Origin of the sequence: Streptomyces zaehneri (assembly GCF_032248645.1) — a bacterium.
GTDB lineage: Bacteria > Actinomycetota > Actinomycetes > Streptomycetales > Streptomycetaceae > Streptomyces > Streptomyces coriariae.
This window is the reverse complement of the sequence record NZ_JASTTJ010000034.1, coordinates 1-55,590: the sequence shown is the minus strand read 5'-3', so window position 1 is coordinate 55,590 and position 55,590 is coordinate 1. Positions and strand designations below refer to the sequence as shown.

The window sequence follows — 55,590 nt, the reverse complement described above, 5'->3', positions numbered from 1 at the left end:
CGGCTCGCACAACCATTTCAGACTCCAGGATCGGGTTCGATCGGGCCGGCCCGCAGGGCCCGCGCTGCCTCCAGCTGCGCGGCGAACGCCAACCCGAGGAAAAGGGCGATGGAGGTCAGATAGGCCCACAGCAGCAGTGACATGAAGGCGCTGAGCGGCCCGTAGACCGTGTCGAAGGAGCCGCTGATCCCCAGATACAGGCTCAGCAGCCAGGTCAGCGTCGTCCACAGCACCAGGTACACGGCGGCGCCGAAGGCCAGCCAGGTGTACCCGGGTTGTCGGCGGCGGGGCGCTCGGCGGAAGATCACGCTGGCCGAGATGAGCGCGAGCAGCAGACCGAAGGGCCAGCGCAGTATCTCCCAGGCGCTCTGGGCGCCGCCGTCGAGCCGGTAGACGGTCACCGCCGCGGACGCCAGGTCGCCGCCGGCCACCATGACGATGAACCCCAGTCCGAGCGGCAGCCCGGCACTGACGGACATCACCAGACCGCGCAGGTACTTCTGCCCGAAGGGGCGGTCGCGCTCGTTCCCGTAGATCCGGTTGGCGCCGCGCTCCACCTGGCACATCGCGGTGGTGGTGTTGACCAGTGAGAAGAGCAGACCGAACCAGAGCGCGACCTGCGCGCCGTCGCCCGCCGTGCGCCGGCTGCGATTCAGCGCGTCGTCGACCACGTCGGCGCTGGGACCCTCGGCGATCCGGTGGATCGTCAGCTCGGCGAGCCGACCGATGTTCTCGGTGTGCAGCGTGGTGGAGAGCCCGACGAACGCGATGGTCAGCGGGATCACCGACAGGACCGTCTGCAGGGCGAGCGCGCGGGAATGGGTGAAGCCGTCGGCGTACCGGAAACGGACGAAGGAGTCGCGCAGCAGGGCCCAGCGGCCGTAGCGGCGCAGTGACGCCAGCGCTTCGTCGGCGGACAGTTCGTCGCCGGTCATGTCACGGGTCTCGGGGACTTTGGTCGCGGTACCCATGTCACGCACCTCCAGCGGGCAGCAGCACCGTCAGCGCGCCCGGCCTGACCTCGGCGGTGAGCCGGCGGCCCGGTGCCACGGGATCGCCGTCGAGCTCCCGGGACTGCGTGGAGTCGAAGGTCAGTCGGGCCCGGCGGAATGTGAAGAACTCCACCGGTACGCCGCTGCCGTCGTCGTCCCGCGTGGTGACGGTGTCCACGGCTGACGGCCGGGGCGCGTGTGCACCACCGCGAAGCAGCGTCGCCAGCGCACGTAGCCAGCCGCCGACGCCGCGCGGGTCGAGGACCAGCAGATCGAGCCTGCCGTCGTCGGGGCGGGCGGCCGGCAGGAGCGTCGTCCCGCCCTGCACGGTCCCGACGTTGCCGATGAGGACCATGCGGGCCGTGCGGCGCAGGGCGGGCGCGTCGTCGAGGCGGACGGTCAGACCCATCCGCGGTGTGCGCAGTGTGCCGATTGCGGCCAGTACATAGGCGGGCCAGCCCAGGACGGACTTGGCGCGGTCGTCGGTGTGCTCCATGATCTCGGCGTCGAGACCGACCCCGGACATGGCGGCGAAGTGGGTGGCGGTGAGGCCGTCACCCTCGATTCGGCCGAGGTCGAGTCGGTGCGGCGCGCCCGACAGGGCGGCGTCGAGCGCGTCGATGGGGGACAGCGGCAGGCCGAGGTTGCGGGCCAGCAGATTGCCCGTGCCGCAGGGCACGATGGCCATCGGTACGCCGCTGTCGGCCAGGGCGTCCGCGGCCGCCCGCAGGGTTCCGTCACCACCGCAGACCACGACCAGCCGGGCGCCGTCGCGGACCGCGCCGGCCGTCTGACCCGTGCCCGGATCCTCCGCAGTGGTCTCGATGAACACCGGTGCGCGGTGACCGTGTCCTTCCAGCACCCCCCGCAGTGCCTCGCGGTCGGCTTCGCCGGTCACCGTGGGGTTGAAGATCACGGCAGTCCGGCCCGGGCCCGGTGCGCCCGGGCTCGTCCCCGCGCTCGCCGAGGACGGGGTGGGGCTCGCCCCGGCCGGAGCGGTCACGGTCCCGTCGGTGAACAGGGCACGGCCGACGATCAGCAGGGACAGGCTGCCGTTGACCAGCCCGCCCACCACGTCCGTGGGGTGGTGCATGCCCCGGTAGAGGCGGGCGACGGCCACCAGCACCGGTATGAGAAGCAGCAGGGCGCCCACGATCCGCCGCCACGGCCCGCGGAGCCGGGACAGCGCGAGCACCGCCAGTCCGCCGTAGAGCGCGGTGGCCGCCCCGGTGTGGCCGGACGTGTAGCTGGAGGTCGGCGGGGAGGCGTCGAGGCGGTGCACATCGGGGCGGTGGCGGTCCACCGACTCGGTGATGACCAGGAACACCAGCGACTGGAGTGACACCGCGACGGCGAGGAAGGCCGCCTGACGCCACATCGGCAGACGGGGGATCAGGATCAGGCCCGCGCACGCGAGGACGGTGACGGCGATCACCGTGAGGGTGTTGCCTGCCTCCGAACCGAGCAACGACAGGGTGGTCAAGGTGCCGGTCCGGGCGTTTTCGAAGCCCTCGTTGACGTCGTCCTCGACCGTCATCGGCCACAGCCCACGGGCGGGCCCGGTGATGAGCAGCCCGATTCCCACCATCAGCGCGCCCTGGCAGACCGTCAGCGCCGCGATACGCGCGGCGGTCCGGCCGATGCCTCGGGGCAGCGGGAAAGAGCGGCCGGTCCGGGAGGCTCCTGGTCTCCCACCGGGCAGCTCGGCCGGTCTGTGCGGTGCGGCGGTCGGCATCTCAGGTCTCCCACGGGTCGGCGCGATACGGCGGTGCATCGGCCACGAAATCGCGGCCGATGCACCGCCGTCTGCCCCCGATGTCACCGCGCAGACCAGCCGATGGGTTACTCGACTTCGATTCGGTCCCTGCCGCTGTGGCTGTTGATCCCGGTTCGCCCTCCCTTGTGATCATGCTGGAGGGGGCCGGTGCGGACCTTGCGGTGTCCGCACCCCCTGCGGAAGCCGTTGCCGCTGCCGCCCGCTCCCGCCATGGGCCGAACGGTCCCAGCGCCGCGGCTCGCCGGCTGTTTCACGTACGCGGGCGGCCCTGGTCGTCCCGCGTTGTCCTGGCGCTGCGTGTCCCGTCGACCGACACTGCGCGAAGCAGTCGTCGATGTGGGCCCGAGGCTGCTGGACGGCGGATGTCCTCCCGGCTTCGGTTGGTTCCGCATGGTGATTCACCGGACACCGCGCCGCCGAGGACGCTGCGTGGTGGGGTCGACCGGGGCGTGTCGGCGGACTCGGAAGCGGTGCGGGCACACCGCCGCACCGCCGCGCGAGGAGGCGCAGACCGCACCCTGTCCCGCCATGGACGCCCGGGCGCCGCGCCGCGTCTCGCATCGACCGTGTGGGGCAGTGGATCACACCGGCAGACTTTTCGGTAACGTGAGGTCATGAGCCATCCGCACCCAGAACTCAAGACCGCCCCGCCGCTGCCCGAAGGTGGGCTGAGGGTCACCGCCCTGGGCGGCCTGGGCGAAATCGGTCGCAACATGACGGTCTTCGAACATGCCGGCAAGCTGCTGATCGTGGACTGCGGTGTGCTGTTCCCAGAGGAGAACCAGCCCGGGGTGGACGTGATTCTGCCCGACTTCACCTCGATCCGGGACCGCCTGGACGACATCGTGGCCGTCGTGCTCACCCACGGCCATGAGGACCACATCGGGGGCGTGCCCTATCTGCTGCGGGAGCGGAGGGACATCCCCGTCGTGGGCTCGAAGCTCACCCTCGCGTTCCTCGAGGCCAAGCTCAAGGAGCACGGGATCCGGCCCCGCACGGTGCGCGTGCGCGAGGGCGATCGGCGCCGTTTCGGCCCGTTCGACTGCGAGTTCGTGGCCGTCAACCACTCCATCCCGGACGGGCTCGCGGTGGCCTTGCGGACCGCGGCCGGCCTGGTGCTGCACACCGGCGACTTCAAGATGGACCAGTTCCCCCTGGACGACCGGATCACCGACCTGCGCGCCTTCGCCCGCCTCGGCGAGGAGGGCGTGGACCTGTTCCTCACCGACTCGACCAACGCCGAGGTCCCCGGCTTCACCACCTCCGAACGCGAACTGAACCCCGCGATCGAACAGGTGATCCGTACCGCGCCACGCCGGGTCATCGTCTCCAGCTTCGCCAGCCACGTGCACCGCATCCAGCAGGTCCTGGACGCCGCCCACCAGCACGGCCGCAAGGTGGCCTTCGTGGGGCGCTCGATGGTCCGCAACATGGGCATCGCCCGAGACCTGGGCTACCTCAAGGTCCCGTCCGGCCTGGTCGTGAACGCCAAGGAACTGGAGAAGCTGCCGGACCACCGGATCACCCTGGTGTGTACGGGATCTCAGGGTGAGCCGATGGCCGCCCTGTCGCGGATGGCCAACCGCGACCACGCGATCCGCATCGGCAAGGGCGACACCGTCCTGCTCGCCAGCTCCCTCATCCCCGGCAACGAGAACGCCATCTACCGGGTGATCAACGGCCTGACCCGGTGGGGCGCCAACGTCGTCCACAAGGGCAACGCCAAGGTGCACGTCTCCGGTCACGCCAGCGCCGGTGAACTCGTCTACTGCTACAACATCGTCCGGCCCCGCAACGTCATGCCCGTCCACGGCGAGTTCCGCCACCTGCGGGCCAACGCCGACCTCGCCATCCGCACCGGCGTCGACCCCGACCGGGTCGTCATCGCGGAGGACGGTGTCGTCGTGGACCTCGTCGACGGCCGCGCCTCCATCACCGGCAAGGTGCCCGCCGGAAACGTCTACGTGGACGGCATGGAAGTCGGCGGCGCGACCGAGGCATCTCTCAAGGACCGGGTCACCCTCGCCCAGGAGGGCGTCATCACCGTCGTGGCCATCGTCGACGCCGACACCGGCGCCCTCGCCGAGGCCCCCGACTTCCTGGCCCGCGGCTTCGTCCACGACGACACGACCTTCGAGCCGGTCATCCCCGTCATCGAGAAAACGCTGGCCAACGCCGCACAGGAGGGCGTCGGTGACGCGCACCAGCTCGAACAGCTCGTCGCCCGAGCCGTGGCCAACTGGGCCTTCCGCACGCACCGTCGCAGGCCGCTGATCATCCCCGTCATCATCGACGCCTGACCGGTCGGCCGCCCCGGCTCCCCGCTGCCACGCCTGGGTGGATCCGTCGCCACTCCGGCGACGGCGCCCTGCATTTACGCACGTCAGAAAGGTCAACGGATGGGCCTGCGCTTCGAGGAGATCGACTGGCAGCCGACCCCGATCGGCGAGATCAGTCTGCGGCGCCGGCGCCACCCGGTCTCGGGGGAGGACGTGTACGAGGTGAAGCTCGGCGACGAGTTCCTGATGTCCAGCCTCTTCACCGCCGGCGAGATCGCGCTCACGGAACTCGGACTGGCCGAGCTTGCGAACACCGGACGGCAGGAACTGGACGTAGCCGTCGGCGGACTCGGGCTCGGCTACACCGCCCGGACCGCCCTGGACGACCCTCGGGTGCGCTCGCTGACCGTGATCGAAGCGCTCGCCGAAGTCATCGACTGGCACCAACGGCACCTGGTACCCCTCGGAGCCGAGCTGACCTCGGACGCCCGCTGCCGTCTGGCGCACGGCGACTTCTTCGCGCTGGCCGCCGACCCCCGCGGCCTGGACCCCGAGGCCCCGGGCCGCCGCTTCCACGCCGTCCTGCTGGACGTCGACCACTCACCACGCCATGTGCTCCACCCGCGCCACGCGGCCCTGTACCAGCCCGCCGGGCTCCGTGCCCTTGCCGGACACCTCCACCCCGGCGGGGTGTTCGCCCTGTGGTCGAACGACCCGCCCGACGAGCGGTTCACCGCCACGCTCACGGAGGTCTTCGCGCAAGCGGCGGCCCACGTCGTCGACTTCGACAACCCCCTGCAGGGCGGTACCTCGACCAACACCGTCTACGTGGCCCGCACCGTACCGGGCACATCGTAGGGCGAAGGCCGCGCGGCCTCCGCCGACCAGGGCGCCCACTGCGCGCACGTCACCTGCCGGCCGCAGACCCGCAACGCGACCGACCTGGTCGCGAGGGTGTGCGACCAGCTGCTTCCCACACGAGGACGGGCGGGACGACCTGCCGCTCCTCGCCCGCCGGACGCCCAGGGCGACGCGGCCCTCGCCTTGGACGACGCCGCTGCCTCTGGTCGCGCGCAGGGGTGACGGCCCGTCGAAGAGTGTCCCGATCCACGCCTTAGACGTCGCGGGGTGCGCGGATGCCGCGATGCTGCCGGCGGTCGTGGCGGAGAGGGGCCTGCGGACCGTGGAGAAGCATCGACTACGAGCCCTCGGTCACCCCCATTGCCGACCGCAACACACCTCGCTATGTTAATCGAGAATCACATTCGTGCGACAAGGTGTGTCATACATGGGCCACGCAACTGACCTGTATGTCAAGGAATCTGGCACCACCTGACCCTCTCAGGGAAGCAGGTAAGTCAATGACGAATCTCAGCCGACGAAAAGCTCTGTCGCTCGGCGTGGCGCTCGGCCTCGCGGGCGTGGCGAACCCCGGGCAGGCGTGGGCGTCGACGGGCTCGGTGGCTGGAGCCGCCGCGGGGACCGGTCCGGCATGGATCTGGGACGACGCGGCCGACCCTCTGATGGCTTCGATGCTCGACCACGGCCACGTGCCGACGATCAACACCGCATGGGCGTCGTGGGTGAACAACAACGACCCATTGCCCACGGGCGTGCCGGCCGAATTCGCCGCATACCTGCGGCAGGTCAACCGGCTGCCCTCCTGGGCCGACCCCGCCAAGCTGGCCCGCGCCGCCGACTTCAACCGGCGCAGGGACACGTACCTGTTCATGCTGTACGGCCTCGGCAGCGGGATCATGAGCACCGTGATTCCGCGAGAGGCCAAGAGCGTCTACTGGTCCGCGGGCGGCGCCGACATGCAGGACCGCGCGGCCAAGACGTTCACGTTCGGCTACGACCTGTCCCAGCTGGGAGCCTTCGAGCCGACGGGACAGTTCGTCGTCACCGCCAACAAGACCCGCGTGGTGCACGCCGCGGTCCGTCACCTGCTGCCGCAGTCGCCGCACTGGCGGGCGGTCGCCGACGAGACCATCCCGATCAGCGCCGCCGACATCCTGGTCACCTTCCACAGCCTGGGCACCTACGTATACCGGAAGCTGCTCGACTGGAGGATCCCGTTCCCGGCGGCGGACCAGGAGGCGTTCCTGCACTCGTGGCAGGTGGCCGTCCACCTGCTCGGTGTGCCCGACGAACACATTCCCCAGACATGGGCGGCCGCCGAGAAGCAGTCGGCGCAGGTGCTCACCCCCATACTCACCCCGTCGACCGAGGGCATCGCACTGGCCGAGGATCTGCTCGGCCTGACAGCACAGATCGACCTCGGCGTCACGCGCGGGTTCCTGAACGAGTTCGTGCGCTACGTCCTCAGCGACGAGGTCGGAGACTGGTTGGGACTGAAACGCGACTACGTGTCGGCGGCCCTGGTCCGCACCGCGTGGCCGGCCTTCATCCTGTTCCGCGAGGGGTTGTCACCCGTGATGCCCGGCACCTTCTACATGTTCGACCAGTTCGTGCGCGCCCTGGGCATGCTGTTCCTCAACAAGGGCTCCTCGGGAACCACCACCCCCGTCACGATCCCCACCGGAAACAGGGCGGGCTGAGCCGTCGACCCGATCTCACCGCCCCGCGGCAGACGGGCCGGGGGCGGCGGTGACTCTCGTACGAGGCGGCCCCTCGATCAAGTGCCGGGAGCACACTTCTCCGCACGACGCCTCGCCGCCGCTGGGTTCCGGCCGCCCGCTCAGAGACCCAGAGCACCCAAGACCAGAGCGGTCACCGCCTCACGATGGTCAGGGCTGTCCTGCCACCGCAGTCTGCGTCCCGCCTCGACCACCACGCCGAACCCCGCATGCACCAGCACCCGGGCCTGGCGTGGGTCCAGCTCCGGACGGGCCAGCCGCAACTGCTGCTCCCAGACGGCGATGTGCTCCCGCTGCGCGAGGACCACGGGGCGCCGCAGTCCGGCCGGGAGGCCGGCGAGCTCGGCCTCGGCAACGCTGTTGAGCTCGGTGTACTCAAAGCTGTAGGCCACATGCGTCGCTGCCAGCGCGACGACGGCGTCGTGCGGGCCGACCACCTCCCGCAGACTCTGCTCCACCCCCTGCGCCAGCAGTCCCGCCGCCTGAAGGCACGCTGCCGCCAGGATGTCGATCTTGCCGGGGTAATGGCGGTAGAGCGCGGACGGGGTCAGTCCCACCGCCTCCGCGATCTGACCGTTCGTGACGCTGGAGAATCCGTCCCGAGCGAACAGCGGCACGGAGGCCGCGAGGATCTCCGCGCGTCGCGTGCGCGGCACCGGCCGAGCGGGCAGCTCGACGGGGCGCGCGCCCGGACGGCGCGCCCCGGGATCGCTCGCGGCCACGCCCAGCGCGGACGCCAGCAGCAGCTCCTCGGCCCGGCGCCCGGCGATGGAGGTGCGATGCATCGTGATGGACCCGATCGCACCGAGGGCCGCCATGGCCCGCAGGCGCTCGTCAGGCAGTGGGTGCTCGCGCTGTACCGCCTCGTCGACCCGCTCGACGAGGCGACCGAACTTCGCCGCGAGACGCCGACGGTCGTCGCGGTTGAGGTACCGGGCCTCCCATCGGTACACGCCGCCCGACGCGCGATGAGCGACGGTGATCCGGGTGATGGCGGTGAGCACGTCCAGCAGGGTCGCCCCGGACGGCACCTCGTCGAGCGCGGCGACCAGTCCGTCCACCATGACATCGGCGCACTCGGAGAACAGGGCGTACTTGTTCGGGAAGTGCCGGTACAGAGCGGCCGCGGAGATCCCCACGCAGGCGGCGACTTCCTCCATCGACGCCGTGTGGTAGCCGCGCTCGCTGAAGACCTGCCCGGCCGCCTCGACGATGAGCTGCTTGCGGTTACGCGGCCGAGCGGCCGCGGCCGAACGGGTGGATGGGGAGGCGGAGGCCATGCGGACGAGTCAACCACACGCCGTCAGGAGGCCGGGCTCCCGCGGCGCGAACCGCACAGGGCCAGGCTCCAGGATCACGTCCCAGGTGGTTCCGGTCTTGTGACGTGAACGGCTCGTGCCGGCGGTGGGCGCGGCAGGCGACTGCCGGCATCGCGCCGAAGACGCCTCGTCCGCCACCGCTGTTCCGGGTGTCCAAGCGGCCGGTCAGGCGAAGGTGAGCACCGGCTTGACGACATTGCCGTCCCCCATGGCGGCCACGGCCGCGCCGATGTCCTCGAACGGGAACGTGGTGACCAACCTGCCGAGCGGAAAGAGGCCACGCCTGTGCGGGCCGATCAGCTCGGGGATGAGAAACCCATGACCAGTTCACGCCATCGACCTTCCCGGCCGCGACGCCAGGTGAGGTCGCGCGAACACATCGGCGGACGGACCGGAGGATCCGGTCCGTCCGCCGACAGGGACGAACGACGGCGTCAGACCGTCAGTTGAGCGTCCACTTCTGATTGGTGCCGCTGTTGCACGTCCACAGGTCGATCTTGGTCCCGTTGGCCGTTCCGTTGCTGACTGCGTCGAGGCAGAGACCGGACTGGTTGTTGGTGATGGTGCCGTTGGAGTTGACGGTCCACTTCTGGTTGGCACCGCCGGTGCAGTCCCAGATGATGACCTTCGTGCCGTTGGCGGTGCCGCTGTTGTCGGCGTCGAGACACTTGTTGCCGTAGGCCACGAGCTCGCCGCGCGACGTGGACGTGAAGGTCTGGTTGTGGCCGCCGACGCAGTCCCAGAAGGTGAGCTGGGTGCCGTTGGTGATCGAATTCCTGGCGATGTCGAGGCAGCGGCTGGAGCCCGCCCCGATGATCGCGTTGCCGTTGGTGCCCGCGATGCCCTGAAGGAGGACGGCGTCGAGATTGGGCGACCAGGCGCCGCTGTTGGAGAACTTCATGGTGTTGGAGCCCTTGGCCATGCCGACCAGCACGGAGACGGTGCCGGGAGTGGTCCATGAGCCGGTCGGCGGGAACGAGACCACTGTGGGCTGCTGGCCGTTGACCTGGAGCGTCGCCTTACGAGCGGTGCTGTCGCCGTTCACGTAGGCGATGGTGGCGACCTTCACGCCGGAGGCCGAGGCGTTGATGTTGTTGAAGGTCAGGGAGTTGGCGGAGCCGTTGCCGATCCAGTCGACCAGCGAGCCGCCCGAGCAGTTGGCGCAGGAGTCGGTCGCGGCGGCACCGGCAAGGGTGTTGGACGAGGACTCCGCTTCGTAGGTGGTGCCCGAGGCCTCGGTGCCGGAGACGGTGAGCAGCACCGCTTCGCCGGCCGGGACGCCTGCGGTGTAGCTCGTCGCGGAGCTGCCCGCGTTCGTCGCTGTCCATACGTCACGCACGGTAGCGGAGGCCGTGGTCAGGCCCAGGTCGGACCAGCGGGCCGTGATGGAAGCGGCGGAGGTGGTGCGGTTGAGCAGCAGCACCGCACGCTTGCCGGTGCCCGAAAGAACCTTGCTGTAGACCTCCAGGCCCTTGGTGTCCTCGGCGACCTTGACACCCTGGAGGCCGCGGGTGTCCTGGTCGATGGCGATGACCTCGGGGTTCTTGAGGATCGACGCGGTGGTGGAGCTCATGGTGCCGAGATTGTTGCCCGCCAGCAGCGGGGCGCCGGAGATCGCCCACAGGCCCATGTGCGTGCGGTTCTGGGCGGCTGTGAAGCCGCTTATGCCGACCATCAGCATGTCCGGGTCGTTGTAGTACCCGGTGTGCTGGGACGAGGGGTGCAGCGTCTTGTCGAAGTTGGCCAGCATGTTGGCCGTGGACGGGCTGTTGCCCCAGAAGAGGATGTCCGTGCTGGTACGCCACATCGGGGCCGTGCCCGCGCCCCAGTTCCAGGGATTGCCGGTGCCCCACTCGCAGAACGACAGGACCAGCTCGTGGCCGGTGATCGCGGTCGCGGCGTCGTTGGCCGCGCTGATCGCCTTGTAGGTGGCCTCTTGGTCCAGGCCCTCGGCATTGCCACCGCACCAGTCGATTTTGACGAAGTCGTAGCCCCACTCCTGGAAGGTCTGCATGTCCTGCTGGTAGTGCCCCTCACTGCCGGTGTGGGGCGCCGCAGGTCTGGTGGTGGGGTAGTAGTAGCCGCAGCCCTGCTTGCCCGCGTCGGTGTAGATGCCCGCCTTCAGGCCCTTGCTGTGGATGTAGTCGGCCATGGCTCGCATGCCGCCGGGGAACAGGCTCTCGTCGGTGACGATCTTGCCGTTGCTGTCGCGGGCTCCCTGCCACCAGCCGTCGTCGATGTTGACGTACTTGTAGCCTGCGGCGGCCATTCCGGACGAGACGAGCGCGTCGGCCTGGGCCTTGATGGTGTTGTGGTCGATGCTGCTGGCGAAGCTGTTCCAGGAGGCCCAGCCCATCGGTGCCGGCGGAACCGCGACCTGGTTGCTGGTCACCGCGACCGCCTCGGTCCGGCCGAGCTCCGCCGACGGTGTCAGGCCGCCGCCCATGGCCACGAAACCGACGAGAGACAGGCTGAGGACCAACGCCTGGACGGCGATACGTCTTGTCCAGTGGATCATGGCGGTTCTCCCTGAAGACACGGAATCAACCCTTCCTGATGCGAATCGACGACACCGGATGCGGACGACTGGGCATGCGCCTGTTTCAGGTGCATGCCAAGTGGTCGAACGGATGGGAAGCTGACGATCGCCTGATGGCGGGTGCCGCCGCCCTCGGGCCCGGTCGGGGCGCACGTGCTCCGCGCACACATGGAGCCGACTCCTCCCTCGTGAGCCGGAAAATGTTACCGTTCACATCCTTCTGCTTCGCAGGCCTCGGCGACAGGAGGCGGAGTGGCGGAGAGGGGGCGGCAGGGTTTACACCAGAAGTGGCAACGAGAAAGTGTCTGACAGTAGGACCCTTGCGCGCCCCGACATCGGGCGTTGACGCGTCAGTGACGCAGGAGGAAGTGTGAACGGTAACATTCGACCTTCGCAATACTCCGCGTGGAACTTGTCGCTTGGCTTCCCGTGCGGCGAGGGCGGTCGGCAAGCGTCCAGGGCGGGCCGACGGTGGTCGCGGGCCGGCGGAAAGGCGCCGGCACGGCTGCGGGTACGGTATGGCCGTCGAGCCCGACTCTGAACGGTGACTCCGTGACCTGGTGGGAGAAGCGGGGAGTGGACTTCCGTGTCTCCTCCAAGCGCGCTGAAGACACCGAGGCCGGCCGGCCGCCCGCTACCCGTTCTCTCGTCCACGCACAGGCTGAAGGTGTTCGACCGAAGGAGCTCGACCCCTTCAGCGGGGTCTGGTTCTGCCGGCAGACCTTGCTTGAAGGAGGCGGCGTACGACGGGAACACCTGGTCCAACGCCGCCGTCATCCCATGGCCAGCACCGACGAGGAGCCATCCCCACCATGCAGGAAGCGACGCCCGCCCCCCGCTCCGGCGGGGAACCCCAGGCCCCGAAGACCGTCAGCATCCGGGACGTCGCCATGGAGGCGGGCGTGTCCCATCAGACCGTCTCCCGGGTCGTCAACGGCCACCCCCGGGTCAAGGACTCGACCCGGGCCCGGGTCCTGGACGTCATCGCCGAGTTGGGCTACACGCCCAACCGGATGGCCAGGGCGCTGGCCGGCGGTGCGGTGCGCTCGGTGACCGTACTGACCTCCGACACCTCCTTGTACGGTGCCTCGGCGACTCTGAAGGGCATCGAGGAGGCGGCGAGAGCGGCCGACTTCGCGGTGGGGATCAGCGTGCTCGACAGCGGCTCGGCCCAGCAGCCCGCGGATGTCGCGGCCCGGGCCAGCCGGCCGGGAGAGGCGGTACTGGTGATCGCCTTCGACGCGGCGGGCGTACGGGCATGGCAGGCACTGCCGCCCGCGTTTCCGGCAGCGGCGGTGGTGGAGCGGCCCGAGGACGGCAGCCCAGGCGACCGGCCCCAGCTCTGGCTGGACGACCGGGCGGCCGCGGCTCAGGCCACCCGCCATCTCATCGGCCTCGGCCACGAGACCGTGCACTACCTGGCGATCCCGTCCTCCACCACCCGCATCGGCCAGCGCACCGAGGGCTGGCGCGATGCCTTGCGGGCGGCCGGCAAGCCCCGGCCGGAACACCTCGACGCGGGCTGGACCCCTCGCTCCGGCTACCTCATCGCCCGCTCGCTGCTGGTCGACCCGTCGGTCACGGCTGTCCTCTGCGGCAACGACGACCTGGCACTCGGCGTACTCCGCGCGGCCAGGGAGGCGGGCCGTGACGTGCCGGGCGACCTGAGCGTGGTGGGCTTCGACGACGCCCCCCATTCCGCCTACGCACACCCCGCCCTGACCACCGTCCGCCTCGACTTCGAAGGCCTGGGCCGGGGCTGCTTCGGTCTGCTCCACCGGCTTCTCGAGCCCGATACCGCCCCGCCCCTGCCCCTGTGGGCCGAGCCGGAGCTGATCGTGCGGGAGAGCAGCGGCCCGGCCCCGATACGGCGTGACCGGTCATACGGCTGAACTCGCCGTCCGGCCGAGTGCCGAAGCGGACCCGGCCGCGGACGCACCCGCCGCCCCAACTCGATCACGACGCGTCGACGAACAGGTCCAGCCTCGAAGTGACCCCCCAGCCGCGCGAGTCATACGGTCGTGTCAGCGATTCCGTCACCTCGGCCGCGGCCGAGGCCGGAGCCAGTGCGATGATCTGCGCGAACCTGCCCATGTCGAGGGACCGGCGCACACCGTGAGCCGGCATCAATCGAATCTCCGGGGTGGCGGGGGAGGAGCGCTTCGCCTTGAGTACGAGGAGGAAACAGTATCGAGGGGCACCGATGAGTTTCGCTGCTCCCAGCCGTCGACCTGTGTGTAAGCGCTCAGAGGCGCAGCAGCCGCTCCGGAAGGGTGAGATACATGAAGTTCATGATCCAGATGAATGTGCCTGCCGCCCAGTGGGACACCATCATGTCGTCGTTCTCCAAGGACGACATGGAGGCCATGTTCGCCCACATGAACTCCCTCAACGAGGACCTCACGTCCGCAGGAGAATGGGTGGACGGGCAAGGCCTCGGAGGCCCTTCGCTGGTCAAGACGGTGCGGGCCGGAAGCGACGGACGGCCGCAGGTGACCGACGGGCCCGCCGAGGCGGGACGCATCCTGGCCGGGTACTGGGTGGTCGACGTCACGAGCGAGGAGCGGGCCCTGGAGATCGCCGCACGAGCATCGGCGTGTCCCGGCCCTGGCGGGAAGCCCGGCAACGACCCGGTCGAGGTGCACGCGATCCCCGAAGATCCGGCGGAGGCCTGAGTCGCCGTCCGTGGCAGCCCGGATGTGGCGTCGCCGGTCGGCCGACCACCCTGGGCTCCACATGCCGCCGCTGTCTTACGCACTGCACACTCCCCTCGGTCACCGACCGTGAGGCCCGCTCACGTCGTTCGCACCGCCTCTTCGTCTTGCGGGGGCCGTCCTGTGTCCTGCCGTCAGCCGATCCTGTCCAACTCGGCGAGTCCCTCGTCGGAGAGCGAGAGTCCCGCGCCGGCGACGTTCTCGCGCAGGTGCGCCACCGACGAGGTGCCGGGAATGAGCAGGATGTCCGGCGACCGCCGCAGCAGCCAGGCCAGGCGTTGGTCGGCGCGGGCTTCGACCGTGTCGGGACCGGAGGGGAGGGTGGGATGATCCAGTCCTCTCCGGTACGCCTGGCGGCGCCACGTCTACCGGATCGCACCGACGAGGAAGACGAAGGATCGATGACGCTGAACGTGGGCCAACGGGTGCGGCTGGCGGCTGACCTCCGGTTGGCCGGGTCGGTGACTCCGGCCGGGGAGTGCCCGGAGGAGACGGCTGCCTTCGCCGCCTCCGTGTCTCTGGCGGCAGGCATCGAGGGCACCGTCGAGCGTGTGGACGAGCATCACCGGCAACAGAGCCACGAGGTGCGTGAGTATCTGCGCCTCAAGTCGCTCCTCGACGACTTCGGCCACCAGATGCCGCCGGAGAGCAGAAAGCAACTGGAGGAGCAGGTGGGGGCCTTGGAGGAGCAGTGGGCCGCCTACCAGCGACAGATGCTCCGCGTCACGGTCCGCGTCCGGCTCGACAACGGATTCGTCCTCGACGACGCCCCCGAGGAGGCTTTCACCTCTGCCTGACCAGGTGTCCCGCCTCCGCGCGCGTGTCCGTCGAACGAGCGTGTATCGGGGGTAGTCAGGGCCGGCGACGGGCTGCTGCGAGGCGGCCGTCGAAGGTGACGCCGACGGTGATGCCGAAGGCGTTCAGCGCGGTCTTCCAGGGCACTTGTGGTGGCTTCCGTTCCGGTCGGGTCCCACGGATCGAGTCTCGACTTCGGAGCGGCTTCCGCTACTCCGGCCACTGCCCGTCCCTCGCCCGCCGCACCGTCCGCCACGTCATGTTGCGCACACGCTGAAGCGACCGCATCGACATCCCCAGCAGGTGACCCCGGCGTACAACCCGACCTTCGACCGGGTTGTACGGTGATCCCCGGTCAGCGGCGGCCGGTTGCCAGGACGACGAGGAACTGGCCGCCGCCCGCCTCGATGCCGGCTGTCACGGGCAGTCCCGGTACCAGCCGGGAGAACCGGTCCACCAGCCAATCCGCCGCTTCCTGGGCGTCCTGCCTGGTCGGACAACGGCCGACCAGCTCGCGGCCCCCCTTGCGCTCCAGTCTCGCGGCAACGGTGATCAGCGGCGCGGGTTCGACCACGTACAGGCGTTCCGGCCAGGCGATGACCACCTTGACCGCGCCCTTGCGGGAGTTGCACCCGCGGTGCGCGAGCCGCTCGGCGACCTTGGCCTTCCGGTCGGCGGTCCGGCTGTCAACGCTGGGCCCCTGCGGGTCGTTCACCGACTTGTCGGGGTCGACCGGTTCGTCGCACACCCAGCAGCGCCAGCCGTCGCGCTCAGCTACATCATCAAGGAGACTCACCCGAGCAAACTAGCCTGCCCAGCCGCCACCCCGCGCACCAGGGCCTCGGCAATGAGGTGAGCCGTGGTCCCTGTTGTTCCTGGACAGATGAGAATGATCAAGAATCCCCCGGCCGGCCGACTCCGTCGGCTTCTGGGTGAAGGTCGCCGTGGTGACCGTGCTCGGGAGTGGCAGCGCGCTGCTGTTGCGCCAGGGTGCACGCGGGCAGGCCAGGCCTCTGGTGGCGGCGCAGCAGCGCGTACCGCTCGTACTGCTCGGCCTCCGCGGTGACCTCCTCCCGCAGACCGTCGTCGACGGCTGTCGGCGGTACGTCCACCGGCCCCGTCACCAGCTGTTGGATCCATCCTGACCAGGTGTTCTGAACCTGGCGATCCGGCATCCGGACCGTTTGGAGGGCATGTAACTCGCTGTCCTGAGGACACGGCACTGTGTCAACATCCAGCGCATGACTGTTCGATACCCGTCCCCCCCTGCGTCCCGGTGACCGTGTTGGTGTCACCGCTCCGTCGAGCGGGGTCGCGAAGGAACTGCGTGAGCGCCTCGATGTCGCCGTTCGTGACGTTCAGGACCGCGGGTACGAGGTCGTCACCGGCCGGTGCATGGACGGCTCCGAGCACGTCAGTGCTTCTGCCGCTGACCGTGCGAGCGAGCTGATGTCGATGCTGACCGACCCCACCATCAAGGCCATCGTGCCGCCGTGGGGCGGAGAGACCGCGATTGACCTGCTGCCACTGCTCGACTGGGACAAGCTGCGGGAAGCAGAGCCCACCTGGTTTGTCGGATTCTCCGACATATCTACTCTGATCACGCCGATGACTCTGCTCACCGGGACGGCGACCGTCCATGGCAACAACCTCATGGACACGCCCTACCGAGTGCCCGAAGGACTGCGATCGTGGCTCGACATCGTCGCAGCGCCCCAGGGGCACCGCTTCACCCAGACCCCGCCAGGTCGCCACCGGACCACCGGCTTCGACGACTTCGCCGCCTGTCCCGACGTACGCGAGTACGTGCTCGACTCCGCGGGCGCCTGGACCCGGCTCGACGGCGGCGGTGACGTGAAGGCCGAGGGAACACTGATCGGCGGCTGCATAGAAACTCTGTGCAATCTCGCGGGGACGGCCTACCTCGACGTCTCGACGTTCGCTCGCAACGAGTCGCCGGATGGGCTCCTCGTGTATGTGGAAGCGGCCGGCGACGATGCCTTCACCATCTGCCGGAACCTGCATGGCATGAGGCTCGCTGGGTTCTTCGACCGGGCGAACGCGGTTCTCGTCGGCCGGACCAACGCACCGGACAACCGTTCCCTCAGCCAGCACGAGGCCGTCCTCGACGCACTCGGTTCTCTCAACGTGCCGATCATCGCGGACATCGAGTGCGGCCACGTCCCGCCCTACATGCCGATCGTCAACGGAGCGCACGGCCGTGTCGTTCACACGCCGAGCCGGAGCGAACTGACGCAGACCTTGGACTGACGTATCAGACCGATCGACCACCTCTGGCCGAGGTGGATCCGCTCGACAGTACTTCTCCCCACTTCCGGTGCGCTCTTTCGTCCAGCCGGTGTGTGGGGGGCTTTTGCGGGTCAGGTGCCGGGTCATCATGCTGATGAGTGCCCGGGTCAGATGGGCTTCGGAGTGCTGGGCCAGCCGTTCGTGGTCGCGTGCGTCGCTGCCCGGCGTGCCTTCGGCGTGGACGGGCACCGGCCCGTTCTTCTGGCCGTCCACGACGCCGTCGACGATGACAGCTTTTTCGAGCGGAGCTGTCATGGGGAGATGGCCCACCGCGCCCACCGAGCTGACGCTACGCGCTCACCATGATTTGATCCGGTGCTGATCGTGTCGTCCCACGTGATGTCCTGCGTCTCGCCGCCCCGGTTACGGAACGGGCGGGTGGCGAAGCTGACAGCGAGGCAACGCTCCATGGCCATAAGCCGTCTCGTCAACCGAGATGGCGCTGATCGGTGCCCATCAGGAACGGAGCGAATCGTGTTGATCGGCTTGCTGACGGCCGTTGCGGCATCCGTCTGTTACGGCACAGGCTCAGTCCTGCAAGCCATCGGGTCCCGCAGGTCCGCGCGGAGCGGTGCGGCCACCACTGCCAGCACCCAGTACGGGGGGCCCAGCCTCTCTTCCACCGCGAAGGCCGCGATGACCTGGGAATTCGTCGTCGGTACAGTCCTGGACCTCGTGGGCTTCGGCTTGGGTGCACTGGCTGCGCGGCTACTGCCCCTGTTCCTCTCGCAAACCGTGATCAGCGCCAACCTGATCATCACCGCGGTGCTGAGCGTCAGACTCCTCGGTATCCGGCTGACTCGCGCCGAGTGGACGTCCATCGGCGTGGTCTGCGTGGCGCTCGTCCTGCTCGCGACGGCGGCGGGGGAGGAGGGCAGTGGACACGGCATTCCGATCGCCACGCACTGGTGGCTCCTGGCGATCTCGCTGGCCCTGATGGCGGGCGGCACGCTCGCGGTACGCCTCCTTGGTCCCCGCGCCGCGATCCTTGCCGGACTGCTGTCCGGACTCGGTTTCGGCGCGCTCGGCGTGGGCGTCCGTGTCCTGAACGGCGTCACCCCCTTCGATCCGGCCGCCATGCTGACGGATCCCGCCCTGTACGCGATCGTGACGGCCGGCGTGGGCGGGATGTACCTGCACACCGTCGCCTTGCAGATCGGTTCGGTCAACGGGGCCACGGCGGCCCTGGTCGTCGGCGAGACCGTGTTGCCCGGCGTGATCGGCGTGCTTTGGCTCGGCGACGCCTCACGGGCTGGTCTCGCCTGGATGGCGATCCTCGGCTTCGTCCTGGCGGTGGCGGGCGCGGTCGCGGTGGCATGGTTCGGCGGGCCTGCGGCGCACAAGGAGGAGCAGTCGGAGCAGGCGGCAGAACTGACTGCCACGCGCTGAACCCGATTCGGTGCCAGAGTGCTGCGGCCTCGGAGAGGCTGAGCCGTGATCCGGAGGCGGTGAGTGCCTCGGCCGCTTCCTCCAGGCGCCGGCGGCGGATGTAGGCGCTGAACGACTCGTTCACACTCGCGAAGGCCCGCTGCAGGGTGCGTAAGGATACGTGCAGTTGCGCGGCTATCGCGGCCGGCGACAACTCGGCCTCGGTGAGCCGGGCATCGGCCAGGTCCTTGGCCGCTTGTGCCGGCGCCGGGGTTCTGCCGTCGGCAACTCGCCCCGCCCCTTGACCAGGTTCGGCCGCCGGACACCGGGCTGCCCGGATCCCGTGTCGTACGGTCCGATGTCGCGGCCGCCCACCGTCCGCAACGGATCCCACCGATACCGGCGGTGTGGCCTTCCGCCTGCCGCCGGTACGGCCGAGAGATCTGAACCAATGCCGGGTATCAGGCCGCGATGAGCTCCTGCTCGCGGTCCGGCGTCTTGACCTTGGGCTTCTTGTTCGGCAGCGAGAGCCGGAAGACCTTGTGCCACGCGGAGAAGACCTGCTTGGGCAGCGGCCCGGTGATGTACTCAAGCTCGTACTTCTCGAACAACGCGCGCACCTTCACCGCGACCTCGGCGTACCGGTTGCTCGGCAGGTCCGGGAACAGGTGGTGCTCGATCTGGTGCGACAGGTTGCCGGTCATGAAGTGCATGGCCTTGCTGCCGCTGATGTTCGCCGAGCCCATCATCTGGCGCAGGTACCACTGGCCGCGCGTCTCGCCCCTGATCGACCGGCGCTCGAAGACCTGCACGCCCTCGGGGAAGTGCCCGCACATGATCACCGAGTGGGTCCAGATGTTGCGGACCAGGTTCGCGGTGAACGTGGCGGCGAGCGTGTGGAGGAACGACGGGCCCGACAGCAGCGGGTGGATCACGTAGTCCTTGAGCACCTGCTTGCGGATCTTGCGGCCCACGGCCCTGGCCCGTGCGCGGAACTCCGGGTTCTTGCGGCGGCGCTTGTGCAGGTTCTTGCCGAGCTCCAGGTCGTACGCTGCGATGCCGTACTCGAAGAAGCAGGCGTTGAGGAAGTTCCACAGCGGCTGGCCGAGGTGGAACGGGTGCCACTTCTGGTCCTCGTCGACGCGCATGATGCCGTAGCCGAGGTCGTTGTCCTTGCCGATCACGTTGGTGTAGGTGTGGTGCAGCTCGTTGTGCGAGTGCTTCCACTGCTCGGACGGCGAGACGTGGTCCCACTCCCAGGTGGTGGAGTGGATCTTCGGGTCCCGCATCCAGTCCCACTGGCCGTGCAGGATGTTGTGGCCGATCTCCATGTTGTCCATGATCTTCGCCACGGACAGACCGGCGGTGCCGAGCAGCCACGCGGGCGGGAAGATCGAGAACAGCAGCACGCCCCTGCTGACCAGCTCGAGCTTGCGCTGCGCCGAGATGACCTTGCGGATGTAGGCGGCGTCCTTCTCGCCGCGGCCGGCGATCACCTCGTCGCGGATCGCGTCCAGCTCGCGGCCGAGCTCCTCGATCTGCTCCGCGGTCAGGTGGGCGGTGGGGTCGATGGCGGTCAAGGTGCTCCTACCGTTCGATGTCGCAGGGGCCCGCCGCGGCGGACACGCAGGTCTGGATGAGGACGCCCGGCTCGGCCTCGGTGATCTCGCCGGTGCGCAGGTCGCGGACGGCGCCCGCCTTGAGCGGCGTGACGCAGCCGAAGCAGATGCCCATGCGGCACCCGGAGGGCATGAGCACACCGGCCTCCTCGCCGATGTCCAGCAACGGCGTGGCGCCGTCGGCGCCGACGGTCTTGCCGGTGACGCTGAACGTGACCTCGCCGCCGTCGCCGGCGACCACGATGCTGGGGCGGAAGCGTTCGGTGTGCAGGCGCTCTTGTACGCCGTGCTCGGTCCAGTGCTCCTCGGCGGCGTCGAGCAGGCCCGCGGGCCCGCAGGCCCAGGTCTCGCGCTCGGCCCAGTCGGGCACGAGTTCGTCGAGACGGGCGATGTCGAGCATGCCGTCCGTGTCGGTGTGCACCTCGGTGAGCCGCAGTTTCTTGTCCGCGACCAGGGCGTGCAGTTCGGCGCGGAAGATCACGTCCTGCGGCCGCGGCGCGCAGTGGACCATGACGACGTCGTCGAACTCGTTGTCGCGCAGCATGCCCATCACGGGCGTGATGCCGCTGCCGGCCGTCAGGTAGAGCACCTTGGCGGGCTTGGCCTGCGGCAGCACGAAGTCACCGGTCGGCTGGTCGAGCTGGATAAGCGTGCCCGGTCGCGCCCTGCGGACCAGGTGGTTGCTGACCTTGCCCTCCGGGATCGCCTTCACGGTGATCGTGAGGCGGCCGTCCTGGCGGTTCGTCGGCGAGGTGATGGAGTAGGCACGCCACAGGCGCACCCCGTCGACGTCGACCCCGATCCGCACGTACTGACCGGCTCTGTGGCCGCGCCAGCCCCGGCCCGGCCTGATCACGACAGTCGCGGCGTCACCCGTCTCGGGGTGCACGGCCTCGATGCGCCCACGCAGGTCAGCACCCGCGCGCAGCGGGCTGACCAGGTCGAGGTAGTCCGACGGCAGCAGCGGCGTCGTGACCATCTCCAGCATTTTCCACGCCCTGCTGCGGAGGGCTGTACTCGTCATGACCCCAGCTTGCTGCGCCTCAAGGCGTAAAGTCCTGACCGCAGGACGTAAATCTGGTCGGCTGAATTGTTCGCAGGGAACAAAAACGTGAGCTATGCAACCCGGAGGGCCAGTGAACTGGCCCTGGACGAGACGACGGCCGCCGCACTTCGGGCCGCGCTGAAGACCACCGCCGACGAGGTCGTCCAGGCGATCATCGACGAGGTCCCTCCCTACGCCAACGCCCTTTCGGGCCACATGGGCGCCACCATCCGCCGAGCCGTCCGCACCGCCCTGGGGCACTACCTGGACCTCGCGAGCGGGAACGCCACAGGTGGCGACGCCGGTGACGCAGCCTACGAGCTGGGCCGCGGCGAGGTGCGCGACGGCCGTTCGATGGACGCCCTGCTCAGCGCGTACCGCGTCGGCGCCCGCGTGGCCTGGCGATGCCTCGCGGCGGGTGCCGTACCCGCAGGTCTGCCCGCCGCCGAGGTCGCCAAGTTCGCCGAGCTGACCTTCGCCTACATCGACGAGCTCTCCGCCGCGAGCGCCGCGGGTCACGCCGACGAACTGGCCGCCCGGGGCAGGGCCCACGAGCGCCACCTGGAACACCTGGCCCGCGACCTCCTCGCCGGAGCGAGCCCGGACGTGCTGCTGGCCTCTGTTCAACGGGCCGGATGGCAGCCTCCGGTTTCGCTGACCGCGGTCCTGCTGCCCGCCGCCCAGGCCCTGCCCGCCTCCCGCGCGCTCGACGACCCGAGCATCCTCGTCCTCGACGATCTGCCGGACGCCACCGGTGTGCTGCTCGTCCCCGATGCCGACCGATCACATCTCTTGCGGCAGCTGACCGACCGCACCGCCGTGGTCGGCCCGGCCCGGCCATGGACTCGTGCGTCCGCCTCGTACGCACGAGCCGTACGTGCGCGTTCCCTCTCCTCCGGTATTCGCGACACCGAGGACCACCTGCCCGAGCTGGTGCTGAGCGCCGACGTGGACGCCTTCGCGGACCTGCGTGCCCGAGCTCTCGCACCGTTGCGGACCTTGCCTGTCGCGACCGCACGGCGGCTTGAGGAGACGTTGCGGGCGTGGCTGCTGCACCAGGGCAGGCGGGACGAGGTGGCGGCCGCGTTGTTCGTCCACCCCCAGACAGTCCGGTACCGGATGTCGCAGCTGCGGGAGCTGTTTCCGGATCTCGCATCGCCGCACCGGGTCCTTGAACTGACGCTGGCTGTCGGTCTTCGGGTCAGCTGACGCGTACTGCGACCGTCCACGACCGCGTTCGCGAGCGGTCCGGGAACCGTGCCTGGTTCTCGGTGCCATCACCTGGCTCATGCGGCCCGGGGGCCGGGCCGCTCGCGCCGGGGACCACCGTGGTTCTGCGGCGGCCCCGTGCCTCCCTTCCGACGGGTCAACCGGACGACCGACCGGGGCGGCCCGGCGCACCGCGCGAGGGATGATGGGGATGGAATGACGGAACGTGAGGTCAGGAGCTTTCCATGGCGAGGCGGGTTCACCGGCCCCGTGAGGACGCGGAGTTCGATTTCATCCTCGGGATGAGCGGAGTGCCGGTCCTCGCATACTTCACCGGGACATGGCCCAAGGCAATCGAGCCCTGCCGGGTGATGGACCTCGTCGTGGGGGCCATCGCCGACGACTGCACGGGCCGCCTGACGGCCGTCCGCGCCGACATCACGCGTTGTCCGGCCGCAACCGAGCGATACGGGATTACGGGAGCCCCGTCCTACGTCCTGCTGAAGGAGGGAGAGGCGGTGGCGCACGGCACGGGGCCCATGACCATCGCCGAGGTACGGAAGTTCCTGGACGGCCACCTCTGAGCGGCCGCTGGGGCACGTGGCCGCGACGCCCGTCACGTCTCGTCCATGGGAGCTGCGCCGCCTGCGACACCTTGGGGCTGAGGCACCCCCATGCGCGACAACGAGGACTCAGACGGAGCGGAGAGCTGACAGCCGCGGGTGCTGCGGACCGGGCCCCAGCGCCTCCGCCGGCGCGACACCGAGGAAGGCCGCGCCGAGCCCGGGAGAACGGCACCCGCTTTGCGGCCAGGGGGTCAGCCGGTCAGGGCGGCGAGGGTGTCGTCCAGGTCGGTGGCCTTGGGCTGGTTGTGGGGGAGCTTGGCGAGGATCCTGGCCATGCCGCAGGTGTTGGTGAGGGCGGAGAAGACCAGGCCGCCGGCGACGCCCGCGGAGAGCCAGCGGGCCGCGTTCCAGCGTTGTCCGGCGATCAGTCCGGTCAGGACGAGGGATCCGGCGGCGAGGCGGACCTGGCGGTCCATGGCCCAGGGGGTGCGGGTGCCGGCCGGGCGGTGGGTGTCGTGGCCGAGCTGCGTCCAGGCCCTGGTGCCGCCGGTGAGGGTTGAGGCGGTGATGCCGTGGTCGGCCAGGCGTCGGCAGGCTTGGGCGGAGCGGGCGCCGGAGGCGCACACGATGAGGAGGTTGCCGCGGTCTGCGGCGGTCTTCAGGGTGGGCAGGGCGGTATCGAGGTGGTCGAGGGGGATGTTGTGGGCGCCGGGCAGGTGGCCGGAGGCGTATTCGCCGGGGGTGCGCACGTCGATGACGGTCAGTTCGTGCAGGCGGGCGTTGGCCTGATCGGCGGTGAGGGCGGTGGTGGGTGCCACGGGGATCTTCCTTTGCCTTGTTCCGGTTACCCCTTCGGTAGGATACCCGAGGGGGTATATCGAAGGAGTGTGGGTTGTGGAACTGGCGACTGGGCGCCGGTGACGCGGGCCGGCTCCAGACCGCCGGTGACGTGGTCGCTGTGCACATGGGTCTCGGCCACGAAAGCGACGCGCACCCCACGGCGGGCCGCTGCGGCAATGACCTGGTCGATGTCCCGCTGCGGGTCCATGACCACTGAGGCGCTCGGTCCGCCGGCCAGGTGACTGCGGTTGCCCAGGCCCTCGAACTCCAGGGTGTCGACGTAGAACACGCGCATGACTCCTTCCGGACGATGTACCCCGGGGGGTATCTTGCCCTCACCCTTACAGGTATACCCAGGGGGGTATAATGAGAGGCAAGGGAGTGCCCCCTCCAGGCTTTGCCTGACGCCCCTGCGGGTGCCCGGCGGGGTATGGAGGAATCAGTCGTTCCGCACCATTCGGGAGTGTCCGTGTCCTACGACCGCACCATCCGCCTCGGCGCCGACTTCGCCACCGCCGTCACCGCCGTACGCAAGGCCCTGGCCGATCAGGGCTTCGGCATCCTCACCGAGATTGACGTCAAGGCGACCCTCAAGGCCAAGCTCGGCCACGACATGGAGGACTACCTGATCCTCGGCGCCTGCAACCCGCCGCTCGCCCACCAGGCCCTCGAGGCCGACCGCAGCATCGGGCTGCTCCTGCCCTGCAACGTCGTGGTCCGCCGCGACGGCGACACCACGCTCGTCCAGGCCCTCGACCCGGGCACCATGGTCACCCTCACCGGACTGCCCGCCCTGGAGCCGGTCGCTACCGATGCCACGGCCCGGCTGGACGCCGCCCTGAGGTCCCTCACCTGACCCCCTCACGCCCGGCCGGCGACCCCGGGTGGACTCAGCAGGAGCAGGACGAGCCCACGCCTCTGACAAATGACCGGTTGCAGGAGCTCTCAGAACAGCCCGTGGCCGATCACGTTTCCGCAGGTCGCGACTCGCAGAACCTCTCACGTTGTGCGAAACGGTTCTGACGGCATTCCGGGTGCCCCATCGAGCCTTGTCCGACCATGAGCCAGCGGGGATCATGACCGGGTGCAGCACCGAGAGGAACTCCGCGACATGCTCGTACGCGCCGGGCTCACGGTCGTCGAGGACGTGCGCCCCGGCAGCCTGCTCCCGCCGGAGGCCGGCTGGCGGATCGCGCGGAGAATCGGCGCGCCGGACGGTGCGGCCCGGGAGGCGCTCGACGCCACGTGGTGGCGCCGCCTTTGCGATGTCGACGGCGAGTTCCTGGTGGTTGTCCTCGGGCATCGGATCGGAGGCAACGACTCCTGGTGGACCCGGGTCCGGTACGTCGGTGGCGGTGTGCCGGGCCTGACCGGCACCCCCGGATTCGTGGCGCTCTCCCTCGACGGGCAAGTGCTGCTCGCGGAGGTGCCCGGCGAGGGCGGCCCTCGGGTGACGGCCCTCGACCGACTGTCGGAGAGGCTGGAGGAGACTGCCGCGGCCGCCGGGCGCGAGACGGAGGTCGAGCGCGCCGAGGTGTGGGCTGCGGTACCCGGCCGGCCGGCATGGCCCCTGCACTGGGCGGAGGGGATCGGGTCCAATCCGGCCGCGCCGGACGAGCTGCTGATCCGGCTGCTGGATGTGGCGGAGGGGTTCCTGCACGACTGCGACCGGCCCGCCGTACTCGACGCCGCCGTGGCGCACCCCGATCCGCGGGTGCGCTCGAGGCCCGCCGACACCTTCCGGCCCAAGCTCACGTCCGATCAATGGGTACGCCTGGTCCGCGCCGAACCGTCGCCGAGCCGGCGCGTGCTCTGGGCCGAGCATGCCTGCGCCCGGGGCGTCGAACTCCCCGTGGACCTGTACGACGACCTCCTCGCCGGCCCGTCCCGCGCCCAGGCCGCCGAACTCCCGGAGCTGCCCGCACACCACTTCCCCAGCCTCGCGGCCGACGCCGATCCCCGGGTCCGGACTGCTGCCTGCGCCCGGTGGGAAGACCTCGCCGCGCCGCTGCGGGATCGGTTGCTGGCCGACACCGACGACGTGGTGCGCTCGGCGGCGCTGCTTGCCCACCACACCGGCATCCCCATGCCCCGCAAGGTCTTCGCCACGCTGGCAGCGCCTCGGCGCGCGCTCGAACAGTGCTGCCTCGAGCCCGAGTTGGAGGCGGAGTCGGTCCGGGACGGGGATGCCGAGGTGCGCAGGGCGCTGGCCGCCAACCCGGGCCTGAGCCCGCACGGCGTCGCCGTCCTGGCGAAGGACCCACTGGACGACGTTCGCTCCGCGGTGGCGCTGCGCCCCGATCTCACCGAGGAGCAGCGCGCCGTGGTGCGCCACGGCTTCGACCCGACGGGGATGTCGCGCACCCTGCCCTGGGTCGCGGACCTGCACGGTGACGCCGACTCGATGCGCCGACTGGCCGCGTCGTCGCATCCGCTCATACGCCGCAGTGTGGCTCGTGCCCGGCGTCTCCCACCGGACGTCGTGGAGCGTCTGGCGCGGGACGAGGACCGGGTGGTCCGCCTGTTTCTTGCCGAATCGTGCGACGACGCGCCGGCCGACCTGCTGTTGGAGGTCTGGCGCTGGTGGGACGGCAGCTTCAGTCACCCCGACCGCCCCCGCGGCCACCCCAACTTCCCCCGCGCGGGCCTGCTGCGCTACGCCGACGACTCCAGCGGGCGGATGCGCCGCTTGGCCCTGGACGATCCGGAGTCCACGTCCGCCGACGTCGCACACCTGGCCCGCGACCCCGAAGCCGAGGTGCGCCGCCGTGCGGCCGAGGACCCCCGGCTGTCACCGGCCGACGCGGTGCGGCTGCTGGACGACCCGGCGGACCACGTCCGCTGGACCGCAATGCGCAATCCGCGGCTGCCGGCCCGCGTCCTGGCCGGGCTGCTGCACGACCGCGACACGTCAAGCGTGGCGGTCACCAACCCGGCGATCCCGGTCCCCGTCCTGCACCGGATTCTGGCCGCGGCAGCGGCAGCCGTGTCAGCCCGGCGCTGAGCACCGGCACCCCGCACGGCGGCTGTGGCGGCCTGAGGCTGAACCCCGGCACGCATGACTGGTCACCCCAACGCCAATCCCGCCGGCACCGGTCGACCACAACATCGCACAGGCCCCGGGATGCCGGTTCGGCTGGTGGAGTGGCGTGCGGTCAGGTGGTCGGGCCGCCCGCGACCCACTCGCTCCAGGGCATGTTCCAGTCGCTGAGGCCGTTGTCCGGGGCCAACGTGGTCTTGTCCGTGGAGTTCTTGACGATCACGACGTCGCCGATCATCGAGTGGTCGAAGAACCACGCGGCCGGCCGGCTGTCGTCGCCGCCGCCCCTGACATCCTTCAGGCCTACGCAGCCGTGGCTGGTGTTGACCTTGCCGAAGACCGAGTCGGTACCCCAGTAGTTGCCGTGGATGAACGTGCCCGAGTCGGTCAGGCGCATGGCGTGCGGTACGGCCTTGATGTCGTACGAGGGCTTGCCGTCCTTCTCCGTGAGGCCGACGCTCGCGCCGTTCATGTGGATGTGCTTGAACTTCTCGGAGATCACCATCTGGCCGTTGTACGTCGGGTGCTCGAGGCTGCCTGACGAGATCGGGATGGTCTTGATCGTCTTGCCGTCCCGGACGACGCTCATCTGCTTCGTCTTCGCGTCCACGGTGCTGATCTGGCTTCGGCCGATCTTGAACGTGACCGTCTTCTGGAGGCCGTCGCGGTTGAGCGAGACGGTGACGGTGGAGCCGGACTTCCAGTACTTCTCGGGGCGGAAGTCCAGGCGGTGGTCGTTGAACCAGTGACCGACGACCCGCTGGCCGCTGCTGGAGCTGACCTGGATCTCCGACTCCACGGCGGCCTTGTCACCGACCGCCGTGTTGAAGTTGACCGACACCGGCATGCCGACGCCGACGGTCGAGCCGTCCATGGGGGAGAGGTGCCCGATGAAGTCGTTGGCCGGGGAGACCGTGGTGATCGTGGCGTTACCGGTGGCGGAGCGGCCCTTGGCGTCCTCGGCCTCTGCGGCGATCTGGTACTTGGTGGCACGCTCCAGCCGGCCGTTCGGCTTCCAGGCGGTGCCGTCCGCGGACAGGGTGCCCGGGATCTCGGCGCCGGTCGCGACGGAGGTCATGGTCACCTTGGTGAGCTTGCCATTACTGACGGCTACATCGACTGGACCGTCGATCCCGACGTCGTAGGCGCCTTGCCCGGGCGTGATCTCTATTCGGGCATCGGAGGCGTCCTGGGTGCCCGCCTTGTTCACCGGCGCCTGCGATGCCGGTCGGTTCCCGGCGTCGTTGCCGCCGGTGGCGGCGATACTCGTGCCGCCCAGAGCCGTGACTGCGAGTACACCGCCGAGTACTCCGGCCGTAGCCATCTGTCCGGTGCGTCGCCTGTAGAGCGTGATCAAGCGCTTCTCCCTGTCGCTGGTCTGTGTATCCCTGTGTTGATCGCCGAAGGAGCGCAACCCTCTGTGAACCTACTTATAGGCAGATCTATGCCCTGAAATGGGTGCATTGTGATGAAAGCCATTGAAGCGAACCCCGTCATCCGACGCAGTGCGGCAAACAGACCGGCGCCGCGCCCTCCGCGTCTCGGAATACCGCTCTCGACGAAGAGCGAGGTGGGCGCAAGCGGGGACCGTGCGGTGTTGGTGTCACCGCTGACCTGCGCGTCCGCCGGACGAGCGGCACCAGCGGGTCCCCCGTCGAACGTCGCCGCATCCCCTGTGGAGGTGCACACGGCACTGACCCCAGACTACGTACGCGACGGCTGCGGAGTCTTCGCCCCGGTCCGGCAGCGCACCGACGGCAGCGACGGGCCGGTCTTGATCTAGGTCGACCCCCGGCAGGCGAAGGACACCGACGCCACCATCGGCCAGGCCCGCGACCTGGGGAGGCCCGTCGACCGACCCAACCCGCTGGTCAAGATCCCGGCCCCCCCGTGAGGGACGGGCCGCGATCACCGCGATCACTGCACCTACCGGTTCGTGCCGTCCTGCGGCCACGCCCGGGCATCCCGAGCACCGGAACACCCGCGAAGCTCGCTCACATCATCATTCAGGGACACGGTCCTGTTGACCCATCGCGGTGACGAGGGTGGAGGAGACGTGGGCCAGGGCGGGGTCTGCAGCGATGAAGAACGTTTCGACTCCGGCCAGTTCGTGGTTCATGCGGGCCATCGGCACTTCGTGGTCCAGATCACCGGTGCCGCGGACTCCGCGGATGACGACGTCGATTCCGCCTCGGCGGCAGTAGTCGACCAGCAAGCCGCCGATGTGGGAGTCGACCGTGACGTTGCTCAAGCCAGTAGCTGCCGCGCGGAGCCGGTCCAGCCGTTCCCTGATGGGGAAGCGGCCGGTCTTGTTCGCATTGAACATCACGCACACGACGACCTCGTCGAACAGAAGGGCAGCGCGCCGGAGTACGTCCTGGTGCCCTTGAGTGACCGGGTCGAAGGATCCTGGGAAGAGGGCTCGCATGATCGGAAAGAGTAACAAGCGGCCGCCCTCGTAGCGGAGTGCCGGGGCAGCCGAGCCGCCAAGAAAGGGTTGCGGGGAAAGCCAGTGACATCCCTCACGTGTCCGGTCCCCATCAACGTGCCGCGATAGTACGTGGTGGGTGACCGACATAGGTGGATCTGGTATGTGGAAGCAGGCAAACGCGGCACCTCGGCCGAGGGCGTCGGCCCGGGTCACCGGCCTCGAGCCGCCGGACCGCCTCTGCCGCCCTGCTGACGGAGCGTGAGGCGCCGTCGGCGTCCGGCGCGGCGGCCCTGCACAAGCCCGGCCCGGATTCAAGGGGCACCCCCGTCTACTAGGCGAGGTAGTGGAAGCCCCCGTTGCCGTGCCCTCACGCGGCTTTTAACAATGACGGCCCCGCAAGGCGTCCCCGCAGGTCAAGCGCACTGTCTGTGCGAAACCGAGCCCGCCGGAGGCGCAAGGAGAGTCGACCGAACGAGGTCCGCATGAGGAACCACCGGAAGCACCGCAGGAAGACGCGTCGCCGGCCCATAGCCGTCGCCGTCCTGGCGATGAGCGCGGTGGCGGTGCCGTCGGCCGCCATGGCGTGCATGGGCGACGCAGGAGCCGAGGCCATCACCGCCACGTCCAGCGGTCCCTGGACGGACGGGAGCAAGGCGTCCTGGATCGGACACCGGACGGACGGGAGGAAGACGTCCTGGGACGGGCACCGGGGGCGGGACATCCGGACCGCGAGGCCCACGGTGACGGCTTCGCCCTCGGCCGCGCCGACGACCTCTCCCGGGACTGCGGCGCCCGCCCCGGAGAAGCCCAAGGCTCCCGTCTCGAAGACGACCACTCCGCCTGCCCCGACGAGGACCACCGCCGCACCGAAGCCGACCGCCACCACGGCCCCCGCCTCCGGCACGGCGACCCCCGCCGTCGCCCGCGTGGTCGCCCTGGTCAACAACGAGCGCGCCAAGGTCGGTTGCTCCCCGGTCACCCTGAACGCGAAGCTCTCGCAGGCCGCCCAGGCCCACAGCGCGGACATGGCGAGCCACAACACCATGTCACACACCGGTTCCGACGGGTCCGACCCGGGACAGCGGATCACGCGCGCGGGGTACCTCTGGAGCACCTACGGAGAGAACGTCGCGTACGGGTACTCCACGCCCGAGCAGGTCATGGCTGGCTGGATGGCCAGCGCCGGTCACAAGCGCAACATCCTGGACTGCGGCTTCAAGGAGATCGGTGTGGGGGTGGCGCAGCCCGGCAACTACTGGACGCAGGACTTCGGCACGGTCCGCTGACGCTCACGGGGCTCAAGCCCATCAAGGCCCGCCGACCATCACGCCGGCCGCGGCCGCTCCGCTCACTCCTGAGCGGCCGCGGCGGGCGTGGTTGCCGAAGCTCGATCGCCGATTACCCAGAGGTCATATTCGGTGCGGTACGGCCCGGTCCTGCCAGCGGTAGAGGTCGCGCAGCAGGGAAATCTCGCCGCCGTGATGGATCAGCTCCCTGTTGACGTGCAGGACCCTGTTCTCCATGGGAAACCGCTCGGGACCCACCGTGGGCGGATTCTCCAGGTCGGCGTCCGAGAGTTCGCGGACCCCCGCGTTCCATCTCCCATACATCTCATCGAGCTGTTTCAGCGCCTCGTCAGCGGTCCCCGCGTAGGCGAATGTCCCGGAGTCGACGTCCTGGCCGCCGAAGTACCATCCGACCCGATAGCCCAGGCACGAGACGACGATGTGCGCCAGCCGCCAGGCAATCGTGGTCACCGGCGCCGGCTCCGGGCCAGGGGACGCGAAGTCCATCGTCCATTCCCCCGAACCTTCCGACATCGGTGCGGCCGACGTGCCACGTGGGCGGATACTCCAGCAGCCGCGCACCGGCTCCCAGAAGTACTCCTCATCGGTCAGACGGTCCAGCCGCGGCCGTAGGTTCTTGTGCCAGTACCAGTCCAGCTGTTCCGCGAGCCGCTCGCTTCTTGTCATTTCCGCACATTACATACAGCGGAGAACTGGCTGAGATCCTCGCGGACGCCGTCGCCGTCCATGGGCCGCGCGAGCGTACCGCACCGGGAGATGACGCCGGGGGCCTGTGTGCCCTTCGGGCCGCACCGCCGCGAGCGGCTGGTTTGCATGAACAGCCCGGCTGGCTGCGTTGGGTTCAATGACGGTGTCGGCGTGGGAGTCCACACCGTCGAACACGCCCTGGCCGGCCGTGCTCGCCGCATCTGCTGCTGTCATGCTGCAGGTGCCTTCCTAGCTAGCCCGCGCGGCGGCACGGCGGGTGGGCCGGACGTCGTCCCGCTCGGCCCGGCCCTGCGGGCCTCCCCCGCTACCTTGGCCGACCGATACGTCGGACGGGTCTGGCCACGTGCAGCCGCACGTGGTGCCAGCCCGCCGCCTCCTTGCCCTGGGCGGCGACCGCGTCGCACGCAGCGCAGGCAGCGCTGTCACGCGATACGCCTTCTCTTCGTCCGAGGGCCGCGGACGAAGAGAGCTGAGCAGCTCGCTGCCGGGCCCGTCGGGCAGTTCGGTCTCGATCTCACGGATGTGCCGCTGCCAGGCCCGAGAGCCCGCTCCCGCTCACGGGCGGGCACCGACTTCAGCAACCCCTACGGCTGACCGAGACGACGATCTGGGTGCTGGCCCCGTTGTCCTGTCCCAGATATCTGTGGGCAGGGGGAGGCTCTGACCTGCGGTGCCTACGGTTGAGCGGGACAGGTTGGCGGTCGGTGTCCCGCTTAACCGTAGGCAGCGTGATGGTTCACCCGTGGAGCCAAGCCAGCAGGCGTCGTGGAGTCGGTCGCCATGTGTAGGCCGGCATGGATCGGGGAGCCGATCTGGCTTTCCTGACTTGTTGGGCGAGTCGGTATTCGTCCGCCTCGCGGATGAGTTCATGAGAGCGGATCTGGTGCAACTCGAAGTGCATGCCGCTCGCTCCTACTGCTGGAGCTCCATGACGTCGGCGACCACGCAGCTGACGTTGTCGGGGCCGCCGGAGCCGTTGGCGAGGGCGATGAGTTCGCGGACCGCCTGCTCGGGTTCACTGATCTCGGAGAGCACCCGGTGGATCTCTTCGGTCGGCACGACGGTCGACAGGCCGTCGGAGCAGAGCAGGTAGCGGTCTTCCCGCTGGGCGTCGTGCAGACGCATGTCGGGGGTGCCATCGGCTCCTTGGCCCAGGGCTCGTAGCAACAGGGACCGCTGGGGATGGGAGGCGGCTTCCTCCGGGGTGAGGCGTCCTTCGTCGACCATCGACTGCACCATGGTGTGATCGTGGGTGATCTGGAACAGCTCTCCGTCGCGCAGGAGGTAGATGCGGGAGTCGCCGATGTGGACGAGGGCCAACTGTGAGCCGGTCCAGAGCATCGCGGTGAGTGTGGTGCCGGCCTCTTCGGGCGATGAGGCGGGTCCGGCGACGCCGTTGACGGCCTGCTTGGCCTGTTCGATGGCGTCCTCGAGGAGGTTGAGGAGATCGCCTGCCGGGATGCTGTCGGTTTCGAGGCGCTTGAGCGCGTCGACGGCGGCGGCACTTGCGGGGGCTCCTCCGCTGCCGAAGCCGTCGGCGACTGCGAGCAGGCGGGACCCTGCGTATGCGGTGTCCTGGTTGCTCTCACGGACAAGGCCCGTGTCGGAAAGAGCGGCGTAACGGATTCCCAGGGGCTTAGCGGTCGGAGACATAGCGGGGTCCTTCCAGGACAGATGGCCGATGAGGAAGGAAGCGAGGTCTCGCCGCGCGGCGGTGTCGGCCTCGACCTGGGCCCAGAACGCGCGGACCTCCCGGGCTGCCGGGCCTGCCTCCAGCGTGCAGACGTGCTGGATGCGGGCCAGGGGCATCCCCAGGCGCCGGAGCCAGGCGACCAGCCGGGCTTGTTCCAGCTGTTCCGGGGCGTAGAGACGGTAGCCGGTCACCGGGTCGACGCGAGCGGGAGTTAGCAGACCGAGCTCGTCGTAGAGACGCAGCGCCTTCGGTGACAGCCGGGATGCCTTTGCGAACGTCCCGATAGTCAGCAACCCCATGCCCGCTCTCCTCCTCATGCCGAGCATGTTGCCCGGCCTCACCGATGCTGTGGCCTCCCCCAAGGTGAAGGTCAACCAGAGTCCTGCTCCGGCTCGGTCAGATGGTCTCCCACTCGCGGTGTCCTTGGTGGTGACCTCACCGGTCTTGATGCAGCGGGCGTGGTTGGCGGTCTCGCCGTCGGCGCCGTAGGGCAGGACGTCCAGGGGGGCTGGGGCCGTCGGCGGCGTACACGGCGCAGTCGGAGAGGACCACGATCGGATACTGTCCGGTGGCCGCTGCCAGGTGGAGCATCTTGCGGTGCGTGTTGATGCGGGCCCGGGAGATGGCGGTGGCGCAGATGTCCGGGCGCCAGGTCGGGCGGGCGAGAACGGGCCAGGCCTGCCCCGGCTTCCATGCCGAAGCGGTCCGCCGACTCGCCCCAGTCGATCTCGGCATGCCGGCCTTCACAGACAGCGCCAACCGCACCACTACCACGACGTCGACGGACCGGGCCCGCCCCTGAAATCGATGGTCGCCACAAATTGGAGGTGCCTACGCTCCAACCCATGCGATCTGTCTTCGTGTTTCCCACAGGCGAGCGAGCTCAGACCGTCGCCTCGCTCGACAGGCATCTGCCCGATCAGCGCAAGCCGTGGACTCTGGACGGCAACCTCTACATCGACACCGACGATGAGCAGACTGGCTACCTCTTCTCCGACTGGGATCCCGAGGACGTTGCGATCCTCGAAGCGGCCATCGGACATCACCCCACCTGGGCGGTGCAGATCGACATCTCCGGCCGGATCGGCGGCACCGTAGAGGTTCACCAGATGATTGCTCTGCTGCTTGAGTATGGAGGCGTGGCAACGGACGACTACACCCCCCACCCCTGGACCCTGCCGGAAATCCGGTCTGGAGCAGTGATCGACGGCCTGCGCTTCTTCGACTTTCGCGGCTACCACGAACTCAACCTCGAGCACGGGCGTTCCTGACTCGATCACCTCACCAGCGCAATTTCAAGGGCGATGTCATCGTCGCTGGTTGCGGGGCGGACCCGGCACAGGACGAGCGGCCCTGCCCGACCTGACTCAGGTCCGGGTCTGAGGCGCGACGGGAACGGCGGCACCGAACGCCACGCTCTGCAGCACCGTGATGCGCTCGATGACCAGCCCTATCAGCACGGCCGCAGCGATCATGAGTGCCTCCGCCACTACGAGGAAGGCCATGGACCCCGGGGCTACCCGGCCCGCCACCACGAGCACCAGCGCGTGCGCGACCCAGGCGACCCACCACAGATTCACCAGTGCCGTGTCTCGTTCCTCCTTCCACGACAGGGAACTCGCGCGCCCGATGTCGAGGACGAGCCGACGGGGGACAAAGAGATTGACCACCGGTATGAACCACGCACCGATCATCCAGCCCTGACTCGGGACTGAGGCTCGGGGGGTCAGTTCCTGCGCCTTGCGCCGCGAACAGGCAAGCCACACAAGGAACAGCACGATCGCGAGAGTCATCAGATTGAGGAAGACCGTGGACATGAAGCCCGACCTGTGCAGGGAATCGCCCGTGTGGTGCAGGTAGTGATCCCGGACCGCCACCGCGCGGAACACGTCCGCCACGGCAGCGGCAACTACCGCCGCCTGCGCAGAGCGGGCAAGGACCCGTTGAGTTTTGGGCGCGGTACTCGTCATCGTCTTTGGCCTGTCTCGGAGGCGGATGTGGCCGCAGCAGAGGCCGGGGCGAAGTGATCATAGGGTTGAATTGCCGTACACGCGTACGGCTTTTGGATCCTCGCCGCGATCTCACGCGGCAAGGGACAACAAGGCAGGAGTGCCGGCGGGCTGTCGGCGAGCCCAGTGACGGCGCGCTGACCAGGGCCGTCCAGATGCTGGAGGACGGCTTCCGTGGCACGCTTCGTCGCTTTCCCCGTCGTTGTGGCGCAGGCGGTGCCGTCGATATTGAGCAGGCTGCGGATCATGTGCTGGTCGGCGCGGACAGCTCCAGCGCCCGCTGCTGAACCTGGTGACTGTCGTGGAAGCATCCCGGCGCTGGAACCAGGCCCAGGAGTACTGCTTCCAGGCGGCGGCAGTACGTACTCAAAGGGCCTGGATGGCCGTGGTGGCAAGCCGGTAAGCCCGTCAATGCTGCGCCGGTGCCTTCCCTTGTCTCGGTGCCATCCGGACCGCAGCCGCGGAACGCGATCTCGGCGCGGAGATCGAAACGTTCGCAGCCCGTCAGCGCTGCCCCGCAGGCAGAGTCCGGGCATGCATCCCGTCATACGTTCCAGCGCACGTCTTTATCTGCGGGAACTCGTTATCACGGATGTGGATCCGCTGCTCGCCATATACGGCAGCCCCGGAGCCACCGAGCACCTCTCGTTCGAACCGCGAAACCGCGATCAAGTCGAACAGGTCGTGGCCTGGTCTGTCGCAGAGGCCACGGTGACGCCTCGTACGGAATACGCGCTCGCGGTCGTCGAGTCGGAGACGGCTGAGCTGATCGGGTCTGGCCGCTTGGCGCTTGATCCGCACCAGCATCGCGGAGCCACCATGGGCTTCGCGCTGCGCCCGGACGTGTGGGGGCGGGGCTACGGTGTGGAGATGGTGCGGTTGCTGGTGAGTGTTGGCTTCAACGACTTGAAATTGCACCGCATTTGGGGTGCCCGTTCCCCTCTCAACGAGGCTTCCGCCAAGACCATGAGCGCCGTCGGGATGGTTGAAGAGGGCACGATCCGCGAGCACGTGCTGAAGGCGGGGGAGTGGAGGGACTCCGTCGTGCACGCGATCCTCGACCGGGAGTTCTTCCGCTGTCTCTGAACCTGCAGGCTCACCGTCCTCCTCACAGCCGTGGCCCTGGTGGTCGGCCTGCCTGCCTCGCCTGCATCCACGCCCCCGCGTTCATTCCGAGGGCCGGGTGATCATGTACTTGACGGTGACCCAGGTGCGGATGTCGATGGCTTCGGCCAGCCGGTCGGCTCGTCCGGAGTCGGGTCCGGCATCGCCCGCCCGCATCTCTTCGCCGAGCCGCATGACCGCCAGGAGTTCCTCCCCGATGCGGCGCCGCTGCTCCGGCGTGCGCTCGGCGTCACCGATCTTGCACGTCAGATGGTGGATGGTGGCGATGGAGGGGGGGAAGATCACGGCGCAGGGCAAGCTCGATCTGTACGCCGACTCCGGAGGAAGCAGCGGTCAGCTTCATCTGCTCGTTGACCTGCTGGGCCCAGTCCTGCAGTTCGACCCAGGCGGTGCTGATGGCCGTGGGGATCCGGCCGAGGACGAAGTTCTCCAGGGCGTTCTCGTCCGCCGCGCTGTAGGCGTGCTGCGCCTGCGCCCGGCGTGCTGCCGCCATCCGTGCGGCTGCGTGCGGGGACATGCGCCGGCCGGCCAGGGACAGTTGGTGGGTGGGCATCCTCTCCGGTGCCGGACCGTGCCCGAGGCGCCGGTCCTCGTCCGGCGCGGCGGCCAGGTGATGGCGCAGGGCGTCGGCGCACGCATCGATGCCTGCGGGTGGCTGCGGTACGGCCAGCAGGCGGGCACGCAGTCCGTGACCGGCGGGCCCGGATCCGCTGCAAGAGGGTCATCGCCCTGGAGGTGCTGGGAGAGCTGTACCGAGGCGGCCTGACCGCAGTGCACGCCACCGGCTCGAAGTCGTTCACCTCGACCTTGCAGAAGGTCGCGGGCCGGGGCAGCGGCCGCGTCCAGAAGCTGTTTCGCTACTTCACCAACTTCAGCCAGGCGGAGAAGAACGGCCTGGACGTCCTGGTGTGCGACGAGGCCCACCGCATCCCTGAATCCTCCAACCACCGATTCACCCCCAAGGACAAGCGCAGCAGCCGCCGCCAGATCGAAGAACTTCTGGATGCCGCCCGCGTTCCGGTCTTCCTCCTGGACGAGCATCAGGTCGTCCGCCCCGGCGAGATGGGCACCGTCAACGAGATCGACGCCGCGGCGAAGGCCAAGAACCTCACAGTCCGCCACGTGGACCTGGACGGCCAGTTCCGCTGCGGCGGCAACCGCGCCTGCGAACAGTGGGCTGCGTCTGCTGGGCCTGGCTCCGGGTGGCCCCGTCCCCTCCGACGGCGATGACTTCTTCACCGTCACCGTCGCGCAGAGCCCGCAAGAACTTGAGGCAGCTCTGAAGGCGCGTCAGGAAGCAGGGCTCTTTGGCACGGATGACGGCCGGGTTCTGCCGGCCTGGAACGAACCGGTTCTCGACGACAACAAGCAGTTCGTCGGTCTGCCGACGACGTGAATTTGCCCCAGTGGCAGTGGAAGCGGCCGTGGAACGTACCGGGCGATCGTTCCATCGGCGGTTTCCCGTCGAAAAACTTCTGGGCCACCGACCCGGCCGGGTTCAACCAGGTGGGCTGCATCCACACCGCACAGGGCTTCGAGTACGACTACAGCGGCGTCATCTTCGGCCCCGACCTCGTCCGGCGTGACGGCGTGTGGATCGCCAACAAGAAGGCCAGCAAGGACACCGTCGTGGCCCGCGCTGGCGAGCACGAGTTCGCGCACCTGATCCACAACCCCTACAAAGTGCTCCTCCCGCGGCATGCAGGGCACCGCTCTGTTCTCCACCGACCAGGAGACACAAGCTCTGCTCAAAAGACTGGCCCCCAGCGCGTAGACAGCTGTGTCCGACAGCAGTCGAAGCCGGCGTACATCTGCCGCGGCTGCGCCCGAGCCGAGAGATCTCAGGTCGTCGCCGAGATAGCCGACTGGGGACTGTTCGGTGGCGAGGACGGAGATCGGCAGTCGCAGCGCGTAGGGCAGCAGGTGCATGAGCGGGCCCGACATGACCTGTGTGCTCCCGTCAGCCCTCGTTGTCTCCGCCGACGCGCCGATGTGATGATTGCGATCGTGTCCATCAACAGGGAAGACGGTACGGCGAACGCGCACAAACCAAGATCCCGCTTGTCCGATTACGTGGACATGGACGTACCTGCGCCGGCTGAACAGACCCCGGGGCCTGCTGCCGAGAATCCTGAAGCGGCCGCGCGCAGGCGGCGGTTCGCGGAGTTGCTGGAGGAGTTCCGGCAAACGGCGGTCCTGGTGCCGCTGGGTGAGGCGGACGGCCCGGACCGTGAGCGGGGGATGCTGACCGCCGACTGGAACGGGGTGCGGTTCATCCTGGCGTTCTCCGACGGGCAGGCGCTTGCCCGTTATGCCCAGGCACGGGGCGAGTTCGCCCGGGAGTGGATGTATCAGACGGTCCTCGGCGCGCGGCTGCTGGATGTGGCGGTCCAGGCCGCCGGCGTGCCCTGCGGAGTGGCGCTGGACTGCGCCGACGGGACGGACGGGATGGTGTTTCCACCGGTGCGGGGTGTCGTGCCAGACAAGGCGGCGGTGGACTTCGAGGCGGGGGGCGCGGCACGACCGGCGGTGGGGGCAAGGACCTGAAGGCGGCCGGGCTCGCCCTGATCGTCACGGGCCTGACCGAGGCGCTGGGCGAGTTGAAGGAACTGGGCATGGTGGGCGAGGCCGGGCGCGGCTTCGGCGACATCGCCCTGTCCGGGCTGGAACTCGGCCACGACGGGCTGACGGGTGAGTTCAAGTCGTTCTGCGAGCGCTGGGAGTGGGGAGTGCGGTCGCTGATCAACGAAGGCAACGGGTTCGCCGAGAAGACGGGTCTGTCGGCGGGCACGTACTACGAGACCGATCAGTACGTCGAGGGCAGTTTGAAGGTCGTCGCCAACTCGGCCATCGGCAATCCGTACGCCTCCGAGGAGGAGGTGGAGAAGACGGGCTGGGGCGACATCGCGAAGTCCGGTGTCTACGGCGGCAACGTGGACTACAGCCAGGAGTCCTTCGACCAGGCGCTGGCCAACAGCGGGCAGGCCTGGAAGGACGCGGGCCGGGACGTGATGACCTCGCACACGGTCGGCCCGCTGGGCCTCAACCCCGAGAACCTGCACGGCACGTTCGGCGTGTCGGACCAGGAGTACGACGGTTTCCTGGACGACACCTTCGGTCCCTCTCCCGAGGAGCGAGCCGAGGCTGCCGAGCAGCAGGGCGCTGAGGGCTGATGGGACTTGGAGACCTCACCAACTCGCTCCTGGGCGGCGCGGAGGACCTCTACGACGCGGGCAAGGAAAAGCTCGGCGAGGGCGTCGACTGGGCCACGGACAAATTGGGCGAAGGCCTGGACAAGGTCGGTGCGCACGACTGGGCCGACAGCGTGGAGGACTGGGGCGACGAGGTCGCCTCGGACCTGGGCGCTACCCCCGGCGAGCAGCAGCTCGGCGAGACCGAGGAGGCCAACGAGCTCGTCCACGGCAATCCGGACAAGATCCGCGAGAGTGCCAAGCACCTGAAGGACTTCCACGGCGCCTTCGGCAAGGTGAATGCGGGACTGAAGAAGGTCGACTCCTCCGGCTGGCTGGCTGGGTGAGGGCGGCGACGCGTTCCGGGAGAAATTCGGCGTCCATCCCGCCAAGTGGGCACAGGCGTCCGAGGCGTGCGAGGCGGCGGCCGGAGCGCTGGAGTCGTACGCGGGCACCGTCAAGTGGGCGCAGGGCCAGGCCAAGGAGGCCGTGGAGCTCTACAAGAAGGGCGTGAAGGCGTCCAAGGACGCGGCCGACGCCTATAACGAGAAGGTCGACGCGTACAACGCCAGGATCAAGGCGAACGAGGCCCCGGGGCCCAGGCCTGAACCGTTCAAGGACCCCGGCAAGGCCGACGTAAAGGCCGCCGCCGAGAAGCTCGCCGAAGCTCGCAAGCAGCGCAACACGGCCGCCTCCGAGGCGCAGGGCAGGGTGAAGGCGGCCCTCACGCACGCCCCCGCCGAACCGCCGCCGCTGGAGCGCCTCGGCAACGACTTCGCGGACGGCTACCAGGCCGTCAATACCGAACTCACGCATGTCGTCGGCGGCGCTCTCAAGGGCACGGCCGGACTGCTCAATTTCGTCCGGGGCCTCAATCCCACCGACCCGTACAACCTCACCCACCCGGCCGCTTACCTGCAGAACGTCAACATGACGCTGGCCGGCCTGGTCTCCACCGCCTCACATCCCGAACGGGTCGTCCAGGCCGCCGTCGACGGCTTCAAGAAGGACCCCTCCGAGTTCGTCGGCCGCCTCATCCCTGAACTCATCGGCACCAAAGGCGCCGGCCTCGCCCGCGGCGGACTGCGTTTGGCGGCGAAGGAGGGTTTGGAGTCGGCGGCGCAACGCGGAGTGCGTGAGGGCTTGGAGCGGCAGGCCGCCAGAGGTGCCGGGGACCCCATGCCCGAGCGTGCCGACGTCATGCAGGCGCTGCGTGACTCCAAACCGGAGGTCGTCAAGAAGGACTGGCCGGACACTGACGGCCGCTACTACGCGGACCGGGTTCTCGCCGGTGGCCGCGCGGACGGAGAGAAAGTCTTCGCCGGTCATGGTTACCTCACCCGCAACGCCGGCGACGTCGTGGTACCTGAGGGAACCAATATATCTTTCTACGTGCAACACGGGGACCCACTTCCGGGACTTAACGGCCTTACCGTTGAGCGAGGTGTCTACCCGGGAGGTTACGTGGAGAAGTTCGGTCCGGGAGACGTAATTCCGAACTACACGCTAGGGCCTCCTGCTCCAATGGGTGGCGGAGGTTTCAGTGTGTTTGAGAATTCGACGACCGTCGGCCAACGAGCCACGCTGCAAGATCTATTGGAGCCAGGCATGGGAAATGTTCACTGGGCGGCGTGCCGCGAGATCAAGTAGGATGCCTCGACCTGTGAGGAGCCATACATGGATGTAGTAGAGAAGCGCGACTGGGTATTGACGGATGTGACACTCATGATCAGTGGAGGGAATCTCCAGCCCGGGGAGATGACGTCCCTTCTCGGGCTGGAGCCCACTGGCGTGCGCAAGCCGGGTCCCAGCAAATGGGCTCGGCCGGGCGACGTCGACGGATTGTGGAGTATCAGCTGCGACGAGCACGTCAGCCGGGACTTTCACGAGCAGATGAACAACATTCTTTCCATCATGGAAAGCAAGCGGACCGAGCTCGCGCAACTGGCCGGACGGGGATATGAGGTGACCCTCGAAGTGTACGGTTTCGCGGGGAACGACTGCACTCTCGCCCTCCAGCCGGAAGAACTCAAGCGAATCGCACTCCTGGGATTCCCTCTCCGGGTCGCGGCCAATATGAACGAACGCTGAAAGAACGGTCATGGAAACTGGAGCGAATTTGAAGCCGTGGGCTAACTTGAGCACGTCCCTGGTTGTCACAGGTCGGGACGTGGATTCCGCCTTTCTGCTTGCCGAGCTGCAACTCGCCGCCAGTGAAGAGTTCTCTTCGTCCGACGGTGTGGAAATCTATTCCGGCCCCGGCTGGGCCACGCTCACCGTTGACGAGCGGCACTCAGAAAGCGCCGACGAACAGGCCGTGGAACTCATCGGACTCCTCAGCCCCCGCAAACCGGCGCTCGATGCGCTGAAGGAGGCGGGCAAAACGGTGAAGGTCGATGTTTCAGGCATCGCCGAATCAGGTACGGGACTCCACATCTCGCCAGCCGTTCTTGCAGGTCTTGCAGAGTTGGGACTGCCTGTCACCTTTACGACGGTCCGGGAATCCGGGGAGGACGAGGAGGACCCACTCGCCTGGCTCGGCTGACTCCCCGGGTGGCTGAGCCCGGCCACGGCCTCATATTCTGCGGTCTTCGCCGAGCAGGGTGCTCGCCATGCCGACTCCGCACATAAGACGTGGTCTAGCGTGCTGCTGGCCAGCGTGGGAATGAGTTCCGGCTACGTCGTTACGCTCGTGAGGAAAGTGAGTATCTCGGTGGCAAGGTTTCCCATCTCCTCGCCGGCCGCGTGCACCGTGGTGGTCTTGAAGTGCCACTCCTCGAACAGGGGCCGGTCGTGAATTCCCCAGGTCAGGTGGACATGGCCGCCCCAGTGGTGGATAACGTGCCTTAATGCACATGCTGGGAGTGGATGATGGTTTGGGTTGATCGGCTTGCGGCAGGGGTTTCGTGGCAGCCGAGGGAGCTGGAGATCTCGTGGAGCGAGATCGAGCAGCGGCTCGGCGTCGAACTTCCTGAGGACTTCAAGTCTTTCTGCCGGTGCTTCGGGGTCGGCCAGTTCAGTGGGTACCTTGAAGTTTATACATCCTCCGGTGGGGATAATCTGAGAATCCTTGACAAGTTGGACCGCTTCCGGCAAATGCTGGAGCAGCATCCCGTAGTTCGAGGAGTTTACGAGCCGCATGGTCTCTTTCGCCCGGGTGAGGGAGGGCTGCTTCCTTGGGGAATCTCGGTGACGGCCGCCGAATTTACTGGCTCGCTCGTGACGATATCCAGCCATGCGATTGGCCGGTCCTGGCACGGCAGGAGGGTGGTGAATGGAGGGTGTATGAGATGACTATGTCTGAATTCACATACAAGATGCTTCGCCCAAGGCCGCCGCACCTACGATCTGGACATGCGGCTGCTGGACGACCCGTCGCGGCTGCTGCGCCGATACTCCGTCGGCTGGTACTACACAGGCCCAGAGATGGCGGAGTTCGACAAGGCGTGTCCACGCATCACCGTGGACCCCTTCCCGGACGGGAGGTGCCGACGGACGGAGAAGCGGCAGGGGCAGGGCGGGGGCTCCTACGTCACCTCGCCCAGACTCCGGGACGACGAGCGCTGGATGGACCGCCCCGCCTTCGGGGAGTGGCCGTTGCTCTCGGCCCAGGTACACGGGCTCATTCTCATGGCGCTGTCGGACCCACTGTTCAGCACGCCGCGCGTGCTGGGAGTGGACGACTTCGCGATCCGCCGGGGGCAGATCTATTCCACTGTCTTGACCTGCGGAGATACTCATCGCGTGGTCGATGTGCTCGCGCCACGCGAATCAGGACCGCTGGCCGCATGGCTGACCACCCACCCCGGAGTGGAGATCATCTGCCGGGACCGGGCGGGCGCCTACGCCGAGGGCGCCCGGCTCGGCGCCCCCGACGCCCTCCAGGTCGCCGACCGGTTCCACCTGTGGCAGGGCCTCGGCCGGGCCGTGGAGACCTGCGTCGCCGCCCACCGCGAGTGCTTACGAGCACCGACACCGCTCAGAACGACGAGCGCCGGCAGTCCGCCGGACGGCTCGAAGCCTGCCGACCGGGAGCCGGTCGGCAGGCGGGCTCAGCGCAAGAAGGCCGCGCACGCCCTGGTCCACGAGTTGCTCGCCCAGGGCCACTCTCGCCGGGCGATCGCCCGCCACCTGGGCTGGGGCCTCAACACCGTGCTGCGCTACGCGCGCGCCGCGCACTGGCAGGACACCCTCCGCGAAAACCGCCCCCGGCCCAGCAGACTGGACCCCTACAAGCCCTACCTGGAAGAGCGGTTCGCCGCAGGCTGCTCGAACGTCACCTTCCTGCACCGCGAACTCCTCGCCGAGAACGCCCCCGTCACCTATCAGATGGTCCGCGCCTACATCGCTACCCTGCGTGCCACCCCGCCGCAGGCGCAGCCTCCACCGCCGACGGTGCGCAAGGTGACCGGCTGTCTCACCCGCCATCCCACAGCCCTGAGTGAGGAAGACCGCGCCGCGCTGAAGGGCGTCCTGGCCCGCTGCCCCGAGTTGGACGCCGCCGCAGGGCACGTCCGCGACTTCGGCGAGATGACGACCCACCGTCTCGGTCCCACGCTCCCTGCCTGGATCGACGCCGTTGACGGCAGTCAGCTGCCGGGCCTCACCAACTTCGCCCTCCACCTGCTCCGGGACCTCGACGCCGTGACGGCCGGACTCACCCTGCACTGGAGCTCCGGCGGCACCGAAGGCGCCGTGAACCGCATCAAAAAGATCAAAAGGAAACTCTACGGGCGGGCGGGATTCGACCTGCTCCGCAAGATGATCCTGCTGCAGTGACCCACCCTCGATATTCGAGTGAACGTACCGAAGGGGCTGCGTAGGGTGACCGGCGTGGACCCAGCTGACTTCTACACCGGCATCGTCGCGGAGCTCTACGGACCGCTGAAGTCCTTCTCCCAGGCCCCGGAACCCTATGCCGTCTTCATTCAGCAAGTCAGCATGCCGGCACTGGAGTTGGGGTGCGGAGACGGGGATCCCCTGCTCGAACTGCGCCGACGCGGCCTGGACGTCGACGGTGTTGACTCTTCCGCCGACATGCTGGAGCGGCTCCGACGCCGGGCAGACGAACAAGACATCCGTGCCACTGTGTTCCACCAGCGCATGGAGGCTTTGAACCTGCCCTGCCGCTACCGGGCGATCTTCCTTGCCGGGCCGACCTTCACCCTGCTCCCCGACGACGCCACAGCGCTCGCCGCCCTGCGCGGCATCCGCGCTCACCTGGCGGAGGGCGGCACCGCCCTGGTGCCCCTGTTCACCCCCGCACCGACCCCCGCCGAACAGATCGGCCGGGTGCGTACTGCTGCCGCACCCGACGGCGCCGAGTTCCGGGTATCCGTCGTCGCCGAGCAACGCGACGAGACAGCCCGGACGCAGACGACGCTTCTACGCTACGAACGGCACCACGGCGCAGACAGCACCATCGAAGAGCGCCCGTGGACCATGCATTGGTACACCCCGGAGCAGTTCGAGAAGCTGGCCACGACCGTCGGCCTGGCCGTGACTGCGGTCACCGATCCGGACGGCAAACCAGCCTCTGCTGATGCCACCGACCTGCTGCACTTCCGACTCCAAACCACCAGACCGCCTCGCCTCTGAGAAGGCCCGGGATCACCCTCCGCGACCAGTCCTCAAGATCTGTGCCAGAACCCGCTACTGCTCGATAAAGCCAACTGGGTGTGGAGGTTTCTTAGGGAGTCATTTGGCGAACACTCAGGGAGTCGCGTTCGCCGCCCTGGCATGATCAACAGAAGTCCGTTTTGATGTCAGGCTGGAGCGCCCATGGATGTGACCGAGTCAGGGCAGGCCGCGCGAGTGTCCGCTTACGCGGCCGTGGGAGCACGGCTGTCCCTGTTCAGCGACCGTCGGCTTGAGGGTGCGGTGTCCGCCGCGCCGAGTCTCGGCTCCGGTATCGGCGGTAGGTCGGCGGAGATGGAAGTCGAGGGGATACGTGTCTTCGTCAAGCGGGTCCCGCTGACGGACATCGAGTTGCAGCCGGAGCACGTGCGGTCGACCGCAAACGTGTTCGAGCTTCCTCTCTTCTATCAGTACGGGGTGGGGTCTGCGGGGTTCGGTGCCTGGCGTGAGCTGGCCGCGCACATCATGACGACATGCTGGGCGCTGAAGAACGAGTACGCGGATTTCCCGCTGCTGTATCACTGGCGGGTATTGCCTGACAGTCCCCCTGCCGGCTTCATTGATGGGCTCGGCGGCGTTGAGGGGGCCGTAGCACATTGGGAGGACTCGTCGGCCGTGCGCCGTCGGCTGGAGGCCATCGGGAGGTCCGCCTTCAGCCTGGTGCTCTTCCTGGAGCATGTGCCACAGACGCTCGCCGAGTGGCTCGGCGATAGCCGTGATGCGGCCCCGCCGGAGCCGGGAGGCGAGTCGCCCTATCGATGGGTCGAGAATGCGCTGCTGCGGGGGACAGAGTTCATGAGTGCGCGCGGACTGGTCCACTTTGACGCGCACTTCGCCAATCTGCTCACCGACGGCCAGCGGGTGTACTTCGCGGACTTCGGGCTCGCATTGAGCCGCGATTTTGAACTCTCAGCGGAGGAGCGCGATTTCCTCGCTGATCACCTCGTGTACGACCGCTCCTACGCACCGAACCACCTGCTTCGCCACCACCTGCCAGACGACGTGCGTAGTGGCACCGAACACGGGGCCTTCCTGCGCGAATGGGTCGACGGCCACCAACCCGCCGACGTCCCGCCCGACATCGTCGCGATCATCGACCGCCACGCTCCGCACGCAATCGTCCTGGACGACTTCCATCATCGACTGCTTACGCAGAGCAAGCGCACTCCCTTCCCTGCGGCTGAGGTCCAGCGGGCCCTGGCCGGCGCATCAAGGTCAGGGGAGTGAGAGCCCGTTGCTCCGCTCTGGTCAGCCGACCGCGGCGCGTTCGGCCTGTGCTTTGGTGTGGGCGAGGCGGTAGGACTCGGTGCCGGTCTGGACGATGGCGCCGTTGAAGGTCAGCCGCTCGACGATGGCCGCGCAGAGTCGAGGGTCGGTGAACGTCTTCGTCCACCCGCTGAAACTCTCGTTCGAAGCGATGGCGACACTGTTCTTCTCCTCGCACTCGGTTCCCACTCGTCGGAGCTCGGCATCCGCAGGCCATGGGCCAAGAGGGCAGCAGGCATGTCGGCCGGAGGCTCGCTCAGGTTCTCGTCCTCCACGGCCATGAGGACGGTGTCCAGGTGAACGCTGCGGCGAGCGCTGAGGATCCGCTCGAGGTAGGTCCGCAGATCGGGCCCGTAACCGTAGCCCTGCTCAAGGCTCTCCGCGTAGTCTGCGGCCTGCTGCGCGGCCGGCTTCCAGGTGGCGCCGTCGAAGCCCAGGGACACCCGGCCTCCGGGTATCAGGGCGAACTCCTGCCCGTCCCGCTTGACCCGGACACGGTGCAGCGGGGCACCGAGGTGCTCCGTGGCCTCGACGAGTGACACCCGGCCGCCCACGTGGTCAGCGGCATTCTGGGCGATCCGCCGGGCGGTGACCTCGTTGAAGGTCCGCCACTTGACCCACGTGCCCCGGGACAAACACCCCGCTCACCGAGGGCAGCAGGCGAATGCGGCGGGAGAACAGGAGCTGTCGCCCGGCTTGTCGAACTGCTGCTGGATGGGCCGGTTTCCTCGGTGGCGAGGTCACCGCGGGCGCCAGTACGCGTGTGTCTGACGTACGTCAGCGTCGATCACATCCCGCAGGACCTCGCGATCGTCTGCGGGCAGGTCGCCGCCGAGGAGGTTCACGGACAGCCGGTACGCCTCGGCCAGCTGGGGATCGCCGGCCGCGAGGACACTGGAGAGCAGCGGTTCGTCCCGTTGCGACGCCGCATCCACCAGGGCGATCAGGCGCCGCCGCTCCCGGTCCGTCATCTCGGGCAGGGCGGTGCCCAGCTGTGCTTTCAGGGCGGCCCAGGTGAGGGTCTGCTGGGCACGGGCCACCCGCTTCAGAGTGCCGCGCACCGCTGCGGCCGCCGTGGCGAGGACTTCGTCCGACAGGCCTGCGGCAGGGAGCGGGACGTGCCGGGAGGGCGCCGTCTTGTCCACGGCGTACTTCTCCCTCAGCGCCCGGATCTGCCGCAGGAGTCTGCCGGTCAGGGCACCGTCAGCTGCGGTCACGGCGTCATGGAGTTCCTGGAGTTTCTCCTCGCGGCGGCTGGGCGACATGTGCGTTTGCTGGTGCTCGGCCACCAGACGTTGAACCCTCAGCACGGCTGTCTGCTTCTGCCCGCGCGCGCGTGCATCGTCCGCGTCGGGCCAAGGCGGTGGCACCGCTCCTGCGCGCGGCGGGGCCGGAGCGAGTCGGCCGAGCGCCTGGCGTCGACGGGCGGCCGTGTCGAGGGCCGGCTGGTGGTTCTTCTCCTGAAGGAAGCGGCGAGCCTTCTGCAGCATCTGCAGTTCGGCGTCGCTGGCACCGCGCCGGGTCAGAGTGGTGGCCCGGTTGTAGTGCTCGCGCACATCCCAGGCACGCTTCTCGTTCACGGCGCGTTCCAGGTCTGCGAACACGCGCTGCTGGTAGCCCATATGGCCCTTCAGCCACGTGCGGGCTTCGGTGAAGGCCTGCTGGGCTTGCGTCCGTGCGTGCGGCTCCAGAGTCTCAAGGAAGGAGTCACTGCCTTCGCAGAGCCGGCGGACGTGCTCGACCGTGCCTGACCGCTGTGCCGATTCCAGTCCCCGGATCAGTCGCTTGACCGCTTCCGGCAGCGGCTTCCTGCGTGAGGGACGGGCTGCTGGCGGCTCCTTCAGGATCCGCTGCGCGGCCTCGGTGACCAGTCCGTCTGCCGTCCACTCGCAATCCGTCAGGGGCACCCATTCTGCGGGGTGGGCGAGGCTCTCGGTGCCGATCCAGACCCGGCGGTCCGTCCCCTCGCTCTGCACACGCACCCGGTACACGTACCGGCAGCGAGCAAGCGTTCCAGGCTCGAGCGGGACACCGGCTGCGAGGATCGGAATGCCGCCCTCCCAGGCCGGGCGGACTCTCCCGTCGAGGTGAACGCTGAACTGCCGTCCGTCGTCCAGGTCGACGTCCAGGGCGGAGCCGATCGGGTCGGGATAGGAGAATCGGGCCGCTCGCCCGTGCTTCGTCAAGGACGTCTGCAGCGCGCCCTTGACGTACAGGTGGTCGGCGCTCGACTCGCCGACACCGCGACGTCGGCACACCGCCTCGCCCCCGTGCTGCCCGGCGGGATAGTGCTGGAAGTGACACTGCCTGTCGACGTACAGCTTGTCCGCCAGACGAGCCCCGCACCCCCCGAGCAGCAGGCCGCACCAGAAGGAGTCACCACGATGACGCCGCCGGAACGCATCCAGCTCGATGGCCGCTACGGGCAGAACCACCGGCACGTCCGAATGCTCGTTGCCGATCACCGCCGTCTGCACAAGCCGTGAGTCACGCACCAGCGCCCCCAGATCCCCGCTCCACACAGTAATGGCCGCGCGGACGACGGCGGACGCGAGCGCGGTGAGCAGGCGCCGTCCGCCGCCGGGGCGGACGGCGGTGGCCGCGCCGCGGGGCATGGACAGGACGTACGCGGGGAGCAGGGGGCGCAGCGCGAGGTAGGCGACGTTCCTGGTGGTGCGGACCACGCTGCCCTCGGGAGCACATCGGCTCAACACCTCATCCCACGCCGCCCGAAGACGCCACTCCGCGGGGTGCACAACGGGCCGCCCGCTGCCCGGACCTGGCCAGCCGGACCACTCGCGCCCGCCGCCCCCGTCAGGCGTGGGGATCGGCAGGTACGGCCGATGGCGGGCGGTGCAGGAGCGGTGTGCGCTCGGGAATCGCGCCGTGCGCTGCGCGGGGGCGGGCCGGTGGGTGACGCCGGTGTCGCGTGCGTGTGGAACAACGACCACGGCACCGCCACCCTGCGTAACGACCACGGCCGCTTCGTCGACGCCCAGTCCCGGGGCCAGCGGCGGCCACCACCGACCCACCCACCTGCGTGCGGGTCGTCTCCGGCCGCGACCCGTGCCCGCCGCGCCCGTGCACCACGATGTCGACGTTGGTGGTGGCCGACAGGATCAGCCCGGGAACGTGGGGTACAGCCCGACAGGGCCGGGCGCCGCATGCTGCCCGAGCACGTGGGGGCGCGGCGCGCGCCCGTACAGCCCGTCCGCCATCATCGCCGCCGCCCCGCCGCCGGTTTCTTCGCGGGCTGCCCGACCACCACGAGCGTCCCGGACCAGGCGTCCCGCCCCGCCGCCAGCTCCTGGGCCGCGCCGGTCAGCCAGGTCAAGTGCAGGTCGTGTCCGCAGGCGGGCATCACGCCGGGGGTCTCGGAAACGTACGGCAGTCCGGTCGCCTCCTGGACCGGCAGCGCGTCCATGTCGGCGCGCAGCAGGACCACGGCGGCACCCCGGCGACTTCGGTGCCGCCGATGCCCCTGGGCGGTGTCGCACCCCGCCTTCCCCAGCCGTTCGGCGAACTGCGCGGCCGTGTGGTTCGCCTGGCCGGAGAGCTCGGGGTGGCGGTGCAGGTCCCGGTAAAGGTCCTCCAGGTCGGGGACCGGGAGGTCGGCGGTGAGGTCCAGCGCGGTACGGGCCGCGGTGGAGGTCATGGAGGGCAATCTATGCCGGGGCCCGCTGTGGAACCTTTTCCGGGGCGGGGCCGTTTCCGGGGTGAGAACGATCAGACGAGTACCGAGGTGACGGCAATGGCACTGTTCGACCGGCTCAAGGACCAGGCCAAGAGCTTGCAGCAGCAGGCGCAGGGCGGGCGCGGCACGACCGGGGGGCATGGTTCGCAGAGCGGTTCGCGCACGGGCTCGCACGGTGGATCCCGCGCCCAGCTGGTCGGCCTGCTGAAGAACCAGCTCGGCTCGATCAAGACCGAGCTGAAGAGCGGTGCCTACCGGGACGCGAGCATGGCGATGTGCGCGCTGGTCGCGGCGGCGGACGGCCATGTGGACGCGTCCGAGATGCAGCAGATGGAGTCGATGATCCTCAGCAACGAGGTGCTGCAGAACTTCCCGCCGGAGCAGCTGCGTCAGCGCTTCCACAAGCACGTGGAACAGCTCACCCGTAACTTCCCGCAGGGGAAGGCCGAGGTGATGCAGGACATCGCCAAGGCCGCCAAGAAGCCGACCGAGGCCCGCGCGGTGATCCAGACTGGCATCGTCATCGCCGGCGCCGACGGGCACTTCTCACAGGCGGAGCAAATGGTCCTCCAGGAGGCCTGCGCGGCATTGGGGCTGAACCCCGCGGAGTTCCAGCTCTGAGAGGGCGGTACGTGACCTGATGTCCGTTTCGGTGTCGCCTGATCGTGTGACCGTAGGGACTCCTGGCCAGTCGGCGGGCTTGGCCATGCTGGAGTGACGGGGTGAGCGACCGCACGCCCTACAAGAGCGACTTATCCGACGAACGCTGGGCGCTGATCGAGCCGGTGACCACCGGGTGGAAGGGAAGCATCCTTCCGCCAGTGGTCACCAGGGCAACTACGAGATGCGGGAGATCGTCAACACTCTGCTGTACCAGTCCCGGACCGGCTGCCAGTGGGACTATCTGCCGCACGACCTGCCACCGCCCGGCGCGGTGAAGTACTACTTCTACAAGTAGCGCGACGACGGCACCGACCAGGTCATCCACGACCTGCTGCGCTGGCAGGTGCGTGAGAGCTGGGGACGATTAGCCGACCCGAGCCTGGTGGTGCTCGACACGCAGAGTCTCCATGCCGCCGCCGGAGTGCCCGCAGCCACGACCGGGCGGGACGCCTCCAAGAAGGTGCCGGGCCGAAAGCGCGGGCTGGCCGTTGACGTGCTGGGCCTGGTGGTCGCTGTGGTGGTGCTGGCCGCCTCCGTACACGACAACGTCTTCGGCACCGCGCTGCTGGACAAGGTCGCCGCCGGGACCTCTACGGTGACGAAGGCCCTGGTGGACCAGGGGTTCAAGAAGACCGTGGTTGACCACGGCGCCGGCCTGGGCATCGCGGTGGAGATCGGCGATCGCAACCCGGCCGACCGCGGCTTCGTCCCGCAACCGATTCGCTGGCGAGTCGAGCAGACCAACGGGATCTTGATGCTCCACCGCAGGCTGGTCCGCGACTACGAACACCGCCCAGCCTCGGCCGAATCACGGGTGTACGGGGCGATAAGCGACGTGATGGCCCGTCGGCTGACGGGCACATCCGCCCTTGCCTGGCGCGGCGCGTGAGCGGCGACCCGCAGCAGACCCTCGGCGCCCTGCTGGCCCGCCTGGAGGTCCGCGAGCGGCAGATCGCCATGGAAGCGGAGCCCGCTCACGAGCAGATCGTGCAGCTGACCGTGCTGCCGGACGGACTCGCCCAGGCCGCCGAACACATCGCAATCACCCGCAAACGCACCTGGAACTGACCGACGAGGCGCCCCTGGCACCGGCAGCGGCCCTGCCGGACGGCCCCGCCTACCAGCAGATCATGGCCGTGTTCGCCGAAGCCAACGCCCCCTTGCGAGCGCGCAACGTGTGCGAGGCGATGGGCCTGAACCTCGCGCCGGACAACATCAACAACGTCCGCATCAAACTGAAGCGTTTGACCAGGCGCGGAATCCTGGCCGGGCCTGTTCACCAGGCCACGACCGCAATCGCCCGGAAGCCAGCCCTGACCAGCGCGCCTACTCGAGGTCCACGGCCGAGTCGGCCGATGCCTCACGGCCCATCGCCTCGGACGGCGCGGTCTTGATGCTGCCCGGAGCCCAGCCGAGGACTTCCTCGAAGCTTCGGGCAACGGTCGGGGTGGGCAGGTCCCCACGGTCGCGTTCGAACGTCCTAATGGTCGCTTCACTCAGCCAGGTGCGGCGCGCGAGTTCACGCTCTGAGATGCCATGGGCCTCACGGAACTCGATGAGGGCTCTCGCCAGCCGCGCCGATTCCTCTCCACTCATGACCGCAGTATGTAGCAGAGCCCGGGCTGGGACAGCCCTCTGACTCGATCCCATGCCCCACGGGCACCGGCCGCGACAACGCGCCCACCAGGCCGAACCCCGGTCGACTTCCGTCCTCGCCATGCAATCGGCGCTCGTTGACAGCCCTGACCTGCAAGCCAATCCCATGACAGAGTCAGACATTAGGCAAAACCTCGCATACCGCCCTATCGCAAGGCAGTCCCGGTGTCACGAAGCGTCCGTACGCCGGCGCATGCTGTCCACTCAGTACACCGTTCCAGGGGGACATGTACACCCGCACGACCATCGCGGTCATCACGGCCGCGCTCGCCTTCACCCTCGCTGGGTGCGGCAGCAGCGACAAGTCCGACAGTGCCAAGAGCAGCACGCCGGCCGCCACGGCCGGCGTGGACATCAGCGCCGCCGAGCAAGCTGCAGGCATCCCGCCTGAGCACGACAGTGCCCAGCGCGCCGCGGTCCTCGCCGGGCTCAAGGCCATCGGCCCTTGGCTCGTCGGCGATGAGGACGAGGCCATCGACAACGCGCGCAACCAGTGCTCCACCATCAGCGGGAGCGCCAACGCCGATGCCACCGCGACGAGCCGATTCTCCACCCCGGCGCACGAGGTGACCGACGACGAGGCGAAGGCCATCAACAGGGTGCTCAGATGGCCTTCTGCCTTAGCTGACGGCAAGCACCTCGGCCCGACCGCACTCGTGCGGTCGGGCCTTCGCGCGCCCAGGGGGTGGACGTGGCTACCGCCGATAGGGCCGTACGCGGTGACGGCGGCCGTCGGCACCGCGCGGGGCCAGTGCGGCGACGGGAGCGCAACGAGCGCGAGATCACGGGGTAGGCGTCCGCGAAGAGGAGGACGACTCGAAGACGTCACAGGGGCTCTCGTTTGGATCAGGGGGCGGGTGCGGCGGGAGTTTCCAAGGTGGCAATCTGGGGCGATGCAGCCCTGGAGCCCATCTGTCGAGAACGATCTGCGGCATCTGCTCCATGAGTGGGACCCGATCGGCGTCGCCGACGACGTGCAGGACGAGTACGACTGCATGCTCGCCCCCATGATCGAGCGGCTCCGTGGCGGAGCCAACGAAGAGGGGATCGGTAAGTTCCTGCGGCAGGAGGTGGAGGAGCACTTCGGTCTCGATCCTCTTGGCGCGCGACCGGAAGCGATGGCCATCCGAGTGATCGCCTGGTGGACAGCTGCTGGAAAAGCCAATGGCAACAGCGCGTAGCCGCTCCTTTCGGATCGCTTGTTTGTTGGTCCAGCCCTTGCCGATGGCCCGGCAGTCCAACGTCCCGCCATGCCGATAGATCTCGCCGAGGACGATCGCGGTAGTGCTGACGCCGGGATCCGCCGCGAGGTCGTAGCGCGCGATCTCCTGACCATCCGCCTGATCGACGACCCCTATGGCTCGGCGGACTCGCGCTATCCCCGGGCCGCGAAGCAGGCGAGCAGCCCTGCTCCGACTCCCAAGACAATCAGTTGCACAACGCCTGGAATACGCCATCCCAGGACAACGAGACCACCGCCTGTAACGACTGCGCCGCCGACGAGGAGCCACATTCCCCGCAACGCCTCCCTAGGCGCATCGGGCGGATTGCCGCTGTCGTAGGCGTCAGCCCAGCCCGTCATCCCGTAGCGGATGAACACCAAATAGGCGATAAGCATCAGGTCGATGACGAGAAACGCCACGCCGACCCCAACTTGCTCGCCGGTTGACGGCTCACCCCCGGGCCTCATACCCACCACCATTCCGCCTGCTGGTGACATCCCGTCAGTCGCATGCCGTCCAGCATGCTGAAGCGGCAGGCACTGCACATGAGCACCGCTACTCAGATGCGCCGCCCATCGGAAACGTCCGGTGATCGGGCAACCGTGCCCCAGCCGTGAGCAAGGCGGTCCCCGGCCGGTGACTGGCTGGGTCTACCAGGCGGGGCGCAGGTCCTGGCGGTCAGTGGAGTAGCCGGCAGGCATGGGTGTTTCCGACCGCCACAGCACGCCTGGGTCCGGCGGGTACGGCGGGTACTCACCGATGGTCAGCACCGGGCCGTGCAGGCGCCGGTGGCCGGGCACAGGCTGCTCGGCCAGCACACCGTCGCGCATCATCCACAGGCCGAAGCACTGGTCGTCCTCGTCATGGATCAGCACCTGCACGCTCTCCGGATACGGCCACGCCAGGGACTCCAGGTGCCGAAGCAGACCTGAACGCGGACGCACCCGCTCGAACTCGATCACCCACGCGCCAACGAACAGGTCCAGCCGCTCGAAGCGGCCCTCCCAGCTGCGCGAGTCATCCGGCCGTGTCAGTGGTTTCATCACCTCGTCCGCGTACGGAGCCAACACGATGACCTGCGCGAATCTGCTCATGCCGAAGTATCGGCCTACACCGCCAGCCAGCGGCAAGCGAATTGTGAGGAGAGCTGAGGTCAGGCTGCCCCAGTCGACACCGAGCGCGGCGAGCGCTTGGAGCTCGGTCAGCGGCTGCCGCCCGCGCTCTGGTGACGAACGCCATCGTCACAACTACCTGGCCTTCCCCGGCCTCGTCAAAGCTATCTGCTGCTACAAACAGCCATCGGCCTCACCGCATGGTCCTTGTCGGTACCCGAACTGTCAGTGCCCCCTGCTTTGATACGGGTTGCCGCTCGCTGAAGGGGAAGCATGACCCGCACTACACCGCCGCGCCCGTTTGATGTGACTTCGGCCTTTCCGGAGCTCGTGGGGATGTCCCGTACTGCTACCCGGCTGCACCCCCGAGCCGGTTCTCCCACCGTGCACGAGAGTTCGGTGGGAGGTCCGCTGCTCTGGCCGGCCGGCGAGGCGTGGGCGACGTGCTCGCAGGAGCACTACGCCCGTCGGCTCAACACGCCAGAAGAGGTGCGCACCTTGCGGCGGATACTTACGCGGGCATGGCGGCGCCAGAAGCCCGGAGATGCACTGCTCACCCAGGAGGAGAGGGCCGTCGTGGAGCGGATCCATGCTGGCCACGCCCCCCGACTGCTGCCCACCGGCCCACATCCCCTGATGCCTGTGGCGCAGCTGTACGCGCGAGATGTTCCTGATATGACGTGCCCGCAAGACGCCGACGTGCTGCAGGTGCTGTGGTGTCCGTTCGACGACGCGGTGAGGTTCCCCCGTCATGCGGGAGCCGCTGATCAGCTAGTCAGCAGGGGTTGACGGGTGTTCAGATTCGTTGGTTCGGCCGTCGCCTGCTCGGCGTAGTGCTTCTCCTCGAACTCGATCGGGCTGAG

52 protein-coding genes and 10 pseudogenes (1 of these 62 only partly in view) are annotated in these 55,590 nt (G+C 68.7%); 30 read left to right on the top strand and 32 right to left on the bottom strand.

Annotation, left to right across the window (positions count from 1 at the left end):
* The 3 genes in view from QQM72_RS37430 to QQM72_RS37420 are tightly spaced (at most 1 nt apart) and all read right to left on the bottom strand, a layout consistent with a single transcriptional unit that may run on beyond the window.
* Positions 1-16: the beginning of a phosphatase PAP2 family protein gene (locus QQM72_RS37430; protein WP_314225243.1), read on the bottom strand. The gene continues 755 nt to the left of window position 1, outside the view; 16 of the gene's 771 nt are visible here — the first part of the coding sequence; the start codon lies at positions 14-16; its stop codon lies off the left edge, out of view.
* Position 17: 1 nt separating this feature from the next.
* Positions 18-971 carry a YihY/virulence factor BrkB family protein gene (locus QQM72_RS37425; RefSeq protein ID WP_314225241.1) on the bottom strand — a complete coding sequence of 318 codons (954 nt, stop codon included), beginning with the start codon at positions 969-971 and terminating at the stop codon, positions 18-20.
* A gap of 1 nt (position 972) precedes the next feature.
* On the bottom strand, positions 973-2,727 hold the full coding sequence (locus QQM72_RS37420) for a diacylglycerol kinase family protein (RefSeq protein ID WP_314225240.1): 1,755 nt from the start codon (positions 2,725-2,727) through the stop codon (positions 973-975).
* Between the two features lie 656 nt (positions 2,728-3,383).
* Between QQM72_RS37420 and QQM72_RS37415 the strand changes: the two genes are divergently transcribed.
* From QQM72_RS37415 to QQM72_RS37405, 3 genes are all read left to right on the top strand, one after another.
* The gene (locus QQM72_RS37415) at positions 3,384-5,069 is read left to right on the top strand and encodes a ribonuclease J (RefSeq protein ID WP_314225239.1); all 1,686 of its coding nucleotides are present in this window, start codon (positions 3,384-3,386) and stop codon (positions 5,067-5,069) included.
* A gap of 99 nt (positions 5,070-5,168) precedes the next feature.
* Positions 5,169-5,906, top strand: a complete 738-nt coding sequence (locus QQM72_RS37410) for a polyamine aminopropyltransferase (RefSeq protein WP_314225238.1) — start codon at positions 5,169-5,171, stop codon at positions 5,904-5,906.
* Positions 5,907-6,409: 503 nt separating this feature from the next.
* On the top strand, positions 6,410-7,609 hold the full coding sequence (locus tag QQM72_RS37405) for an oxygenase MpaB family protein (protein WP_314225237.1): 1,200 nt from the start codon (positions 6,410-6,412) through the stop codon (positions 7,607-7,609).
* Between the two features lie 140 nt (positions 7,610-7,749).
* On the opposite strand, the gene QQM72_RS37400 is transcribed toward QQM72_RS37405, so the two are convergent.
* From QQM72_RS37400 to QQM72_RS37390, 3 genes and pseudogenes are all read right to left on the bottom strand, one after another.
* On the bottom strand, positions 7,750-8,928 hold the full coding sequence (locus QQM72_RS37400) for a TetR/AcrR family transcriptional regulator (protein ID WP_314225236.1): 1,179 nt from the start codon (positions 8,926-8,928) through the stop codon (positions 7,750-7,752).
* A 204-nt stretch (positions 8,929-9,132) separates the two neighbouring features.
* Positions 9,133-9,285 (bottom strand): annotated as a pseudogene (locus QQM72_RS37395) (NAD(P)-dependent alcohol dehydrogenase); the annotation flags it as partial.
* Positions 9,286-9,409: 124 nt separating this feature from the next.
* Complete coding sequence (locus QQM72_RS37390; RefSeq protein WP_314225235.1) at positions 9,410-11,485, bottom strand: RICIN domain-containing protein; 2,076 nt, start codon at positions 11,483-11,485, stop codon at positions 9,410-9,412.
* Positions 11,486-12,318: 833 nt separating this feature from the next.
* Between QQM72_RS37390 and QQM72_RS37385 the strand changes: the two genes are divergently transcribed.
* Complete coding sequence (locus QQM72_RS37385; protein WP_314225234.1) at positions 12,319-13,398, top strand: LacI family DNA-binding transcriptional regulator; 1,080 nt, start codon at positions 12,319-12,321, stop codon at positions 13,396-13,398.
* A 64-nt stretch (positions 13,399-13,462) separates the two neighbouring features.
* On the opposite strand, the gene QQM72_RS37380 is transcribed toward QQM72_RS37385, so the two are convergent.
* Positions 13,463-13,633 (bottom strand): hypothetical protein, encoded by a 171-nt coding sequence (locus QQM72_RS37380; RefSeq protein WP_314225233.1) that lies wholly within the window; start codon positions 13,631-13,633, stop codon positions 13,463-13,465.
* 155 nt (positions 13,634-13,788) lie between these two features.
* On the opposite strand from QQM72_RS37380, the gene QQM72_RS37375 reads away from it, so the two are divergent.
* Entirely contained in the window at positions 13,789-14,181 is a 393-nt protein-coding gene (locus QQM72_RS37375; protein ID WP_314225232.1) for a YciI family protein, read from the top strand.
* A 173-nt stretch (positions 14,182-14,354) separates the two neighbouring features.
* On the opposite strand, the pseudogene QQM72_RS37370 reads toward QQM72_RS37375, so the two are convergent.
* Positions 14,355-14,495, bottom strand: a pseudogene (locus tag QQM72_RS37370) (aldo/keto reductase); the annotation flags it as partial.
* Positions 14,496-14,621: 126 nt separating this feature from the next.
* Between QQM72_RS37370 and QQM72_RS37365 the strand changes: the two are divergent.
* Positions 14,622-15,017 (top strand): hypothetical protein, encoded by a 396-nt coding sequence (locus QQM72_RS37365; protein WP_314225231.1) that lies wholly within the window; start codon positions 14,622-14,624, stop codon positions 15,015-15,017.
* A 353-nt stretch (positions 15,018-15,370) separates the two neighbouring features.
* On the opposite strand, the gene QQM72_RS37360 is transcribed toward QQM72_RS37365, so the two are convergent.
* Together QQM72_RS37360 and QQM72_RS37355 are read right to left on the bottom strand one after the other, a co-directional pair.
* On the bottom strand, positions 15,371-15,811 hold the full coding sequence (locus QQM72_RS37360; protein WP_314225230.1) for a hypothetical protein: 441 nt from the start codon (positions 15,809-15,811) through the stop codon (positions 15,371-15,373).
* A 97-nt stretch (positions 15,812-15,908) separates the two neighbouring features.
* Positions 15,909-16,139: a hypothetical protein gene (locus tag QQM72_RS37355; protein ID WP_314225229.1), complete on the bottom strand. Its 231-nt coding sequence runs from the start codon at positions 16,137-16,139 to the stop codon at positions 15,909-15,911.
* A 199-nt stretch (positions 16,140-16,338) separates the two neighbouring features.
* Here QQM72_RS37355 and QQM72_RS37350 point away from each other — a divergent pair, with 199 nt between their 5' ends.
* On the top strand, positions 16,339-17,286 hold the full coding sequence (locus QQM72_RS37350; protein ID WP_314225269.1) for a S66 family peptidase: 948 nt from the start codon (positions 16,339-16,341) through the stop codon (positions 17,284-17,286).
* Positions 17,287-17,799: 513 nt separating this feature from the next.
* Positions 17,800-18,714 carry a hypothetical protein gene (locus tag QQM72_RS37340; RefSeq protein WP_314225228.1) on the top strand — a complete coding sequence of 305 codons (915 nt, stop codon included), beginning with the start codon at positions 17,800-17,802 and terminating at the stop codon, positions 18,712-18,714.
* A gap of 28 nt (positions 18,715-18,742) precedes the next feature.
* On the opposite strand, the pseudogene QQM72_RS37335 reads toward QQM72_RS37340, so the two are convergent.
* The 3 genes and pseudogenes from QQM72_RS37335 to QQM72_RS37325 form a co-directional block, all read right to left on the bottom strand.
* Positions 18,743-19,087 (bottom strand): annotated as a pseudogene (locus tag QQM72_RS37335) (helix-turn-helix domain-containing protein); the annotation flags it as partial.
* 67 nt (positions 19,088-19,154) lie between these two features.
* Positions 19,155-20,273 carry a fatty acid desaturase family protein gene (locus QQM72_RS37330; protein ID WP_314225227.1) on the bottom strand — a complete coding sequence of 373 codons (1,119 nt, stop codon included), beginning with the start codon at positions 20,271-20,273 and terminating at the stop codon, positions 19,155-19,157.
* Between the two features lie 7 nt (positions 20,274-20,280).
* Positions 20,281-21,336, bottom strand: coding sequence for a ferredoxin reductase (locus QQM72_RS37325; protein WP_314225226.1), 1,056 nt, complete (start codon positions 21,334-21,336; stop codon positions 20,281-20,283).
* 87 nt (positions 21,337-21,423) lie between these two features.
* On the opposite strand from QQM72_RS37325, the gene QQM72_RS37320 reads away from it, so the two are divergent.
* Together QQM72_RS37320 and QQM72_RS37315 are read left to right on the top strand one after the other, a co-directional pair.
* Positions 21,424-22,566, top strand: a complete 1,143-nt coding sequence (locus tag QQM72_RS37320) for a PucR family transcriptional regulator (protein ID WP_314225225.1) — start codon at positions 21,424-21,426, stop codon at positions 22,564-22,566.
* Positions 22,567-22,811: 245 nt separating this feature from the next.
* Positions 22,812-23,150, top strand: a complete 339-nt coding sequence (locus tag QQM72_RS37315) for a thioredoxin family protein (protein ID WP_314225224.1) — start codon at positions 22,812-22,814, stop codon at positions 23,148-23,150.
* A 233-nt stretch (positions 23,151-23,383) separates the two neighbouring features.
* On the opposite strand, the gene QQM72_RS37310 is transcribed toward QQM72_RS37315, so the two are convergent.
* Together QQM72_RS37310 and QQM72_RS37305 are read right to left on the bottom strand one after the other, a co-directional pair.
* Positions 23,384-23,950: a rhodanese-like domain-containing protein gene (locus tag QQM72_RS37310; protein ID WP_314225223.1), complete on the bottom strand. Its 567-nt coding sequence runs from the start codon at positions 23,948-23,950 to the stop codon at positions 23,384-23,386.
* Between the two features lie 77 nt (positions 23,951-24,027).
* Positions 24,028-24,261: pseudogene (locus QQM72_RS37305) on the bottom strand (MBL fold metallo-hydrolase); the annotation flags it as partial.
* 180 nt (positions 24,262-24,441) lie between these two features.
* On the opposite strand from QQM72_RS37305, the gene QQM72_RS37300 reads away from it, so the two are divergent.
* Positions 24,442-24,828 carry a DUF302 domain-containing protein gene (locus QQM72_RS37300; protein ID WP_314225268.1) on the top strand — a complete coding sequence of 129 codons (387 nt, stop codon included), beginning with the start codon at positions 24,442-24,444 and terminating at the stop codon, positions 24,826-24,828.
* A gap of 228 nt (positions 24,829-25,056) precedes the next feature.
* Positions 25,057-26,976, top strand: coding sequence for a hypothetical protein (locus QQM72_RS37295; RefSeq protein WP_314225222.1), 1,920 nt, complete (start codon positions 25,057-25,059; stop codon positions 26,974-26,976).
* 151 nt (positions 26,977-27,127) lie between these two features.
* Here the strand turns inward: QQM72_RS37295 and QQM72_RS37290 are convergent, their stop codons facing one another.
* Together QQM72_RS37290 and coaD are read right to left on the bottom strand one after the other, a co-directional pair.
* Positions 27,128-28,336, bottom strand: coding sequence for a L,D-transpeptidase (locus tag QQM72_RS37290; protein WP_314225267.1), 1,209 nt, complete (start codon positions 28,334-28,336; stop codon positions 27,128-27,130).
* A gap of 678 nt (positions 28,337-29,014) precedes the next feature.
* The gene (gene coaD / locus QQM72_RS37280; protein ID WP_314225221.1) at positions 29,015-29,440 is read right to left on the bottom strand and encodes a pantetheine-phosphate adenylyltransferase; all 426 of its coding nucleotides are present in this window, start codon (positions 29,438-29,440) and stop codon (positions 29,015-29,017) included.
* A gap of 485 nt (positions 29,441-29,925) precedes the next feature.
* Between coaD and QQM72_RS37275 the strand changes: the two genes are divergently transcribed.
* Entirely contained in the window at positions 29,926-30,729 is an 804-nt protein-coding gene (locus tag QQM72_RS37275; RefSeq protein ID WP_314225220.1) for a CAP domain-containing protein, read from the top strand.
* Positions 30,730-30,852: 123 nt separating this feature from the next.
* Here the strand turns inward: QQM72_RS37275 and QQM72_RS37270 are convergent, their stop codons facing one another.
* The 3 genes and pseudogenes from QQM72_RS37270 to QQM72_RS37260 all read right to left on the bottom strand — a co-directional run.
* Complete coding sequence (locus tag QQM72_RS37270) at positions 30,853-31,416, bottom strand: DinB family protein (RefSeq protein WP_314225219.1); 564 nt, start codon at positions 31,414-31,416, stop codon at positions 30,853-30,855.
* Between the two features lie 954 nt (positions 31,417-32,370).
* On the bottom strand, positions 32,371-33,450 hold the full coding sequence (locus QQM72_RS37265) for a protein phosphatase 2C domain-containing protein (RefSeq protein WP_314225266.1): 1,080 nt from the start codon (positions 33,448-33,450) through the stop codon (positions 32,371-32,373).
* Between the two features lie 186 nt (positions 33,451-33,636).
* Positions 33,637-33,844: pseudogene (locus QQM72_RS37260) on the bottom strand (hypothetical protein); the annotation flags it as partial.
* Positions 33,845-33,996: 152 nt separating this feature from the next.
* Here QQM72_RS37260 and QQM72_RS37255 point away from each other — a divergent pair.
* A complete protein-coding gene (locus QQM72_RS37255; RefSeq protein ID WP_314225218.1) occupies positions 33,997-34,422 on the top strand; it encodes a hypothetical protein in 426 nt (141 codons plus the stop codon).
* Positions 34,423-34,518: 96 nt separating this feature from the next.
* Here the strand turns inward: QQM72_RS37255 and QQM72_RS37250 are convergent, their stop codons facing one another.
* On the bottom strand, positions 34,519-35,121 hold the full coding sequence (locus tag QQM72_RS37250) for a DUF4328 domain-containing protein (protein WP_314225217.1): 603 nt from the start codon (positions 35,119-35,121) through the stop codon (positions 34,519-34,521).
* Positions 35,122-35,694: 573 nt separating this feature from the next.
* Between QQM72_RS37250 and QQM72_RS37245 the strand changes: the two genes are divergently transcribed.
* Positions 35,695-36,246 carry a GNAT family N-acetyltransferase gene (locus tag QQM72_RS37245; RefSeq protein ID WP_314225216.1) on the top strand — a complete coding sequence of 184 codons (552 nt, stop codon included), beginning with the start codon at positions 35,695-35,697 and terminating at the stop codon, positions 36,244-36,246.
* An 81-nt stretch (positions 36,247-36,327) separates the two neighbouring features.
* Here QQM72_RS37245 and QQM72_RS37240 read toward each other — a convergent pair whose 3' ends face one another.
* Positions 36,328-36,570 (bottom strand): hypothetical protein, encoded by a 243-nt coding sequence (locus tag QQM72_RS37240; RefSeq protein ID WP_314225215.1) that lies wholly within the window; start codon positions 36,568-36,570, stop codon positions 36,328-36,330.
* Positions 36,515-36,838, bottom strand: a complete 324-nt coding sequence (locus QQM72_RS37235; protein ID WP_314225271.1) for a hypothetical protein — start codon at positions 36,836-36,838, stop codon at positions 36,515-36,517. Before QQM72_RS37235 ends, QQM72_RS37240 begins: the two co-directional genes overlap by 56 nt.
* A gap of 182 nt (positions 36,839-37,020) precedes the next feature.
* Between QQM72_RS37235 and QQM72_RS37230 the strand changes: the two genes are divergently transcribed.
* The 7 genes from QQM72_RS37230 to QQM72_RS37195 all read left to right on the top strand — a co-directional run bounded on the left by QQM72_RS37230 (position 37,021) and on the right by QQM72_RS37195 (position 42,021).
* On the top strand, positions 37,021-37,515 hold the full coding sequence (locus tag QQM72_RS37230; RefSeq protein ID WP_399080038.1) for a DNA/RNA helicase domain-containing protein: 495 nt from the start codon (positions 37,021-37,023) through the stop codon (positions 37,513-37,515).
* 162 nt (positions 37,516-37,677) lie between these two features.
* A complete protein-coding gene (locus tag QQM72_RS41015; RefSeq protein WP_449657443.1) occupies positions 37,678-38,832 on the top strand; it encodes a DNA/RNA helicase domain-containing protein in 1,155 nt (384 codons plus the stop codon).
* A gap of 68 nt (positions 38,833-38,900) precedes the next feature.
* Positions 38,901-39,458, top strand: coding sequence for a hypothetical protein (locus tag QQM72_RS37215; RefSeq protein ID WP_314225212.1), 558 nt, complete (start codon positions 38,901-38,903; stop codon positions 39,456-39,458).
* Entirely contained in the window at positions 39,458-39,823 is a 366-nt protein-coding gene (locus QQM72_RS37210) for a putative T7SS-secreted protein (protein ID WP_314225211.1), read from the top strand. Before QQM72_RS37215 ends, QQM72_RS37210 begins: the two co-directional genes overlap by 1 nt.
* Positions 39,816-41,126 (top strand): putative T7SS-secreted protein, encoded by a 1,311-nt coding sequence (locus tag QQM72_RS37205; RefSeq protein ID WP_399080074.1) that lies wholly within the window; start codon positions 39,816-39,818, stop codon positions 41,124-41,126. Before QQM72_RS37210 ends, QQM72_RS37205 begins: the two co-directional genes overlap by 8 nt.
* Positions 41,127-41,153: 27 nt before the next feature.
* Positions 41,154-41,567: a DUF4279 domain-containing protein gene (locus QQM72_RS37200; RefSeq protein WP_314225209.1), complete on the top strand. Its 414-nt coding sequence runs from the start codon at positions 41,154-41,156 to the stop codon at positions 41,565-41,567.
* A 10-nt stretch (positions 41,568-41,577) separates the two neighbouring features.
* Positions 41,578-42,021: a hypothetical protein gene (locus QQM72_RS37195; protein ID WP_314225208.1), complete on the top strand. Its 444-nt coding sequence runs from the start codon at positions 41,578-41,580 to the stop codon at positions 42,019-42,021.
* A gap of 131 nt (positions 42,022-42,152) precedes the next feature.
* Here the strand turns inward: QQM72_RS37195 and QQM72_RS37190 are convergent, their stop codons facing one another.
* Positions 42,153-42,491 carry a DUF6228 family protein gene (locus QQM72_RS37190; RefSeq protein WP_399080071.1) on the bottom strand — a complete coding sequence of 113 codons (339 nt, stop codon included), beginning with the start codon at positions 42,489-42,491 and terminating at the stop codon, positions 42,153-42,155.
* Between QQM72_RS37190 and QQM72_RS41010 the strand changes: the two genes are divergently transcribed.
* The 4 genes from QQM72_RS41010 to QQM72_RS37175 all read left to right on the top strand — a co-directional run bounded on the left by QQM72_RS41010 (position 42,399) and on the right by QQM72_RS37175 (position 46,340).
* Positions 42,399-42,770, top strand: coding sequence for an SMI1/KNR4 family protein (locus QQM72_RS41010; RefSeq protein WP_399080068.1), 372 nt, complete (start codon positions 42,399-42,401; stop codon positions 42,768-42,770). The genes QQM72_RS37190 and QQM72_RS41010 overlap by 93 nt on opposite strands.
* Before the next feature lie 60 nt (positions 42,771-42,830).
* A complete protein-coding gene (locus QQM72_RS37185) occupies positions 42,831-44,255 on the top strand; it encodes a transposase (protein ID WP_314225206.1) in 1,425 nt (474 codons plus the stop codon).
* A gap of 54 nt (positions 44,256-44,309) precedes the next feature.
* Complete coding sequence (locus tag QQM72_RS37180; RefSeq protein ID WP_314225205.1) at positions 44,310-45,074, top strand: class I SAM-dependent methyltransferase; 765 nt, start codon at positions 44,310-44,312, stop codon at positions 45,072-45,074.
* A 183-nt stretch (positions 45,075-45,257) separates the two neighbouring features.
* Entirely contained in the window at positions 45,258-46,340 is a 1,083-nt protein-coding gene (locus QQM72_RS37175) for a protein kinase family protein (RefSeq protein WP_314225204.1), read from the top strand.
* Positions 46,341-46,361: 21 nt separating this feature from the next.
* On the opposite strand, the pseudogene QQM72_RS37170 reads toward QQM72_RS37175, so the two are convergent.
* From QQM72_RS37170 to QQM72_RS37155, 4 genes and pseudogenes are all read right to left on the bottom strand, one after another.
* Positions 46,362-46,577, bottom strand: a pseudogene (locus QQM72_RS37170) (ATP-binding protein); the annotation flags it as partial.
* Positions 46,562-47,014: pseudogene (locus QQM72_RS37165) on the bottom strand (hypothetical protein); the annotation flags it as partial. The pseudogenes QQM72_RS37165 and QQM72_RS37170, both read right to left, overlap by 16 nt.
* A gap of 1,958 nt (positions 47,015-48,972) precedes the next feature.
* Positions 48,973-49,078 (bottom strand): annotated as a pseudogene (locus QQM72_RS37160) (tRNA (adenine-N1)-methyltransferase); the annotation flags it as partial.
* Between the two features lie 518 nt (positions 49,079-49,596).
* A complete protein-coding gene (locus tag QQM72_RS37155) occupies positions 49,597-50,034 on the bottom strand; it encodes a M20/M25/M40 family metallo-hydrolase (RefSeq protein WP_399080031.1) in 438 nt (145 codons plus the stop codon).
* A 96-nt stretch (positions 50,035-50,130) separates the two neighbouring features.
* Here QQM72_RS37155 and QQM72_RS37150 point away from each other — a divergent pair, with 96 nt between their 5' ends.
* From QQM72_RS37150 to QQM72_RS37140, 3 genes and pseudogenes are all read left to right on the top strand, one after another.
* Positions 50,131-50,694, top strand: coding sequence for a tellurite resistance TerB family protein (locus QQM72_RS37150; RefSeq protein WP_142270882.1), 564 nt, complete (start codon positions 50,131-50,133; stop codon positions 50,692-50,694).
* 101 nt (positions 50,695-50,795) lie between these two features.
* Positions 50,796-51,625, top strand: a pseudogene (locus QQM72_RS37145) (IS5 family transposase).
* Positions 51,622-51,804, top strand: a complete 183-nt coding sequence (locus tag QQM72_RS37140; RefSeq protein ID WP_314225203.1) for a hypothetical protein — start codon at positions 51,622-51,624, stop codon at positions 51,802-51,804. The pseudogene QQM72_RS37145 and the gene QQM72_RS37140 overlap by 4 nt, the downstream one beginning before the upstream one ends.
* Before the next feature lie 258 nt (positions 51,805-52,062).
* On the opposite strand, the gene QQM72_RS37135 is transcribed toward QQM72_RS37140, so the two are convergent.
* On the bottom strand, positions 52,063-52,332 hold the full coding sequence (locus QQM72_RS37135; protein ID WP_314225202.1) for a helix-turn-helix domain-containing protein: 270 nt from the start codon (positions 52,330-52,332) through the stop codon (positions 52,063-52,065).
* Between the two features lie 287 nt (positions 52,333-52,619).
* Here QQM72_RS37135 and QQM72_RS37130 point away from each other — a divergent pair, with 287 nt between their 5' ends.
* Positions 52,620-53,573: a hypothetical protein gene (locus QQM72_RS37130; protein ID WP_314225201.1), complete on the top strand. Its 954-nt coding sequence runs from the start codon at positions 52,620-52,622 to the stop codon at positions 53,571-53,573.
* Between the two features lie 36 nt (positions 53,574-53,609).
* On the opposite strand, the pseudogene QQM72_RS41005 reads toward QQM72_RS37130, so the two are convergent.
* The 3 genes and pseudogenes from QQM72_RS41005 to QQM72_RS37120 all read right to left on the bottom strand — a co-directional run.
* Positions 53,610-53,849 (bottom strand): annotated as a pseudogene (locus tag QQM72_RS41005) (TerD family protein); the annotation flags it as partial.
* Positions 53,768-54,034: a hypothetical protein gene (locus QQM72_RS37125; protein WP_399080026.1), complete on the bottom strand. Its 267-nt coding sequence runs from the start codon at positions 54,032-54,034 to the stop codon at positions 53,768-53,770. The pseudogene QQM72_RS41005 and the gene QQM72_RS37125, both read right to left, overlap by 82 nt.
* Before the next feature lie 231 nt (positions 54,035-54,265).
* Positions 54,266-54,709: a hypothetical protein gene (locus QQM72_RS37120; protein WP_314225200.1), complete on the bottom strand. Its 444-nt coding sequence runs from the start codon at positions 54,707-54,709 to the stop codon at positions 54,266-54,268.
* Positions 54,710-55,590: the final 881 nt, after the last annotated feature.

Bases quoted from the DNA above. Each gene is read 5' to 3' on its own strand.
- QQM72_RS37425 (WP_314225241.1), bottom strand. From the start codon at position 971: ATGGGTACCGCGACCAAAGTCCCCGAGACCCGTGACATGACCGGCGAC.
- QQM72_RS37420 (WP_314225240.1), bottom strand. From the start codon at position 2,727: ATGCCGACCGCCGCACCGCACAGACCGGCCGAGCTGCCCGGTGGGAGA.
- QQM72_RS37415 (WP_314225239.1), top strand. From the start codon at position 3,384: ATGAGCCATCCGCACCCAGAACTCAAGACCGCCCCGCCGCTGCCCGAA.
- QQM72_RS37410 (WP_314225238.1), top strand. From the start codon at position 5,169: ATGGGCCTGCGCTTCGAGGAGATCGACTGGCAGCCGACCCCGATCGGC.
- QQM72_RS37405 (WP_314225237.1), top strand. From the start codon at position 6,410: ATGACGAATCTCAGCCGACGAAAAGCTCTGTCGCTCGGCGTGGCGCTC.
- QQM72_RS37400 (WP_314225236.1), bottom strand. From the start codon at position 8,928: ATGGCCTCCGCCTCCCCATCCACCCGTTCGGCCGCGGCCGCTCGGCCG.
- QQM72_RS37390 (WP_314225235.1), bottom strand. From the start codon at position 11,485: ATGATCCACTGGACAAGACGTATCGCCGTCCAGGCGTTGGTCCTCAGC.
- QQM72_RS37385 (WP_314225234.1), top strand. From the start codon at position 12,319: ATGCAGGAAGCGACGCCCGCCCCCCGCTCCGGCGGGGAACCCCAGGCC.
- QQM72_RS37380 (WP_314225233.1), bottom strand. From the start codon at position 13,633: ATGCCGGCTCACGGTGTGCGCCGGTCCCTCGACATGGGCAGGTTCGCG.
- QQM72_RS37375 (WP_314225232.1), top strand. From the start codon at position 13,789: ATGAAGTTCATGATCCAGATGAATGTGCCTGCCGCCCAGTGGGACACC.
- QQM72_RS37365 (WP_314225231.1), top strand. From the start codon at position 14,622: ATGACGCTGAACGTGGGCCAACGGGTGCGGCTGGCGGCTGACCTCCGG.
- QQM72_RS37325 (WP_314225226.1), bottom strand. From the start codon at position 21,336: ATGACGAGTACAGCCCTCCGCAGCAGGGCGTGGAAAATGCTGGAGATG.
- QQM72_RS37315 (WP_314225224.1), top strand. From the start codon at position 22,812: ATGGCGAGGCGGGTTCACCGGCCCCGTGAGGACGCGGAGTTCGATTTC.
- QQM72_RS37290 (WP_314225267.1), bottom strand. From the start codon at position 28,336: ATGGCTACGGCCGGAGTACTCGGCGGTGTACTCGCAGTCACGGCTCTG.
- coaD (WP_314225221.1), bottom strand. From the start codon at position 29,440: ATGCGAGCCCTCTTCCCAGGATCCTTCGACCCGGTCACTCAAGGGCAC.
- QQM72_RS37275 (WP_314225220.1), top strand. From the start codon at position 29,926: ATGAGGAACCACCGGAAGCACCGCAGGAAGACGCGTCGCCGGCCCATA.
- QQM72_RS37270 (WP_314225219.1), bottom strand. From the start codon at position 31,416: ATGACAAGAAGCGAGCGGCTCGCGGAACAGCTGGACTGGTACTGGCAC.
- QQM72_RS37265 (WP_314225266.1), bottom strand. From the start codon at position 33,450: ATGGGGTTGCTGACTATCGGGACGTTCGCAAAGGCATCCCGGCTGTCA.
- QQM72_RS37255 (WP_314225218.1), top strand. From the start codon at position 33,997: ATGCGATCTGTCTTCGTGTTTCCCACAGGCGAGCGAGCTCAGACCGTC.
- QQM72_RS37250 (WP_314225217.1), bottom strand. From the start codon at position 35,121: ATGACGAGTACCGCGCCCAAAACTCAACGGGTCCTTGCCCGCTCTGCG.
- QQM72_RS37245 (WP_314225216.1), top strand. From the start codon at position 35,695: ATGCATCCCGTCATACGTTCCAGCGCACGTCTTTATCTGCGGGAACTC.
- QQM72_RS37235 (WP_314225271.1), bottom strand. From the start codon at position 36,838: ATGCCCACCCACCAACTGTCCCTGGCCGGCCGGCGCATGTCCCCGCAC.
- QQM72_RS37215 (WP_314225212.1), top strand. From the start codon at position 38,901: ATGGTGGGCGAGGCCGGGCGCGGCTTCGGCGACATCGCCCTGTCCGGG.
- QQM72_RS37210 (WP_314225211.1), top strand. From the start codon at position 39,458: ATGGGACTTGGAGACCTCACCAACTCGCTCCTGGGCGGCGCGGAGGAC.
- QQM72_RS37200 (WP_314225209.1), top strand. From the start codon at position 41,154: ATGGATGTAGTAGAGAAGCGCGACTGGGTATTGACGGATGTGACACTC.
- QQM72_RS37195 (WP_314225208.1), top strand. From the start codon at position 41,578: ATGGAAACTGGAGCGAATTTGAAGCCGTGGGCTAACTTGAGCACGTCC.
- QQM72_RS37185 (WP_314225206.1), top strand. From the start codon at position 42,831: ATGCGGCTGCTGGACGACCCGTCGCGGCTGCTGCGCCGATACTCCGTC.
- QQM72_RS37175 (WP_314225204.1), top strand. From the start codon at position 45,258: ATGGATGTGACCGAGTCAGGGCAGGCCGCGCGAGTGTCCGCTTACGCG.
- QQM72_RS37155 (WP_399080031.1), bottom strand. From the start codon at position 50,034: ATGACCTCCACCGCGGCCCGTACCGCGCTGGACCTCACCGCCGACCTC.
- QQM72_RS37150 (WP_142270882.1), top strand. From the start codon at position 50,131: ATGGCACTGTTCGACCGGCTCAAGGACCAGGCCAAGAGCTTGCAGCAG.
- QQM72_RS37135 (WP_314225202.1), bottom strand. From the start codon at position 52,332: ATGAGTGGAGAGGAATCGGCGCGGCTGGCGAGAGCCCTCATCGAGTTC.
- QQM72_RS37130 (WP_314225201.1), top strand. From the start codon at position 52,620: ATGTACACCCGCACGACCATCGCGGTCATCACGGCCGCGCTCGCCTTC.
- QQM72_RS37120 (WP_314225200.1), bottom strand. From the start codon at position 54,709: ATGAGCAGATTCGCGCAGGTCATCGTGTTGGCTCCGTACGCGGACGAG.